General features: G+C 70.9%; 47 protein-coding genes and 2 tRNA genes (2 of these 49 cut by a window edge). 28 read left to right on the top strand and 21 right to left on the bottom strand.

Annotation, left to right across the window (positions count from 1 at the left end; all coding sequences use genetic code 11):
- The 6 genes from J3486_RS22265 to J3486_RS22290 form a co-directional block, all read left to right on the top strand.
- Positions 1-699: the 3' portion of a response regulator transcription factor gene (locus tag J3486_RS22265; RefSeq protein ID WP_207822924.1), read on the top strand. 45 nt of this gene lie to the left of the window's left edge; only the last 699 of its 744 coding nucleotides appear in the window; its start codon lies beyond the left edge, outside the window; it ends in the stop codon at positions 697-699.
- Between the two features lie 105 nt (positions 700-804).
- On the top strand, positions 805-2,280 hold the full coding sequence (locus J3486_RS22270; protein WP_207822926.1) for a PAS domain-containing sensor histidine kinase: 1,476 nt from the start codon (positions 805-807) through the stop codon (positions 2,278-2,280).
- Positions 2,281-2,289: 9 nt separating this feature from the next.
- On the top strand, positions 2,290-3,849 hold the full coding sequence (locus tag J3486_RS22275) for a PAS domain-containing sensor histidine kinase (protein ID WP_207822928.1): 1,560 nt from the start codon (positions 2,290-2,292) through the stop codon (positions 3,847-3,849).
- 104 nt (positions 3,850-3,953) lie between these two features.
- On the top strand, positions 3,954-4,514 hold the full coding sequence (locus J3486_RS22280) for a hypothetical protein (protein WP_207822931.1): 561 nt from the start codon (positions 3,954-3,956) through the stop codon (positions 4,512-4,514).
- 224 nt (positions 4,515-4,738) lie between these two features.
- Positions 4,739-5,797, top strand: a complete 1,059-nt coding sequence (locus J3486_RS22285; protein ID WP_207822933.1) for a glycosyltransferase family 2 protein — start codon at positions 4,739-4,741, stop codon at positions 5,795-5,797.
- Between the two features lie 32 nt (positions 5,798-5,829).
- Positions 5,830-6,030, top strand: coding sequence for a hypothetical protein (locus J3486_RS22290; RefSeq protein WP_207822936.1), 201 nt, complete (start codon positions 5,830-5,832; stop codon positions 6,028-6,030).
- Between the two features lie 66 nt (positions 6,031-6,096).
- Here J3486_RS22290 and J3486_RS22295 read toward each other — a convergent pair whose 3' ends face one another.
- A complete protein-coding gene (locus J3486_RS22295) occupies positions 6,097-8,727 on the bottom strand; it encodes a valine--tRNA ligase (protein ID WP_207822938.1) in 2,631 nt (876 codons plus the stop codon).
- 115 nt (positions 8,728-8,842) lie between these two features.
- Here J3486_RS22295 and J3486_RS22300 point away from each other — a divergent pair, with 115 nt between their 5' ends.
- The gene (locus tag J3486_RS22300; protein WP_207822940.1) at positions 8,843-9,823 is read left to right on the top strand and encodes a hypothetical protein; all 981 of its coding nucleotides are present in this window, start codon (positions 8,843-8,845) and stop codon (positions 9,821-9,823) included.
- A gap of 86 nt (positions 9,824-9,909) precedes the next feature.
- Here J3486_RS22300 and clpX read toward each other — a convergent pair whose 3' ends face one another.
- From clpX to J3486_RS22325, 5 genes are all read right to left on the bottom strand, one after another.
- Entirely contained in the window at positions 9,910-11,196 is a 1,287-nt protein-coding gene (clpX, locus tag J3486_RS22305) for an ATP-dependent Clp protease ATP-binding subunit ClpX (protein WP_207822941.1), read from the bottom strand.
- Positions 11,197-11,351: 155 nt separating this feature from the next.
- A complete protein-coding gene (locus J3486_RS22310; RefSeq protein WP_207822943.1) occupies positions 11,352-12,011 on the bottom strand; it encodes an ATP-dependent Clp protease proteolytic subunit in 660 nt (219 codons plus the stop codon).
- Positions 12,012-12,072: 61 nt separating this feature from the next.
- Positions 12,073-12,678, bottom strand: a complete 606-nt coding sequence (locus J3486_RS22315; RefSeq protein ID WP_207823549.1) for an ATP-dependent Clp protease proteolytic subunit — start codon at positions 12,676-12,678, stop codon at positions 12,073-12,075.
- Positions 12,679-12,958: 280 nt separating this feature from the next.
- Positions 12,959-14,353: a trigger factor gene (gene tig / locus J3486_RS22320; RefSeq protein WP_207822945.1), complete on the bottom strand. Its 1,395-nt coding sequence runs from the start codon at positions 14,351-14,353 to the stop codon at positions 12,959-12,961.
- A 172-nt stretch (positions 14,354-14,525) separates the two neighbouring features.
- Positions 14,526-14,602: transfer RNA gene (locus tag J3486_RS22325), tRNA-Pro, on the bottom strand.
- A 177-nt stretch (positions 14,603-14,779) separates the two neighbouring features.
- Between J3486_RS22325 and J3486_RS22330 the strand changes: the two genes are divergently transcribed.
- A tRNA-Gly gene (locus J3486_RS22330) sits at positions 14,780-14,853 on the top strand.
- A 142-nt stretch (positions 14,854-14,995) separates the two neighbouring features.
- Here the strand turns inward: J3486_RS22330 and J3486_RS22335 are convergent.
- Positions 14,996-15,451, bottom strand: coding sequence for an XRE family transcriptional regulator (locus J3486_RS22335; protein ID WP_207822946.1), 456 nt, complete (start codon positions 15,449-15,451; stop codon positions 14,996-14,998).
- A 1,347-nt stretch (positions 15,452-16,798) separates the two neighbouring features.
- Between J3486_RS22335 and J3486_RS22340 the strand changes: the two genes are divergently transcribed.
- Positions 16,799-17,218, top strand: a complete 420-nt coding sequence (locus J3486_RS22340) for an Imm10 family immunity protein (RefSeq protein WP_207822948.1) — start codon at positions 16,799-16,801, stop codon at positions 17,216-17,218.
- Positions 17,215-17,784, top strand: a complete 570-nt coding sequence (locus tag J3486_RS44245; RefSeq protein WP_229378422.1) for a hypothetical protein — start codon at positions 17,215-17,217, stop codon at positions 17,782-17,784. Before J3486_RS22340 ends, J3486_RS44245 begins: the two co-directional genes overlap by 4 nt.
- 256 nt (positions 17,785-18,040) lie before the next feature.
- On the opposite strand, the gene J3486_RS22350 is transcribed toward J3486_RS44245, so the two are convergent.
- A complete protein-coding gene (locus tag J3486_RS22350; protein ID WP_207822950.1) occupies positions 18,041-18,235 on the bottom strand; it encodes a hypothetical protein in 195 nt (64 codons plus the stop codon).
- Positions 18,236-18,901: 666 nt separating this feature from the next.
- Between J3486_RS22350 and J3486_RS22355 the strand changes: the two genes are divergently transcribed.
- The gene (locus J3486_RS22355) at positions 18,902-20,092 is read left to right on the top strand and encodes an acyltransferase family protein (protein WP_207822952.1); all 1,191 of its coding nucleotides are present in this window, start codon (positions 18,902-18,904) and stop codon (positions 20,090-20,092) included.
- On the opposite strand, the gene J3486_RS22360 is transcribed toward J3486_RS22355, so the two are convergent.
- The 3 genes from J3486_RS22360 to J3486_RS22370 are packed head-to-tail and all read right to left on the bottom strand — an operon-like array spanning position 20,080 to position 23,808.
- Positions 20,080-20,535 carry an HD domain-containing protein gene (locus J3486_RS22360; protein ID WP_207822954.1) on the bottom strand — a complete coding sequence of 152 codons (456 nt, stop codon included), beginning with the start codon at positions 20,533-20,535 and terminating at the stop codon, positions 20,080-20,082. The genes J3486_RS22355 and J3486_RS22360 overlap by 13 nt on opposite strands.
- 40 nt (positions 20,536-20,575) lie before the next feature.
- Positions 20,576-23,011 (bottom strand): ABC transporter permease, encoded by a 2,436-nt coding sequence (locus tag J3486_RS22365; protein WP_207822956.1) that lies wholly within the window; start codon positions 23,009-23,011, stop codon positions 20,576-20,578.
- Entirely contained in the window at positions 23,011-23,808 is a 798-nt protein-coding gene (locus J3486_RS22370) for an ABC transporter ATP-binding protein (RefSeq protein WP_207823551.1), read from the bottom strand. The genes J3486_RS22365 and J3486_RS22370 overlap by 1 nt, the downstream gene beginning before the upstream one ends.
- 236 nt (positions 23,809-24,044) lie before the next feature.
- Between J3486_RS22370 and J3486_RS22375 the strand changes: the two genes are divergently transcribed.
- Positions 24,045-25,241: a cation:proton antiporter gene (locus J3486_RS22375; RefSeq protein ID WP_207822958.1), complete on the top strand. Its 1,197-nt coding sequence runs from the start codon at positions 24,045-24,047 to the stop codon at positions 25,239-25,241.
- Positions 25,242-25,378: 137 nt separating this feature from the next.
- Here the strand turns inward: J3486_RS22375 and J3486_RS22380 are convergent, their stop codons facing one another.
- On the bottom strand, positions 25,379-26,551 hold the full coding sequence (locus J3486_RS22380) for a PP2C family protein-serine/threonine phosphatase (protein ID WP_207822960.1): 1,173 nt from the start codon (positions 26,549-26,551) through the stop codon (positions 25,379-25,381).
- Positions 26,552-26,702: 151 nt separating this feature from the next.
- Between J3486_RS22380 and J3486_RS22385 the strand changes: the two genes are divergently transcribed.
- Complete coding sequence (locus J3486_RS22385; RefSeq protein ID WP_207822964.1) at positions 26,703-27,983, top strand: GNAT family N-acetyltransferase; 1,281 nt, start codon at positions 26,703-26,705, stop codon at positions 27,981-27,983.
- 31 nt (positions 27,984-28,014) lie between these two features.
- Here the strand turns inward: J3486_RS22385 and J3486_RS22390 are convergent, their stop codons facing one another.
- Together J3486_RS22390 and J3486_RS22395 are read right to left on the bottom strand one after the other, a co-directional pair.
- Entirely contained in the window at positions 28,015-28,845 is an 831-nt protein-coding gene (locus tag J3486_RS22390) for an Fpg/Nei family DNA glycosylase (protein WP_207822966.1), read from the bottom strand.
- 85 nt (positions 28,846-28,930) lie between these two features.
- Entirely contained in the window at positions 28,931-29,419 is a 489-nt protein-coding gene (locus J3486_RS22395; RefSeq protein ID WP_207822969.1) for a ribose-5-phosphate isomerase, read from the bottom strand.
- A 172-nt stretch (positions 29,420-29,591) separates the two neighbouring features.
- On the opposite strand from J3486_RS22395, the gene J3486_RS22400 reads away from it, so the two are divergent.
- Positions 29,592-31,004 (top strand): amino acid permease, encoded by a 1,413-nt coding sequence (locus J3486_RS22400; RefSeq protein ID WP_207822971.1) that lies wholly within the window; start codon positions 29,592-29,594, stop codon positions 31,002-31,004.
- Between the two features lie 33 nt (positions 31,005-31,037).
- Here J3486_RS22400 and J3486_RS22405 read toward each other — a convergent pair whose 3' ends face one another.
- Positions 31,038-32,576 (bottom strand): serine/threonine-protein kinase, encoded by a 1,539-nt coding sequence (locus J3486_RS22405; protein WP_229378457.1) that lies wholly within the window; start codon positions 32,574-32,576, stop codon positions 31,038-31,040.
- 268 nt (positions 32,577-32,844) lie between these two features.
- Between J3486_RS22405 and J3486_RS22410 the strand changes: the two genes are divergently transcribed.
- Together J3486_RS22410 and J3486_RS22415 are read left to right on the top strand one after the other, a co-directional pair.
- Complete coding sequence (locus J3486_RS22410) at positions 32,845-33,594, top strand: LPXTG cell wall anchor domain-containing protein (protein ID WP_207822977.1); 750 nt, start codon at positions 32,845-32,847, stop codon at positions 33,592-33,594.
- 61 nt (positions 33,595-33,655) lie between these two features.
- Positions 33,656-35,005 carry an FAD-binding oxidoreductase gene (locus J3486_RS22415; protein WP_207822979.1) on the top strand — a complete coding sequence of 450 codons (1,350 nt, stop codon included), beginning with the start codon at positions 33,656-33,658 and terminating at the stop codon, positions 35,003-35,005.
- 27 nt (positions 35,006-35,032) lie between these two features.
- Here the strand turns inward: J3486_RS22415 and J3486_RS22420 are convergent, their stop codons facing one another.
- Positions 35,033-35,662 (bottom strand): biotin transporter BioY, encoded by a 630-nt coding sequence (locus tag J3486_RS22420; protein WP_207822981.1) that lies wholly within the window; start codon positions 35,660-35,662, stop codon positions 35,033-35,035.
- A 248-nt stretch (positions 35,663-35,910) separates the two neighbouring features.
- Between J3486_RS22420 and J3486_RS22425 the strand changes: the two genes are divergently transcribed.
- The 5 genes from J3486_RS22425 (at position 35,911) to J3486_RS22445 (ending at position 40,231) form a co-directional block, all read left to right on the top strand.
- Positions 35,911-37,278, top strand: a complete 1,368-nt coding sequence (locus tag J3486_RS22425; protein WP_207822983.1) for an amino acid permease — start codon at positions 35,911-35,913, stop codon at positions 37,276-37,278.
- 166 nt (positions 37,279-37,444) lie between these two features.
- A complete protein-coding gene (locus J3486_RS22430) occupies positions 37,445-38,851 on the top strand; it encodes an amino acid permease (RefSeq protein WP_207822986.1) in 1,407 nt (468 codons plus the stop codon).
- A gap of 134 nt (positions 38,852-38,985) precedes the next feature.
- Positions 38,986-39,627: a superoxide dismutase gene (locus J3486_RS22435; protein ID WP_207822989.1), complete on the top strand. Its 642-nt coding sequence runs from the start codon at positions 38,986-38,988 to the stop codon at positions 39,625-39,627.
- A gap of 148 nt (positions 39,628-39,775) precedes the next feature.
- Positions 39,776-39,997, top strand: a complete 222-nt coding sequence (locus tag J3486_RS22440) for a hypothetical protein (protein ID WP_207822991.1) — start codon at positions 39,776-39,778, stop codon at positions 39,995-39,997.
- 18 nt (positions 39,998-40,015) lie between these two features.
- Entirely contained in the window at positions 40,016-40,231 is a 216-nt protein-coding gene (locus tag J3486_RS22445; RefSeq protein WP_207822993.1) for a hypothetical protein, read from the top strand.
- A gap of 20 nt (positions 40,232-40,251) precedes the next feature.
- Here the strand turns inward: J3486_RS22445 and J3486_RS22450 are convergent, their stop codons facing one another.
- Positions 40,252-40,893: a DsbA family protein gene (locus tag J3486_RS22450; protein WP_207822996.1), complete on the bottom strand. Its 642-nt coding sequence runs from the start codon at positions 40,891-40,893 to the stop codon at positions 40,252-40,254.
- Positions 40,894-41,048: 155 nt separating this feature from the next.
- Between J3486_RS22450 and pepN the strand changes: the two genes are divergently transcribed.
- From pepN to J3486_RS22475, 5 genes are all read left to right on the top strand, one after another.
- Positions 41,049-43,643, top strand: a complete 2,595-nt coding sequence (pepN, locus tag J3486_RS22455; protein ID WP_207822999.1) for an aminopeptidase N — start codon at positions 41,049-41,051, stop codon at positions 43,641-43,643.
- Between the two features lie 193 nt (positions 43,644-43,836).
- Positions 43,837-45,144 (top strand): hypothetical protein, encoded by a 1,308-nt coding sequence (locus tag J3486_RS22460; protein WP_207823003.1) that lies wholly within the window; start codon positions 43,837-43,839, stop codon positions 45,142-45,144.
- 74 nt (positions 45,145-45,218) lie between these two features.
- Positions 45,219-46,538, top strand: coding sequence for an AAA family ATPase (locus J3486_RS22465; RefSeq protein ID WP_229378424.1), 1,320 nt, complete (start codon positions 45,219-45,221; stop codon positions 46,536-46,538).
- Complete coding sequence (locus J3486_RS22470; protein WP_307804896.1) at positions 46,535-47,884, top strand: VWA-like domain-containing protein; 1,350 nt, start codon at positions 46,535-46,537, stop codon at positions 47,882-47,884. Before J3486_RS22465 ends, J3486_RS22470 begins: the two co-directional genes overlap by 4 nt.
- A gap of 321 nt (positions 47,885-48,205) precedes the next feature.
- Complete coding sequence (locus tag J3486_RS22475; RefSeq protein WP_207823009.1) at positions 48,206-49,279, top strand: hypothetical protein; 1,074 nt, start codon at positions 48,206-48,208, stop codon at positions 49,277-49,279.
- A 109-nt stretch (positions 49,280-49,388) separates the two neighbouring features.
- Here J3486_RS22475 and J3486_RS22480 read toward each other — a convergent pair whose 3' ends face one another.
- Together J3486_RS22480 and J3486_RS22485 are read right to left on the bottom strand one after the other, a co-directional pair.
- Positions 49,389-51,161 (bottom strand): TIGR03767 family metallophosphoesterase, encoded by a 1,773-nt coding sequence (locus J3486_RS22480; protein WP_207823011.1) that lies wholly within the window; start codon positions 51,159-51,161, stop codon positions 49,389-49,391.
- A 210-nt stretch (positions 51,162-51,371) separates the two neighbouring features.
- On the bottom strand, positions 51,372-51,875 hold the full coding sequence (locus tag J3486_RS22485; RefSeq protein ID WP_207823014.1) for an NUDIX hydrolase: 504 nt from the start codon (positions 51,873-51,875) through the stop codon (positions 51,372-51,374).
- Positions 51,876-52,201: 326 nt separating this feature from the next.
- Here J3486_RS22485 and J3486_RS22490 point away from each other — a divergent pair, with 326 nt between their 5' ends.
- Positions 52,202-55,543: a S8 family serine peptidase gene (locus J3486_RS22490; protein ID WP_207823016.1), complete on the top strand. Its 3,342-nt coding sequence runs from the start codon at positions 52,202-52,204 to the stop codon at positions 55,541-55,543.
- Between the two features lie 72 nt (positions 55,544-55,615).
- Here J3486_RS22490 and J3486_RS22495 read toward each other — a convergent pair whose 3' ends face one another.
- Together J3486_RS22495 and J3486_RS22500 are read right to left on the bottom strand one after the other, a co-directional pair.
- Positions 55,616-56,353 carry a hypothetical protein gene (locus J3486_RS22495; RefSeq protein WP_207823018.1) on the bottom strand — a complete coding sequence of 246 codons (738 nt, stop codon included), beginning with the start codon at positions 56,351-56,353 and terminating at the stop codon, positions 55,616-55,618.
- 1 nt (position 56,354) lies between these two features.
- Positions 56,355-56,885, bottom strand: coding sequence for a sigma-70 family RNA polymerase sigma factor (locus J3486_RS22500; RefSeq protein WP_207823021.1), 531 nt, complete (start codon positions 56,883-56,885; stop codon positions 56,355-56,357).
- Positions 56,886-57,082: 197 nt separating this feature from the next.
- Between J3486_RS22500 and J3486_RS22505 the strand changes: the two genes are divergently transcribed.
- Positions 57,083-57,671, top strand: partial view of an aspartate-semialdehyde dehydrogenase gene (locus J3486_RS22505; protein WP_207823023.1) — the 5' portion only. It continues 431 nt past the right edge of the window; the window shows 589 of its 1,020 coding nt (coding positions 1-589); the start codon lies at positions 57,083-57,085; its stop codon lies off the right edge, out of view.

Raw genomic sequence — 57,671 nt, forward strand, 5'->3', positions numbered from 1 at the left:
ACCGTGCTCGTCGTCGAGGACGACCCGGACGTCCGACTCGTGCTGACCGTGCTGTTCGAGCGCCAGGGCTGGACCGTGCTCACCTCCCCCGACGGCCGCAGCGCGCTGCGCACCCTCCTGGAGCGGAACCCGGACGTGCTGGTCCTCGACATCGGCCTGCCCGAGCTGGACGGCTGGCAGGTCCTGGAACGCGTAAGGGACATGACCGATCTGCCGGTGCTGATGCTGACCGCGCACGGGCACGAGACGGACCGGGTGCGCGGGCTGCGGGCCGGCGCCGACGACTATCTGACCAAGCCGTTCTCCAACAACGAGCTGGTCGCCCGGATCGAGGCGCTGCTGCGCCGGGTGCCCACGCACCGGCGGGAGGAGGGCGCGTACGACGACGGGGTGCTGCGCATGGACCCGGCCACCCGGACCGCCGAGTGGCGGGGCACCGCGCTCGATCTGAGCCTCCTCCAGTTCCGGCTGCTGCACACGCTGGCCCGCGCCAGGGGCACGGTCCTGACGGTGCCGCAGCTCCTCGAACGGGTCTGGGACGACCCGACCGGACAGGGCGCGGAGCGGGTGAAGTTCGCGGTGCTCCGACTGCGCAAGGCGCTGCTCGCCGTCGATCCCGGGGCCGACGCGCTGGAGGCGGTGCGCGGCCTCGGCTACCGGTACCGGGGCGACCGCCACGAGGGTTCAGGCCCAGGCTGAGCCCGCGCGGCCCGCTCTGCGGACCCGGCCGCGCTGCTGCATGATCGAATCCAGGGGCGCCGCAGCCGGCGCCGAAGGTCGTCGGGCGCGAGGGAGGCCGGTGCCATGCAGTCACCGGACCTGTACGCGCTGTACGACCCCGGGCGGCCGCCGGCCTTCCGCACCCGCCGTACCGTGCTCGTCCCCTGGAACCCGGACGTCACCGTGCGGGCCTTCGCCGCCGATGTCCTGGGCCGGCTCGCGGGGCCCGGCGGCCCCGGGGCGGCGGACGTCGGCGTCTACCGCCCCTACCCCGAGGACCTGCGCCGCGTCGAGGCCGCCCTCGCCTCCTTCGACCCGCACTGCGACGAGTCCCCCGAGCCGCTGGGGCTGCGGTTCAGGGCCGACGGGAAGCCGCCGCGGATCCTCGTACTGAACCTGTTCGCGCCCCCGGGGCGCCCGGGCGGGCGGACCGTCCTCGTCTACGCCGCCGACGTCACCGCCGGCCAGGAGCAGGCCGGCCGGGCCGCCGCCGAGCACGCCCGGCTCGCCACGCTCGTCGACTTCCTGGACTTCGGCGTCCTGTTCACCGACGGGAAGTACCGGGTCTATGTGTTCAACCAGGGCGCCGTCCGGCTGTTCCGGGTGCCCGACCCGGTGCCGGGTCCGGGGGACGACGCGCGCCTGCTGCGCGACCACGTGGCGCGGCTGACCCCCGACCCGGACGGCTTCCAGGCCCTCGTCGAGCGGCTGCGGACCCGGCGTGAGGCGACCGTCCGGGACTTCCTGTTCCTCGACGGACGCACCGTACGGATGACGTTCCGCCCGGTCGGGGACGAGCACGGGATCCTCTGGATCAGCGAGGACATCACCGAACGGCTGGCCACCGAGCGCGAACTCGCCGAGCGGGCCGAGGAGCGCTCCCGCTTCACCGAGTCCGTCACCCACGCCCTGCGCACCCCGCTCACCTCGATCGCCGGGTACGCCGAACTGCTCGCGGACGGTGAACTGCCCGACCAGGAGCGCCGGTTCGCCGCCTCGATCCGGCAGAAGGCGTACGTGATGCAGCACCTCATCGAGGATCTGCTGCTCGTCACCGGGCTCGATACCCGCAGCCTGCCGTTGCACCTCGCCCCGATGCCGCTGGACCGGCTGGTGTCGGACGCCGTCGGCGAGCATCGGGAGACCGCCGCCGAGCGGGGCGTGGAGCTGCGGCACAGCTGCCCGGCCCGGGTGCTGGTGCACTGCGACGGGCAGCGGCTGCACCGGGTGCTGTCCGAACTGGTCGAGCGGGCCGTGCGGCACACGCCGCGGGGCGGCACGGTCACGGTGCGCGCCGCGGTGGACGGGGCGCGGGACGGCTGGACGGTGAGCGTCCTCGACACCGGCGGCTGTGTCCCCGAGCACCCGCGGCCCCCGCTGCCCCAGCCGTCCGACCCGGAGTTCGCCACCGCGCTCGGCCGGGCCGTGGCCGGCGCCGTCGCGCAGGCGCACGGCGGGAGCCTGAGTGTCGATGCCGTGTCGCGGGGCGGCTCGCAGGTGACGCTGCGCCTGCCGCGCCACCCGCCGCGCCTGACGGACCGTCATCACGGCGGGGTCTAGCGTCGCCTCATGTCCGACGAGTACGCCGACGACCTCGCGGCCCTGTACGCCCCGAGCACCCCGCCGCTGAGCCAGTACGCGCGGCAGACCCTCATCGCGCTGCCGCCGCACTGCTCCGCGTACGAGCTGTGCGCGCGGCTGGTCGACGAGTTCGAGCGGGACACCTCCGAGGGGGACATGCCGGAGCGGTACCCCGCGGAAACGTTGCCTCCGCTGCTGCCCACCGATCTGCACCCGCTGGACACGCTGCCGCTCGACGACATGCTGCGCGCCTTCCTCGACGACGGGACCCAGGAGCGGACCGGCACCGTGATGGTGCGCGTGGGCACCCCGGCGACCCCCCGGCGCATGATCATCGGCATCAGCCTGCACCGCACCGAACGGGGCCTGTTCGCCCGCGGCTTCGACGCCCGCGAGATGTACGAGACCCAGTTCCGCTACGCCGCCGAGTCGGTGCGGCTCACCCGGCTCGTCGAGGCACTCGACGACGGGGTGATCTTCACGGACGGCAGCTTCCGGCTGCGGTTCGTCAACGACGCCATGCTGGAGATGGGGAAGCTGCGCCGGCTGGGCCCGCTGCCGCCCGGCTCGGACACCCGCCGCATCATCACCCACCTCGACAGCCTCGTCCGCACCGGCAGCCACCACCCCACTTCGGCCGCAGAACTGCTGCGCCGCCGCTCCCACGCCACCGACATGGTCGAGCTCACCGACGGGCGCACCCTGCGGCGCTCCTACGCCCCGCTGTACTCGGGCACCGTCTTCCTCGGCAATCTCTGGGTGTTCCGCGACATCACCGAGGAGCGCTCCGCCCTGCTGAAGACGCAGGCCCGCAACCGGGAACTGGCCGAGCTCTCCGAGAGCCGGCTGCGCTTCGCCGCCGCCTCCACCCATGAACTGCGCAACCCGCTCACCACCATCAGCAGCTTCTGCGAACTGCTCACCGGCGACGACGCCGACCCGCTCACCGAGGAACAGCGCACCTGCCTCGACGTCATCGCGCGCTCCACCGACCGCACCCTGCGCCTCGTCGACGACCTGCTCCTGGTGGGCCGCCTGGAGAGCGGCGCCCTCGATCTCACCCGCACCGAGGTGTTCCTGCCCGAGATCGCCCTGACAGCCGTCGCCGAACTGGAGCCGTACGCCGAGCAGACCGGCGTCGCACTGCACTGCGACGTCGCGCCGGGCCCGCCGCTGGAAGCCGACCGCACCCGGATCCGCCAGGCCGTCGACAACCTGCTCGGCAACGCCGTGAAGTTCACCCCGGCCGGCGGCCACGTCCGGGTCCGGGCCGGCTACGAACCCGGCACCGGGCACTGGGTGCTGGAGGTCCGCGACACCGGCATCGGCATCCCGGCCTCCTTCCTGGACTCCCTGTACGAGCCGTTCCAGCGCGCCTCCAACGCCACCTCCGCGCGCGGCAGCGGCCTCGGCCTCTTCATCACCCGCGGCATCGTCGAGCGCCACGGCGGGAGCCTCACCGCCACCAGCACGGAGGGCGTGGGATCCACGTTCACCATGACGCTGCCCCTGCGGCCCGTCTCGCTGGACAAGCCCGGCGACGGCTGACCGCCGGGACCCGCGCCGGTGCGGGCACCTCCATCTGCCGTAACCGCCGCCGCCGTCCGGCGCGGTGACCGCCCGCCTCCCGGCCCCGGTGGTCCCATCGCACCATGTGGTACGCACAGCACCCGGGCCGCCGTGTCCGACAGCTCCTCGGCGACGGCGCGGTCCTGCTCTGGACCGCCCTGTGGGCCGTCGCCGCGGTGGTCGCGCACCGGCTCATCACCCTCGCGGCCCTCCCCACTCCCCCGCACACCCGCACCCGCATCCCGCTGCTCGGCCCCCGGATGAACGGCACCCTGCACGACGTCGCGCGGGCCGGCGACCGGCTCGCCGACGCGGCGCCCGCCGGGCAGGCCCCGTTCCAGGCCCTCGCGCTGCTCGCCGCGATCGCGCTGTTCACGGTCCCGGTCGGGCTGCTGCTCGCGCTGTGGCTGCCGCGCCGCCTGCGCTGGACCCGGCAGGCCGCCGCCGCGCGCGAGCTGGCGGCCACCGAGGACGGCCGTGAGCTGCTCGCGCTGCGCGCCCTGGTGCGCCCGCTCGACGAGCTCGCCCGGTTCAGCGACGCGGGTCCTGGCCGGCTCGCCGAGGGCTGGCGCGAGGCGGACCCGGCGGTCCTGGACGCGCTCGCCGACGTCGAGCTGCGCCGCCTGGGCATCGCCGCGCACTGACGAACTGCCCGCTCCGTGCGGGACTTCGGGCCCGGGTCACTCGTCCCGGGTCCGCCCCCACCGGCCCGCGCAACCCGTGCGCAACCGGCAGCGCAACCGTCGCGCCACTTTCGCGTAACACCGTGGATGTCGCCCCGAGTTCGGGAGCGAGCGGCCCCCGCAGTGCCCCTCGCCTCCTCCCTCCCGGACTCTCGATCCTCGATCCTCGAAGGACGGCGTCCTCCATGTCCTCTCTGGTGGCTGTTGTGCCCGCCCACGACGAACAGGACCGCATCGTCGCGACGCTCGCGGGCCTGTACCGCCAGTCGCTGCGCCCCGACCGCATCGTCGTCGTGGCCGACAACTGCAGCGACTCGACCGCTCGCATCGCCGACTACTGCGGCGCCGAGGTCTTCGTCCCCACCGACAACCGGGACAAGAAGGCCGGCGCCCTCAACCAGGCTCTCGGCCCGGTCCTGGACAGCCTGGACGACGACGCCTACGTCCTCGTGCAGGACGCCGACACCGTCCTCAACCCGGAGTTCGTGCGCTGCGCCGTGGACGCCTTCGAGGAGGACGAGACCGTCGGCGCGGTCGGCGGCATCTTCTACGGCGAGCAGGGCGGCGGCCTGCTCGGCATGCTCCAGCGCATGGAGTACCAGCGCTACGCCCTGGAGATACGCCGCAAGAAGAACGAGGCCGTGGTCCTCACCGGCACCGGCACCCTGTTCCGCGCGCGCGTCCTGCGCCAGGTCCGCGAGGCCCGGCTCGCCGGGACGATCGGCGGCGGCGACAGCTACTACTCGCTGGCCTCGCTCACCGAGGACGACGAGATGACCAAGGCCGTCAAGACGCTCGGCCACCGCACCGTCTCCCCCGACGGCTGCTGGCTGGTCACCGAAGTCATGCCGTCCGTCGGCAAGTTGTGGCACCAGCGGCTGCGCTGGCAGCGCGGCGCCCTGGAGAACCTGCGCGACTACGGCTGGACCCCGGTCACCAGGAAGTACTTCTTCCAGCAGTTCATGCTCGGCGTCGGCGCCCTGGCGCTCTTCCTGTACGCGGTCTTCGCCGTCCTGAACCTGGAGGTCAACGGCTGGCAGGGCTTCTCGCCCTTCTGGACCGCGATCATGCTCATCTTCGTCACCGAACGGACCCTGACCGTGCGGCGGCTCGGCTGGCGGGCCTCGCTGCTCGCCGCGCCACTCCTCCCGGAGCTGCTCTACGACGTGTTCCGCCAGGCCGTCTTCGTCCGTTCGCTGATCGATCTGGTGCTGCGCCGCGAGGCCCGCTGGGTCGCCACCTGAACCTCCCTCACACGCCTTGGAGTTGATGCACCATGTACGGAAAGCCCACTGACGCGGCGATACTCGGCGGGGGCGGCACGGGCGTCCTCGCGGCCACCGGTGGCGGCCTGTCCCCGCTGGCCGTCCTCGGCCTGCTGGTCGGCTGCCTCACCCTGATCGCGGCGGGCCTGGCCCTGCGCAGCCTCGACCCGGTGATCCGCGGCCGGGACAACGGCCCCGGCCCGAAGAAGTAGCCCCGCACGAGAAGGCCCCCGGAACCGAACGGTTCCGGGGGCCTTCTGCCGTGTACTGCTCGGCGCCTACGCCTGCGGCAGCCGCTCCAGCTGGGCCTGGATGCGGGCGATGTCCTCGTCCGCCTTGGCCAGTCGCGTCTTGATCTTGTCGACGACGTGGTCCGGGGCCTTGGCGAGGAACGCCTCGTTGCCCAGCTTGCCCTCGGACTGCGCCTTGTCCTTCTCGGCGGCGGCGAGGTCCTTGGCGAGCCGCTTGCGCTCGGCCGCGACGTCGATCGCCCCGGACAGGTCGAGCGCCACCTCGGCACCGGCGACCGGCAGCGTGGCGGTGGCCTGGAACGCCTCGCCCTCCGGCTGCAGCTTGAGCAGCTGGCGGATGGCCGCCTCGTGCGCGGCGAGCGCCGTGCCGTCCAGGGAGAGCCGGGCCGGGACGCGCTGGCCGGCCTTGAGACCCTGCTCGCCCTTGAAGCGGCGGACCTCGGTGACGACCTGCTGGACCGTGGCGATCTCCTGCTCCGCGGCGTCGTCGCGGAAGCCACTGTCCTTCGGCCAGTCGGCGACGACGACGGACTCGCCGCCGGTCAGCGTCGTCCACAGCGCGTCGGTCACGAACGGCACGATCGGGTGCAGCAGGCGCAGCGTCACGTCGAGGACCTCACCGAGGACGCGGCCCGACACCTTGGCCGGCTCGCCGCCCGCCATGAACGTCGTCTTGGACAGCTCGACGTACCAGTCGAAGACCTCGTCCCACGCGTAGTGGTAGAGGGCGTCGGAGAGCTTGGCGAACTGGTAGTCGTCGTAGAACGCGTCGACCTCGGCCACGGTCTTGTTGAGCCGGGACAGGATCCAGCGGTCGGTCGCCGACATCTGCGCGGCGTCCGGCAGCGGGCCCTCGACGGTCGCGCCGTTCATCAGCGCGAAGCGCGTCGCGTTCCAGATCTTGTTGGCGAAGTTGCGGGACGCCTTGACCCAGTCCTCGCCGATCGGCACGTCGGCGCCGGGGTTGGCGCCGCTGGCCAGCGTGAAGCGGACCGCGTCCGAGCCGTACTCGTCCATCCAGTCGATGGGGTCTACCGCGTTCGGATTCGACTTCGACATCTTCTTGCCGAACTCGTCGCGGACCAGACCGGTCAGGGCGACCGTCTTGAACGGGATCTCGCCGTCCATCGCGTACAGGCCGAACATCATCATCCGGACGACCCAGAAGAAGATGATGTCGTGGCCGGTGAGCAGGACGTCGGTCGAGTAGAACTTCTCCAGGTCCGGCGTCTTCTCGGGCCAGCCGAGCGTGGAGAACGGCCACAGGCCGGACGAGAACCAGGTGTCGAGGACGTCCTCGTCCTGGGTCCAGCCCTCGGCCTCGGTGCCGGGCGGCTGCTCGTCGGGGCCGACGCAGACGACCTCGCCGTTCGGCCCGTACCAGACCGGGATGCGGTGGCCCCACCACAGCTGGCGCGAGATGCACCAGTCGTTGAGGTTGTCGACCCAGTCGAAGTACCGCTTCTCCATCTCCTTCGGGTGGAGCGTGACGCGGCCGTCGCGGACGGCGTCACCGGCGGCCTGCGCGAGCGTGTCGACCTTGACCCACCACTGCAGCGACAGGCGCGGCTCGATGGTGGTCTTGCAGCGCGAGCAGTGGCCGACGGAGTGGGTGTACGGGCGCTTCTCGGCGACGACGCGGCCCTGCTCACGCATGGCCTGGACGATGGCGGAGCGCGCCTCGAAGCGGTCGAGACCCTGGAACGGTCCGGGCACGGTGATGACACCGCGCTCGTCCATGATCGTCATGGTCTCCAGGTCGTGGCGCTGCCCGATCGCGAAGTCGTTCGGGTCGTGGGCCGGGGTCACCTTGACGGCGCCGGTGCCGAACTCCGGGTCGACGTGCGTGTCGGCGACGACGGGGATCGTCCGGTCGGTCAGCGGCAGCTTGATCCGCTTGCCGATGAGGTGCGCGTACCGCTCGTCGTCCGGGTGGACGGCGACCGCGGTGTCGCCCAGCATCGTCTCGACACGGGTGGTCGCGACGACGACGGTCTCGTCACCCTCGCCGTACTTCAACGAGACCAGCTCGCCGTCGTCGTCCTGGTAGTCCACCTCGATGTCGGAGATGGCGGTGAGGCAGCGCGGGCACCAGTTGATGATGCGCTCGGCGCGGTAGATCAGGCCGTCGTCGAAGAGGTCCTTGAAGATCTTCTGGACGGCGCGCGACAGCCCCTCGTCCATCGTGAAGCGCTCGCGCGACCAGTCGACACCGTCGCCGAGGCGGCGCATCTGGCCGAGGATCCGGCCGCCGTACTGCTTCTTCCACTCCCAGGTCTTCTCGACGAAGGCCTCACGGCCGATGTCGTGACGGGACTTGCCCTCCTCGGCGAGCTGCTGCTCGACCTTGTTCTGGGTGGCGATACCGGCGTGGTCCATGCCCGGCAGCCACAGCGTCTCGAAGCCCTGCATGCGCTTGCGGCGCGTGAGGGCGTCCATGAGCGTGTGCTGGAAGGCGTGGCCCAGGTGGAGCGCGCCCGTCACGTTCGGCGGCGGGATCACGATCGTGTACGGCGGCTTCTCACTCTTGGCGTCCGCCGTGAAATAGCCCCGGTCTACCCAGCGCTCGTACAGCGTCTCCTCTACCTCGGCCGGCGCGTACTGGGTCGGCAGTTCGGTGGTGGGCGCTGAGTGCTGCTGCTGAGAGTTCTCGGTCACGGGGCCAGTTTAGAGGGGTCACGGTCTCGTACTGAAACCGAATCCGGTGGCCTGATCCGCACGCCCGTACGCCAGGATGTCAGCAGCACATAAGCATCGGGAGGGAACCCATCCAATGAGCTACAACCAGCCGGGCCCCTACGGAGGCCAGCAGCCGCAGCAGCCCGGACCCTACGGCCAGCCGCAGCAGCCGGGTCCGTACGGTCAGCAGCCCCAGGCCCCGCAGCCCGGCTACGGGTACCCGCAGCAGGCACCGCCCGGTGTCCCGCCGCAGCAGCCGGGCCCCTACGGCCAGGGCCAGCAGCCCGGCGGCTACAGCCAGCCCCAGCAGCCCGGCGCGTACGGCCAGCAGCCCCAGGCGCCCTACGGCCAGGACCCCTACGGCCAGTACCCGCCGGCGCCCCCGGCGGGCGGCGGCAAGAAGAAGACGGGCCTGATCATCGGCGCGGTCGCGGTGGTCGCGGCGATCGGCGTCGGCGCGTACTTCATCTTCGGCGGGGGCGGCAGCGCCTCGGTCGCGGACGACGGCGCCCACAAGCTGACGACGCCGGCGACGGTGCTCGGTGAGTACAAGAAGGACGCCACCGACTCCAGCGACGGCTTCGACGAGAGCGACATGAAGGACGCCGAGAAGGACGGCCTGAAGAACGGCAAGGCCGTCAACGCCTCGTACAAGGCCACGGACACCTCCAACCCGCTGGCCGGGAAGGTGCTGCAGTTCCAGGGCGCCTACGGCGAGATCGCGGACCCGGAGAAGCTCGTCGACGGCATGTTCCAGAAGGGCGCCCTCGAGATCGCGAAGGGCGGCGACGACGACGTCAAGGCGTCGCTGGTCGACAGCCCCACCGACTACAGCACGGACGACTTCATCCTGAAGTGCCAGGAGATGAAGATGGAGAACACGAAGCCCTCTTCCACCGACACCTCGGGTCCCAAGGTGATCCACATGCCGGTCTGCATCTGGTCGGACCACAGCACCATGGCGATGGTCGTGCCGCTGGAGGTCGCGGACATGATGGCCGGCAAGAGCCCGGACCTGAAGAACGCGTCGGACATCACGGTCAAGCTCCGCCAGGAGATCCGCGTCAAGGCGTGATGACCTCCTGAACGACGAAGGCGCCCGCCGGATCGGTTCCGATCCGGCGGGCGCCTTCGTCGTGTCCGCGTGCGGCGCGGCTGCGGCTACGCCGACTTCTGCTCGCCGCTGCCGCTGCCCCGCGCGTCCCGCGGGATCAGCGTCGGGTTCACGTTCGAGTGAACGGCGTCGGCGGTGATGACCACGCGGGCGACGTCCTTCCTCGACGGGACCTCGTACATCACCGACTGGAGGACCTCCTCCATGATGGCGCGCAGGCCGCGGGCGCCGGTGCGGCGCAGGATCGCCTGGTCGGCGATGGCCTCCAGGGCCTCGCGCTCGAAGTCCAGCTCCACGCCGTCGAGTTCGAAGAGGCGCTGGTACTGCTTCACCAGCGCGTTGCGCGGCTCGACCAGGATCTGCAGGAGCGCCTCGCGGTCGAGGTTGTGGACCGAGGTGATCACGGGGAGACGGCCGATGAACTCCGGGATCATCCCGAACTTCACCAGGTCCTCCGGCATGACCTCCTGGAACTGGTCCTTCTCCTCCAGCTCGCGCTTGGAGTGGATCGTCGCGCCGAAGCCGATGCCCTTGGCGCCGGCCCGCGACTCGATGATCTTCTCCAGGCCCGCGAAGGCACCGCCCACGATGAACAGCACGTTCGTCGTGTCGATCTGGATGAACTCCTGGTGCGGGTGCTTGCGGCCGCCCTGCGGCGGGACGGAGGCGGTGGTGCCTTCCAGGATCTTCAGCAGGGCCTGCTGGACGCCCTCGCCGGACACATCGCGGGTGATCGACGGGTTCTCCGACTTGCGGGCGACCTTGTCGATCTCGTCGATGTAGATGATGCCCGTCTCGGCCTTCTTGACGTCGTAGTCGGCGGCCTGGATGAGCTTCAGCAGGATGTTCTCGACGTCCTCGCCGACGTAGCCCGCCTCCGTGAGCGCCGTCGCGTCCGCGATGGCGAACGGGACGTTGAGCATCCGGGCGAGTGTCTGGGCGAGGAGCGTCTTGCCCGAACCGGTCGGGCCGAGCAGGAGGATGTTGGACTTCGCCAGTTCGATGGCGTCGTCACGGCCGCTCGCGCCGCCGTTCTCCCCCGCCTGTACGCGCTTGTAGTGGTTGTAGACAGCCACGGAGAGCGCCTTCTTGGCGGCCTCCTGGCCCACGACGTAGCCCTCGAGGAACTCGTAGATCTCGCGCGGCTTGGGAAGTTCTTCCCAGCGCACTTCGCTCGTCTCCGCGAGCTCTTCCTCGATGATCTCGTTGCAGAGGTCGATGCACTCGTCGCAGATGTATACACCGGGGCCTGCGATGAGCTTCTTGACCTGCTTCTGGCTCTTTCCGCAGAACGAGCACTTGAGCAGATCGCCGCCGTCACCGATGCGTGCCACGAGGTGCTTCCCCTTCGCCTGGGAGACGCCACGTTCAGCGGCTCCTGGTGCCTGTATCCGACGGTACCTTGCCGGGCCCCCCGTTCGGGCCCCCCTTGGCACGGTTCACTTTGACGTGAACCGCGCCAAGGGATGGCAGACGATACAGCGAGCCGTTACGCGATCGCCTCGTTGTTCATCTTGCGCGTCGAGATGATCTGGTCGACGAGGCCGTACGCCAGGGCGTCCTCGGCCGTGAGGATCTTGTCGCGCTCGATGTCGTCGCGGATCTTCTCGATCGGCGTCGACGAGTGCTCGGCCAGCATCTCCTCCAGCTGCGTACGCATACGGAGGATCTCGTTGGCCGCGATCTCCAGGTCGGAGAGCTGCTCACGGCCGGTGCCGCCGGACGGCTGGTGGATCAGCACACGGGCGTTCGGAAGCGCCATGCGCTTGCCCGGGGTTCCGGCGGCGAGCAGGACGGCGGCGGCCGAGGACGCCTGGCCCATGCAGACCGTCTGAATGTCCGGCTTCACGAACTGCATCGTGTCGTAGATGGCCGTGAGGGCCGTGAACGAGCCACCGGGGCTGTTGATGTAGATGGAGATGTCGCGGTCCGGGTCCATCGACTCCAGGCACAGCAGCTGCGCCATGACGTCGTTGGCCGACGCGTCGTCGATCTGGACGCCGAGGAAGATCACGCGCTCTTCGAACAGCTTCGCGTACGGGTCGTACTCACGGACGCCCTGCGAGGTGCGCTCGACGAAGCGCGGGATCACGTAGCGGTTGTCGACCTGCGGGCCCGTGTAGAGGCCGCTGCCGGGGATGTTGTTCATGATGGCGGTGTTCCGTCCTGGTGAGGGAGGCAGTGGGCTGGCTGGGATCGGGGCCGGGGAATCAGGCGCCCGTACCGCCGCCGCCCGGAACACCCGTAGCGGCAGTGATGATCTCGTCGATGAGGCCGTACTCCTTGGCCTCCTCGGCGGTGTACCAGCGGTCGCGGTCACCGTCACGGATGATCGTCTCGATGGTCTGGCCGGAGTGCTGGGCGGTGATCCGCGCCATGCGCTGCTTCGTCCGCAGCAGGTACTCGGCCTGGATCTTGACGTCGGAGGCCGTACCGCCGATGCCCGCGGAGCCCTGGTGCATCAGGATGTCCGTGTTCGGGAGCGCGAAGCGCTTGCCGGCGGTGCCACCCGTGAGCAGGAACTGGCCCATCGAGGCCGCCATGCCCATGCCGATCGTCACCACGTCGTTCGGGATGTACTGCATGGTGTCGTAGATCGCCATGCCGGCCGTCACCGAGCCGCCGGGGCTGTTGATGTAGAGGTAGATGTCCTTGTCCGGGTCGGCGGCAAGGAGCAGCATCTGCGCGGTGATCTTGTTCGCGATCTCGTCGTCGACCTGCTGGCCGAGGAAGACGATCCGCTCGCCGAGCAGCCGGTTGTAGACATGGTCGCCGAGGCCACCACCGATGGACGGCTCGCCGGCGGCGGAAGGCATCTGAATCGTCACGTATCCACCTGCTCGTCTCTGACGGCTACGCGCCGTCTCGCGTCTCTAGCTGGGGGCGGGGCCCATCGCTCTGGGACTCCCCTGCCCGCCTCTTCATGGACCCTAACGCGCGGGTCCCTTCGGGGAATCCCGCAGAAGGAACTGTTCGCTGTGAGCGCAGGTCGCTGCGCCCGGGGCGGGATCCGGGTGCGGGCTGTCGCTCCCGCGGGGCGCGACAGGCCCCCGGAACCGAAGTTCCGGGGGCCTGTCACAGGTACTGCTACGAGACTCAGGCCTCGGTCTTGTCCTCGGCGGACTCGGCCGGCTCGGCGGCGTCGGTGGCGGCCTCGACGGTCTCCGTCGACTCCTCCTCGTCGTCCTCCAGGTCGACGACCTCACCGTTGGTGTCCTTGACGGTGGCGGCCTCGACGACCACGGCAAGGGCCTTGCCGCGGGCGACCTCGCCGACCAGCATCGGGACCTGGCCACCCTCGACGACCGCCTGGGCGAACTGGTCGGGGGACATGCCGGAGGAGGCGGCGCGACGCATGAGGTGCTCGGTGAGCTCCTCCTGGTTCACGTTCAGCTTCTCCTTGTTGACGAGCTCGTCGAGGACGAACTGCGTCTTGATGCCCTTGACGGCCTGCTCGCGCGTCTCGGCGTCGAACTCCTCGACCGTCTTGCCCTGGATCTCGAGGTACTTCTCGATGTCCAGGCCCATCTGGCCGAGCTGGTGGTGCTCGAGGTTGTGCTTGCGGGTGTTGACCTCGTCCTCGAGCAGCTTCTCGGGAACGGGGACCTCGACCAGCTCGAGCAGCTTCTCCAGGACGCGCTCCTGGGCCTGCGTGGCCTGGTCGTACTGCTTCATGTTCTCGAGGCGCTTGCGGCTGTCGGCCTTCAGCTCGTCGAGGGTGTCGAACTCGGAGGCGAGCTGGGCGAACTCGTCGTCCAGGGCCGGGAGCTCACGGGCGGCGACCTGGGTGACCTTGACGGTGACCTCGGCGTCCTTGCCCTCGGCGGAACCGCCCTTGAGCTGCGAGGTGAAGGTGGCCTCGCCACCGGCCTCCAGGCCCTTGACGGCGTCGTCGATGCCGTCGAGGAGCTCGCCGGAACCGATGGTGTACGAGACGCCGGAGGCGACGCCGTCCTCGAGGACCTCGCCGTCGACCTTGGCCTCAAGGTCGATCGTCACGACGTCGCCGTCCTCGGCGGCGCGCTCGACCGGGGAGGTGGAGGCGAAGCGGTCGCGCAGCTGCTCGACCGACTTCTCGACGTCCTCGTCGGTGACCTCGACGGCGTCGACCTCGACCTCGATGCCGGAGTAGTCCGGGATCTCGATGGTCGGGCGGACGTCGACCTCGGCGGTGAAGTTCAGCGTCTCGCCGTCCTTCAGCTCCGTGATGTCGACCTCGGGCTGGCCGAGAACGTTGAGCTCCGCCTCGTTGACGGCCTCGGTGTAGAACTTCGGGAGGGCGTCGTTGACGGCCTCTTCCAGGACCGCACCGCGGCCGAAGCGCTGGTCGATGACCCGGGCCGGGATCTTGCCCTTGCGGAAGCCCTTCACCGTGACCTGCTGGTTGATCTTCTTGTACGCCGCGTCGAGGCTGTCCTTGAGCTCCTCGAAGGGCACCTCAATGCTGAGCCGAACCCGGGTCGGGTTCAGGGTCTCGACGGCGCTCTTCACGGTGGGTCTCCTTGGGGGCTGACTTCAGGAATCGTGCCCGGCTCAGAGACACACGGGCATGCAGCTTGCATAGTAACGGCACGCCGCTGCGCAGCCACAATGCGATCTTGAAGTCGTTCCCACGGGATCGTCGCGGGGGCGGTTCACGGCCCTCGCCCCGCCGCGACAACGCTGGTCGGGGTGGCGGGATTTGAACCCACGGCCTTCCGCTCCCAAAGCGGACGCGCTACCAAGCTGCGCCACACCCCGTTCGGTGCGACACGTAGGGTACATGCCCGCAGCCGGCACGGCTCCCGCTTGTCGCGGCCGCGCCGCAGGCGTCTGTGCGCCCCCGGGGAGCGCTGCCGGGAAGGGGGTGTGCGGGCGGGGCCCATGACCCGCTACGATGCCTTTCGTGCCGCACCCGGTGACGGGGGCGCACGCTGTGCGGGCGTAGCTCAATGGTAGAGCCCTAGTCTTCCAAACTAGCTACGCGGGTTCGATTCCCGTCGCCCGCTCCACATGAATCAGGGCCAGGTCAGAGGTCGTTTCCTCTGCCCGGCCCTGATCGTTTTACGGGGTCCCGTTCAGTCCGTCGTGTCCCCCGCGTGCCCCTTGGGGCGGAACAGAGCCAGCGAACGACTCCCACCGCCTAGGGGTTAACTAGGCTGTTAACCCTGCCTCAGCTGCGGTGATTACTGATGACTCCAATTGATCACAGCGCTCCCGGAGCAGGTGCCGAACCACGGACTCAAGGGCACTGATACGCGCCAGGAGCGCCGCCTCATCCGCGCACGGGGACTGTTCTGCGAACCCAAGCTCGTCGGGGGTCTTTCGGAACACCGAGCAGAGCAGTACCTGATAGGTCTTGCCCGGTCGGACCGCTTCGTGTTCCCAACGGTGGTACATCACCTTCATGGACGCCTCCGCGGCGATCTCCCAGCCCCATCGCTCCGCGACGAGAGTCAGGGCCCTGACCGCCTTGGCGCGTGACCACTCCCGCTCAAGCCGCGCCCTACCCAGCGGCGTATCCGGAGCCCTGAGGCCATACCGCAAGGGCTGCTCTGGAGGGGAAACGTCAGGTCGCTCGGGCATGATGAACGTGGATCGATTCGACATGGCTTCGACTCCTTCGAATCGGTTGGGCCGCGTCCGCTCGCACCGGATGCGGCCCGTCTTCTTTCTACGGGATCAAGCGTTCGGGGCCCCCTCGACCTTCGCCCAACGCGCGACCGTGGCGCGAGGGATACCCGTCAGCTCTTCCAGGCGCCGGTACGGAACGCCGGCACTCACGGCAGCCAACACGGCGGGACGCAGTCCGGCTTCTACCTCTGCCAGTTCCTGAGCCAGCAACCGGCGGCGCTCGCCCGGTTCCACGAGGCTCCGCACTGCTGCCGCTCGCCGCTCTTCAGGTGTGGCCGAGACCTCGACATCAGGACGGTCCCCAGAGACCTGGGTCCTCGACTGGCCTTGCGCCCCAACTGGCTTGCGTCGCTGCCTATTTCGCCGATTGGACATGTCTCGATACTGCCCGATCGTCCCACTCGGGACACCTAGATTCGGTAGAGACGAATATGCCAATTCGGGACTGCCGCAAAGCAGCAGGTAAGCGGCTTGCCGCAAGGTCAGGGAAGTCGCCAGGGGCCCCCGAGGGGGTAGCGCGGACAAAGTTTCCCTACTTCATCAAGGCTCGCTGCGCTCGCAGCTCGGGCCGGGCCCCGTGGCATCGATCATTGCCAACCCAACCGCCCAAGGGCACTTCGACGAACCACGGCCGCGCACGGCCCCTCGCTCCCCTCCGCCATGATCCGGCCCAGAAGAGGAGAAGAACCAAGCACCGGTCAGACCCCAGGGTGCAGGAGCAAGAACACCACCTCTTAAAACCCCAGACCCACTGTCCCCAGGGGATCGATCCATACGGACCGAGGGCCTCACAACTTCGGGGCGGCGCCGGCCAGCCGCCGCCCCTCCGCCTCCTGCCTTCGTCCCGGCTGCGGGACGCCGTCTGTCCGTCACCACCCAGGAGGCCACAACCAGACAACCAGGCCGTGGGGCACAAGGTGGACAGCAAAACCACAGGGGAAAGACGCTTTGTGTTACCGATCAGGCCGGATCATGCCGGAGCGAATCGACGGGCCACCGCAGCCAGGTTCACCAAGCGCCCCAAGGCCCGCTGACCAGCCACAGGGCCGAGCCCGGACGCGGGCAGCAGCCTTGATGAGGTGAGGAAACCCGTCGCGGCCGGGGCCGGTCGGCTCCACGGCTTTAGGCAGCCACCATGGGGCGAGCCTCTAAGATCATGGCCCCAACGTCGTGCTTTAACGGGCAGCTCCACAGACTGCCCGACTCGCCGGAAGCTTAAGGGGCCATGATCACTCGCCCCATGGCAGCTCCCGCCCAAAGCCGCTCCACCGACCTCACATAGACGTCGTCCACGGTGTCGGACCTTGGTGCTAGAACATGCCCATGACGTACAGGTTCACAGCACAACTAGCTTTCGGGGTGGACGACCCGGACGCAGACGACTGCATGATGGCCGGCGTGGCGGAGTCGGACGACGAGGACGGGTTCTCCCTGTTGTTCATGTGCGACTTCGACGAGCCCGACGAGCAGGAAATATCCCTCGGAATGGACACTCACTGCCTGGTCACACCCGATCAAGGCACAGCCTACGGCTGCGTACGTGAGGTGGAGTTGGACGACAACGTGCTGCGCGTGACCTTGGACCCTGCATCGTTGGACGATCTCGACTTGACCGACCCCATCATCGAAGCCGTCCTGCTCGCCCCAGCCGCCGATGTAGCTCGCATGCGTGAAGTGCTGCCACGAGTCCTTGCCTTCGGCCGCCCAGATGCCCGACCCCGACTCGCAGGGCTTGCCCTGTGACGGAGTACACATGGCCGGACGGTGTCGACGATCCAACGGCCGAGGACATACGGCATGCCTGGCCAACAACCGTGAACGCGCTGCCGATTGGCACCGCTGTGACCGGCAAGGCCATCGGCCGACAGCCCTTCGGCGTGTTCGTTCGGATCGACGGAGTCCCGAAAGCCCTGGGGCTGGCAGAGATCTTTGCCGCGCCCGCCGGAACCGTCCCTCCCCCGCTGGGGTTCACGATCAACGGCACGGTGGTCGCACACGCAGATCACAACTGCCAAGTCAGGCTCAGACTCACGGACTGGGGAGGCAAGAGCGCGCCCCTACCGCTGGAACCCAACGAGCGCCTTGCCGACCGCGAGGCCCTGAGCGGCTTTCTGAGGCTCCTTCGGCAGGATTACGAAGCCAGCGGTGACCAGTGGGAGAACCGGACGCTAGACAGCTTCCTGGAGGCTCTGGAAGCGTGGGTAGCCGACGCCCCAGGTTGGTACGCGAACCACGGCCAGGAGCTTCCCCGTGAGGGTGACTGGGCGTTCATGGCTCGGGCCCTCAGCGCAGCCCGGTTCTACGAGTGACACCGTGCCCCCTGCGTGCCCGATGGAACGGCACCGAGCGGGGAGTCACGGGGAGTCCTGGCGGGCGCCCCGAGAACGCGCAGGTCAGCGTCACGCCTGGTCAGCAGGGGTGCGCGTACGCGATCTTCCAAACTAGCTACGCGGGTTCGATTCCCGTCGCCCGCTCTCGACAAGGGGCCTCCGGCCCGGTTCCGCAGCTCGGCGGACCAGGCCGGGGGCTTTTTCGTGCGCCTGCGGCGCACCCCCGGCCCACTCCTCAGAATTTGATCGCGCTGATGCTGTCCGCGACCGAGTTGAGGAAGTTGTTGATCGCGGGGGCCATTCCGGTCGAGGCCAGGAAGAAGCCGAAGAGCACCGCCACCACGGCAGGCCCCGCTTTGATCGAGCCCCCGCGCATGAGCACCACGAGAACAATCGCCAGCAACAGCACCACTGACAGCGAAATGGCCACACTGATCACACCCTAGGTCGGTCCGCTCTCCCGGCCCGGGGGGCACAGCCCCACACCCCCCGCCAGAACCATCGTGCCACCAACCAGCCGTCCGTATGCGGTCGGTGACGCATCGTCGGCCACGCGCGTGCGGGGGCGCGCGGTGCTCGCACCCCCGGGGCGCGGGTGCGGCGCACGTCGCAGCAGGGACGAGGGTGCCCGGGGCGGGCGCGGGAGGGGGTCGGAATTCGGCTTGATCGTTTCCATCGGGGCACATGCGGCATACACATGCCCCTCGCATGTCGTTCCAGGTTTTCCCGCACTTTCCCCTTGCTGTACGCACAGGTGAATCCAGGGAATTCGGCGGCTCATTAACGCCGTACGCGGCATACCGGCAAAAGGGGCGCAGCCGAGCATTTCTCCGGAGTCGCGTGCGGGCGAAATGCACTGTTTAAGCGGGATTAACCACGTGATAACGGACAGATCGCCAAGAGGCAGACAGTACGCGAACGCATGTCGACTTCCGCGAATCCGGGGTACCCGGGAGCGATAAGGAGGAATCGCATTGAGGGTTTTACGAAATCCCACAGGCACCACTAGGGTGCCTCAGATGTTCCACACTGCCTTGACCCCCTCCGGCGCAGTGCGGTCCCGGATCGTCTCCCCGAGTTCCTGGTGGGAGGGCCTGTGACCAACCCGGTGTACCCGCACGGCACACGTCGCACGCCGCTTCCCCCGGCCGCCCCGCCCATGGACGGTGTACTGTCCCCCCGCCCCCCGTCCCCCCGCTCTTCGCCCCCCACCACTGCCGCTCCGGACCCCGCCCGGCCCGGCCCCGCTCCCCGGCCCAAGCAGCGGGACGCGTTCTTCGACAACGCGAAATACCTGGCCATCGTGTTCGTGGCGATGGGCCACTGCTGGGAGCCCCTGACGGACGGCAGCCGCGCCGCCGAGGCGCTCTACATGGTCGTCTACACGTTCCACATGCCGGCGTTCATCATCATCTCCGGCTACTTCTCGCGGTCCTTCGACGCGAGCCCCAAGAAGCTCAAGCGGCTGGTCACCGGTGTCGCGGTCCCCTACGTCCTTTTCGAGATCGCGTACACCTTCTTCAAGCGGACCGCGGGCGGTGACCCCGGCTACCCGATCAGCCTGCTCGACCCCTGGTACCTGACCTGGTTCCTGGTCGCGCTCTTCGTGTGGCGGCTGACCACGCCGATCTGGAAGATCGTGCGCTGGCCGCTGCCGATCGCCGTCGCCGTCGCCGTCCTGGCGTCGGTCTCGCCCGAGCTCGGTGACGACCTGGATCTGCAGCGGGTGCTCCAGTTCCTGCCGTTCTTCGTGCTCGGTCTGTGCCTGAAGCCCGAACACTTCCAGCTGGTGCGGCGGCGCGAGGTGCGCATCCTGGCCGTGCCGGTCGCGCTGGTCGCCCTCGCGCTCGCGTACTGGGCCGGTCCGCGGATGACGTCCGCCTGGTTCTACCACCGCGACAGCGCGCAGGAGCTGGGCGCCCCGTGGTGGGCCGGTGTCGTGATGACGCTCGCCCTGTTCGGCTGCTCGATCGTGCTCACCGCGTGCTTCTTCGCCTGGGTGCCGGGCCGCAGGATGTGGTTCACGGCGCTCGGCGCGGGGACGCTGTACGGCTATCTGCTGCACGGGTTCCTGGCGAAGGGCTCCCGGTTCTGGGGCTGGTTCGACGCCTCCTGGGTCCACACGCCGTGGGGCGAGATCGTGGTCACCTTCATCGCCGCGTCCGTCATCACCGTGCTGTGCACTCCGCCGGTGCAGCGGATCTTCCGGTTCGCGATGGAGCCGAAGATGGAGTGGGCGTTCCGGCGCGACGCGGCTGAACTGGCCCGGCAGCGTCAGCGGGCCTGATCCTCCGGTGCGATGCCCAGGAGTGCGCGCATCGTCGCGTACTTCCGGGTCAGGCGGGTGCGGGTCGGCTCGTCGAGGACCGCGAGGCGGGCCGGGTCCGCGTTGTGGGCCAGGTCCGCCTCCTTCACGAGGCGGGCTCCCGGGGTCGCGAGGATGCGTTGCGCGTACGCGGCCGGGGACTCGCCCCGTTGTTTCGTCAGGGCGCGGACGATCGCCTTGGCCGGCTCCGGGAGTGCGGCCTCCGTCAGCCAGTCGTCGGTGAGCGCGTCGTCCTCGATCGCGTCGTGCAGCCAGGCCGCCGCGATCTGCTCGTCCGAGCCGCCGCGGGCCGCGACCCCGTCGGCCACGGCTTGCAGATGCTCGGCGTAGGGGCGACCCGCCTTGTCCTTCTGCGGGGCGTGGGCCCTGCGGGCCAGGGCCTCGACTTCCGTCAGCGTCAGCATGGGAGGAGCGTACGCAGCCGCGTACGCTCCTCCCGCGCTCCTAGAGCGCCCTTCTCAAGGCCCACTTCGCCGGGATCCCCGTCGCCGCGAGGCCGAGCACCAGGGCCGAGCCCGCGAACGCCCCGTACAGGACCGGCGGGATGTACGGGGCCTCGCCCGTCAGCCCCTTGGTCATCGGAATCAGGGTCGCCAGCGCGATGGCCGTGCCCAGGGCGATGCCCGCGCCCGCCACCAGCAGGGCCTCCCAGCGGATCATGCGCAGGACCTGGGTGCGGGTGGAGCCGATCAGGCGGAGGGTGCCGAGTTCGCGGCGGCGGTCGAGAACCGTCATCACCAGGGTGTTCACCGCGGCGATCGCCGCGAAGCCGCCGAGGACCGCAGCCATGGTGGTGTTGGCCCAGGCGTTGAGTTCGCGGTCCAGGGACCGGGCCGCGGTGTAGTCGGCGCGGGCCAGCGGGGTGCCGAAGGCGGTGAGGGCCTCGGTCGTGCCGCCCTTCGTCCACAACTCGGTGTCGTAGGGGTCGGTGACGTGGCCGGCCAGCGCCGCGCGCGGGAGCGTGACCTGGGCGAGGCCGAGGCCGCGTGCGTACGTCGCCGTGACCTTCGGGGAGACCTTGGTGCCGTCGGGCAGGCGGAACGTGAAGCGGTCGCCGACCCCCACGTCCGCGCTGTCGGCCAGGGACGCGTCCAGGGCGACCTTGTCCGGGGACGACAGGTCCAGGGCGCCGTGCGTGACCTTGAGGTCCTGGACCCGGGCGAGGTCGTGGGCCGTGCCCGTGACGGCCTGCGTCGACACCGGCTGGAGGGAGCCGGACGACGCGACGAGCACCGAGGTGCGCTGGAGGCCGACTGCGGCCGTGACGCCGGGGGTGTGTCCGGCCCGGTCCACGGCGCCGGGCGCCAGGCCCGCGTCCGCGCTGACGATGTGGTCGGCGGTGATGCCGGCCTTCTGCTGGTCGGCGGTCGCGCGGTCCTCGCTGGTGTGCAGGAAGACCAGGACCGAGGAGAACGCCATGGCGAGCACGATCGGGGTGATCGCGGAGGCGAGCCGGCGGGCGTTCGACCGGGAGTTGGCGGCCGCGAGCGACGCGGACGCGCCGCCGCCGCGCAGCGGAAGGCCGAACAGGGCGGCGCAGGCGCGGGCCACCAGCGGGCCGAGCAGCGCCACCGCGAGCATGAAGAGCATGACGACGCCGAGGGCGGTGTTGGCCGCGTCCTCGCCGCTGAGGTTCGCCGCGAGGACCGCGCAGACGGCGCCGCCCACCGCCGCCGCGATGCCCAGCGGTGTGCGGATCCAGCCGAAGCGCAGCCGCTCGGCCGACGCCTCGGAGAGGGCCTGGCCCGGCTTGATGCGGGAGGGGCGGCGGGCCGCCATGTACCCGGAGAGGAGCGCGGTGAGGAGCGCCGTGCCGACGGCCGCGAGGAACGGGATGTACGAGACCGAGAGGCCGACCGCCTCGGGGATCGCGCCCTTCGACTGGAGCTGTCCGAACCACCAGTGGGCGAGCGCGACGCCGGGCAGGCAGCCGAGGACGGCCGCGGCCGGGGCGATGAGCAGGGTCTCCGTGGCGATGGCGCGGCGGACCTGGCGCGGGGTGGTGCCGATGGCGCGCAACAGGGCGTATTCGCGGGCGCGTTGACCGACGGAGAGGGCGACGGTGCCGGCCGCGGTGAACACGGCGACCATGGTGGCGATGCCGCCGAACGAGCCGCCGACCCCCATCAGCATCTCCCTGGCCTGGGCGAGGGAGGAGTCCTCGACGGCGCCGCGGTCGTCGCCGGTGTGCACATGGGCCGCCTTCGCCCCCGAGAGGGCGTGCGTGACCTGGGTGTCGAGGGTGTCCGCCGAGACGCCGGGCTTCGGCAGGACGGCGATCGCGTCGATCCGCCCCGGATGCCCCGAGGTGCGTAGGGCGTCGGAGTCCGCGAGCCAGACCGTGCCCGTGGTGCCCGTGGTGCCGGAGACGCGATAGGTGCGCTCGCCCTCGGGCGTGGTGAGCGTGACGCGGGCGCCGACGCGGGCGCCGGAGGTGACGAGCTCGCCGGACCGCGGGGCGCGGCCCGCGGTGAGGGCGTCGCCGGTGAAGGCGGTGGAGCCCCAGTTGTGGGCATCGGTGGCCTTGCCGTCGCGCTGCACCGGGAAGGTCAGGTCCGCGACCGCCGTCCGCGCGCCGGGGGCCGAAGCCGCCTTCGCCACGAGCGAGTTGTCGAGGCGGGCGCGGTCCGGGAGCGGGACCGACTCCTCGGAACGGCCGTCGCCGGAGCCGGTGACGTAGTGGGCGCTCTGGTCGGCGGCGACGACGACGGGGGCGCCCGCGTACCGCTCGGGCGGCACCGACGCCCGGATCCCCGTCTCCAGGAGGATGCCGCACGCGGAGACGATCAGGGCCGCCATCATCAGGGCGACGAAGGTGCCCGCGAAGGCGGCGGGGCGGAAGCGGAGGGCGGCGCGGGCCAGCCCGTTGGAGCGCACCATCAGGCGGCCGCTCGCATCGCGGCGCGGGTCGTGAGGGTGCTCATGCGGCCGGCGATGGCGTCGGGGGACGCACCGGTCAGCTGGTCGACGATCGCGCCGTCGGCCAGGAACAGGACGCGGTCCGCGTGGGCGGCGGCGACCGGGTCGTGGGTGACCATGACGACGGTGGCGCCCATCCGGTCGACGGCGGCGCGCAGCAGTCCGAGGATCTCCTGGGCGGTGGTGGTGTCGAGGGCACCGGTCGGCTCGTCCGCGAAGATCACGTCGGGGTCGGTGACGAGGGCGCGGGCGATGGCGACGCGCTGCTGCTGACCGCCGGAGAGCTCGCCGGGGCGGCGCCTTCCCTTGTCGCCGAGGCCGACCCGGGTGAGGACGTCGGCGGCGCGGCGGCGGTCGGGGCGGCGGCCCGCGAGGCGCATCGGGAGGAGCACGTTCTGCTCGACGGTGAGCGAGGGCAGCAGGTTGAACGCCTGGAAGACGAAGCCCAGGCGGGTGCGGCGCAGCTCGGTGAGCTTGTTCTCGTTCATGCCGGTGATCGCCGTGCCGCCGAGCACGACGGTGCCGTCGGTGGGCCGGTCGAGGCCGGCCGCGCACTGCAGGAACGTGGACTTGCCGGAGCCGGAGGGGCCCATCACCGCGGTGAACGTGCCGCTGGGCAGGGCGAGATCGATGCCCCGCAGCGCGTGCACGGCGCCGCCGCCGCGGCCGTACTGGCGGCGCACTCCGCGCAGCTCGACGGCCCAGCTGCCGCCGGGGGTTGCCTCCGGCTCGGTGTGCCGCTTCTTGCGCAGGCCCATGATCGCCCTCTCGTACGGGTCGGACATCGGATTCGACGTATCGAACGTACGGATTCAGGGCCCTCGCGAACCATGGGGGCGACTGGCCGAACCGTGGTGGGGAGAACCCCACCACGGGACTTCCGGCCCCCCGATTCAGTACTTTGGTAAGCTAAGTATTGACGCTTTCTTGACGATCCCTTTACCTATCCAGGAAGAGGAGCGGGCCCATCGGACACGCAGACACCTTGATAGCCATGGGCGGGGCCTTTCTCGCCGCCGCCGTCCTCGCCCGCCTCGGCGGACGCATCGGACTTCCCACCATCCCCCTGTTCATCCTGGCCGGGATCCTGCTCGGCCCGCACACACCCGGCATCGTGCTCGTCGCCGACCCGCACGACCTGGAGATGCTCTCCGCGCTCGGCCTGGTGCTGCTGCTCTTCTACCTCGGCCTCGAGTTCCACCTGGACGACCTGAAGGCGGGCGGCCGCAAGATGGCCGTCGCCGGGGGTACGTACCTCGCGCTGAACGTCGGCGCCGGCCTCGGCTTCGGATTCGCCCTCGGATGGGGCACCTCCGAGGCTCTGGTCCTCGCCGGGGTGCTCGGCATCTCGTCGTCCGCGATCGTGACCAAGGTCCTCGTCGACACCGGACGGCTCGGCAATCCGGAGACCAAGCCGATCCTCGGCATCATCGTGGTCGAGGACATCTTCCTCGCGCTGTACCTGGCGGCGCTGCAACCGATCCTGTCCGGCGCCGACTCGCTCTCGGCGGCCGTGATGGACGGCGGCAAGGCCTTCGGGTTCCTGCTGCTGCTCGCGCTCGCGGCGCGGTTCGGGACGCGGGTCGTCGGCAAGCTCTTCCGCACCAAGGACGACGAGCTCCTCGTCATCTCGTTCCTGGGCGCCGCGGTGTTCGTCGCCGGGGTCTCCGAGTGGTTCGGGGTCGCGGACGCCATCGGGGCGTTCATGGTGGGTCTGATGCTCGGGTCGACCGCGTCCGGGGAGCGGATCCGCAAGCTGGTGCATCCGTTGCGGGACGCCTTCGGCGCGATCTTCTTCTTCGCGTTCGGTCTGTCGATCGATCCCGGGGATCTGCCGACGGTGGTGTGGCCCGTGCTCGCCGCTGTCGCGGTGACGCTGGTGATGAACGTGCTGGCGGGGCTGGGGGCCGCCCGGGTGTACGGGTTCGGGCCCGGGCCCGCGGCCAACATCTCCACGACCTTGCTGGCCCGGGGGGAGTTCGCGCTGATCCTCGCCACGATGGCGGCGGGGGCCGGGCTGGACTCTCGCCTCTCCCCGTTCATCGCGGGGTATGTGCTGGTGCTGGCCGTGCTCGGGCCGCTGGCAGCCGGGCGGTCGGGGTGGTTGGCTCGGGTGCTGCCCGGTGGGCGGGAGGAACTCTCCCCCACCCCGCCCCTTCCCGAAAACGTCCCTGCGGGACGAGCGCCGTAGGGGTTCCGTCGTGGTCGGCTGCCGGCCGGTGGGGCTTCTCGCGCAGTTCCCCGCGCCCCTGAGGCATGCGCTCCGCGCAGCCTCCCCTGGGCGAGCAGGGCTCTCTTCCAGGGGCGCGGGGCCGTGTCCATCAGCGGCTACGCGTCGCGGCAGATCAGCAGCAGCGCCCGGTCGTCGTTGACGTCCTTGGCCACCGCCTCGATGAGGTGCCAGGCCGCACCGTGGAAGCCCCCGGTGACGTAGCGGTCGGCCTCGCCCGTGAGGCGGTCGATGCCCTCGGCGATGTCGCGCTCCGAGGTCTCGACGAGGCCGTCGGTGAAGAGCATCAGGACGTCGCCGGGGCGCAGCGTCCCCTTCGTGGCGTCGAACTCGGCGCCGTCGTAGACCCCCAGCAAGGGTCCCTCGGCCGCCTTCTCCTCCCAGCGGCCGGTGCCCGCGCTGAGCTGGAGGCCCGGCGGGTGGCCCGCGGAGTAGAGCTCGTAGTCGCCGGACTCCAGGTCCAGGACCAGGTGGATGGAGGTGGCGAAGCCCTCGTCCCAGTCCTGGCGGAGCAGATAGCCGTTGGCGGCGGGGAGGAAGGCGTGCGGGGGCAGTGAGCCGAGGAGGCCGCTGAAGGCGCCGGCCAGGAGCAGGGCGCGGCTCGCCGCGTCCATGCCCTTGCCGGAGACGTCCGTGAGGACGACTTCGAGGGTACGGCCGTTGTTCGTGCGGGCGGCCACCACGAAGTCGCCGGAGAACGACTGGCCGCCGGCCGGGCGCAGCGCCATCTCGCGGTGCCAGCCCGGCGGCAGCTTCGGCAGCCGGGACTGGGTGCGGATGCGCTCGCGCAGGTCGAAGAGCATGGTGCCGCCGCGCCGCCAGGGCACGCCGACGCGGCTGCGGAACTGCGCTATCAGGAGGCCGAAGAAACCGCAGGCGGCCACCGTGAGCACGGTGCCGGGCGTGACGGCCGCGGGCTGCTGCTGGTACGGGCCGAGCTGGTACGACTCCACGATCAGCGCCGTGGCCGCCGCCGCGTACAGGCCGAGCAGGCTGGCCGGGCGCAGCAGCAGGCCGCCCGCGACGATCGGCAGGACCAGCACCGCGGGGGAGCACCAGACCGGGTTGAGGATCGTGGCGCAGGCGATCAGCGGGACCGTGATCAGCAGGCCGACCAGGGCGATCCAGTCCGAGCCGTCGCCCCGGAAGTAGTCCACCCCGGATTTGCGCACGGCTGTGCGGACCCGGTGCATACGCATCTTCAACCGGGCCGGAAACGTCTCGGCCTCCGCGCGCTGCTCGCGCCCGCGCCGCTCTCGTCGTACCGCCATTGCTCGTGGACCTTATCCATCGGTCCCGGACCTGTGCACGGGAGGTCCTACTTGTCCCCCTTTCCGGGCACGTCACGGGCCGGCACCAGGTCGGCCACAAGGCGGGGAAATTCGGTCGCTCCTGTCCGGCTTGTCCTGATAGGCATGGCTCATGACGACCGACCTGCGCGTGCTGGGCCGTGACGAGTGGGACCGCTGGTACGAGAGGCTGACGCTGGCCTTCGGCGGGGTGCCGGAGTCGCCCCAGGAGCGGCGGCTGTGGGACGACCTGACCGAGGTCGAGCGGGCTCTCGGGGTGTGGGACGGCGAGGAGTGCGTGGGCACCGCCGGCGCCTTCTCGTTCCGGGTGGCGGTGCCCGGCGGCGCGTTCGTGGACGCCGCGGGCGTGACGATGGTGAGCGTCGCGGCCACGCACCGCAGGCGCGGCATCCTGACGTCGATGATGCGGCGTCAGCTCGACGACGTACGCGACCGCGGCGAGCCCCTCGCGGTGCTCACCGCGTCCGAGCCGGCGATCTACGGGCGCTTCGGGTACGGCATCGGGACGCTGCAGGCCGCCGTCACCGTCGACTCGTCGCGGGTGCGGATCGAGGGCCCGGCGGGGACGGACGACGTACGGCTGCGGTTCGTGGACACCGCGGAGGCCGCCGAGCGGTGCGAGGCGGTGTACGTGCGGACGATCGGCAGCCGGCCGGGGAATCTGGCCCGCTCCCCCGGCTGGGAGCGGCTGCCGCTGCTCGACCCGCCGGAGGAGCGGCACGGGGCCTCGCCGATGCAGTGCGTGCTGGCCGAGCGGGAGATCAAGGGGAGCGGAGCGACTTCGGTTGAGGGTGATGGTGGGCGACGGGCGGCAGAGGTCGTCGGGTTCGCCCGGTTCCACACCAAGCCGGACGGCGAGCACGGGGTGCCGCGCGGGCGTGTCCAGGTGCGCCACCTCCACGCGCTCGACCCCGCGGCATACGCGGCGCTGTGGCGGTTCCTGTGCTCCATCGATCTGACCGAGGCCGTGGAGAGCCGCAACCGCCCCGTCGACGACCCGCTGTTCTCCCTCGTCTCCGACATCCGGCGGTGCGCCGTGCGGGTGCGGGACTCGATGCACGTACGCCTGGTCGACGTGGGGGCCGCCCTCGAAGCGCGTACGTATCTCACGCCCGTGGACGTGGTGTTGGAGGTCGAGGACGCCTTCTGCCCCTGGAACGCGGGGCGTTGGCGGCTCACCGGTGACGCGAAGGGCGCCTCCTGCGAGCGCACCGACGACGCGGCCGAACTCGCGCTGTCCGTACGGGAGTTGGCTGCCGCCTATCTCGGCGGTACGTCACTGGCCGGGCTGGCGGGCGCCGGGCGGGTGCGGGAGCTGCGGCCGGGGGCGCTCGCGGAGGCGTCGGCGGCGTTCGGCTCGGTCGTCGCGCCGTGGCTGCAGCACGGCTTCTAGTACGGCTGCCGGTGCGGCTTCCGTGCGGTTCCTAGTACGCGCCCGGGGGCTGGCACGTCGGGCACCAGAAGAGGTTGCGGGCCGCCAGCTCGGCCGTGCGGATCTCCGTGCCGCACAGATGGCAGGGCTGCTGCGCGCGCCGGTACACGTAGACCTCTCCCCCGTGGTCGTCCACGCGGGGCGGGCGGTTCATGGCCTCGGGGGTGTGCTCGGGGCGGACCGTGTCGATGCGGTTGGCCCGCACCCCGGCGTGCATCAGCTCCACCAAGTCGTCCCAGACGGCGGTGAATCGGGGCTCGGTGATGTTCTTGCCCGGGGTGTACGGGTCGATGCCGTGCCGGAAGAGGACCTCGGCCCGGTAGACGTTGCCGACGCCCGAGACGACCTTCTGGTCCATGAGCAGCGCGGCGATCGTGGTGCGGCTGCGGGAGATCCGGGCGTACGCCCTGGCGGGCCCGTCCTGCGCACGCAGCGGGTCGGGACCGAGGCGGTCGTGTATCGCCTGCTTCTCGGCGTCGGTGATCAGGGCGCAGGCGGTGGGGCCGCGCAGGTCCGAGAAGTGGGTGTCGTTGAGGAGTCGCAGCCGGACGGTGTCCGTGGGCGGCGGGGCCGGGGTCTCGCCGAGCGTGTACGTGCCGAACAGGCCCAGGTGGATGTGGACCCAGGAGGCCGCGTCCCCGGCCGCACCGAAGCCCAGGAAGAGGTGCTTCCCGTGGGCCTCGGTGCGGGTGAGTTCCTGACCGGTCAGGAGCGCGGCCGCGTCGGAGAACTTGCCCTGGGGGCTGGTGACGGTCACCGTGCGGTGCCGGAACCGGTCGGCGTGGTCCTGGGCCAGGCGGTGGATCGTGTGGCCTTCGGGCACGCCGTTCCTTTCAAGCAGTCTCGGCGGACGTCACGGGTCGCGCCCCGGACCCCGCTCCTCAATCGCCGGAGGGGCTAGATCTCGCTCAGCCCTGCTGCGGGTGGTGCGCCGGGATCGCGGGCAGCTCGCCCGTCTCCTCGTAGTGCGTCAGCATCTCGATGCGGCGGGTGTGGCGCTCCTCACCCGAGTACGGCGTGTTCAGGAAGATCTCGACGAACTTCGTCGCCTCCTCCTGGGTGTGCATGCGGCCGCCGACCGAGATCACGTTGGCGTTGTTGTGCTCGCGGCCGAGGGCCGCGGTCTGCTCGCTCCAGGCGAGGACGGCGCGGACGCCCTTGACCTTGTTCGCGGCGATCTGCTCGCCGTTGCCCGAGCCGCCGATCACGATGCCGAGCGAGTCGGCGTCCGCCGCCGTCCTCTCCGCGGCACGGAGGCAGAACGGGGGGTAGTCGTCGACGGCGTCGTAGATGTGGGGTCCGCAGTCGACGGGCTCGTGGCCGTGGGCCTTGAGCCATTCGACGAGGTGGTTCTTGAGTTCGTAGCCGGCGTGATCGGAGCCGAGGTAGACGCGCATGAATCCGAGTGTGGCACGCCGTGGGCCGGGTAGTCGCTGGCGGGGCCCTGACCTCACTCTTCACCGGCGTAACGAACACAACAATCCGGAGTCAAGCCTTCCGAAACCGCACCGCTTGCGCTTTGAATGCCAGGGCTCGTCCCCCGCGGACCCCACGAACCGAAGGACGTCCATGACAGCGCAGCCATCCCTGCAGTCACCCGCGACCGAGGCCACCCCACCGGGCGGCGACGGTCTCAAGGCCGGACTCAAGAACCGCCACCTCTCGATGATCGCCATCGGCGGTGTCATCGGCGCGGGACTCTTCGTCGGATCCGGTTCCGGGATCGCGGCCGCGGGCCCCGCCATCCTCATCTCGTACGCGCTGGTCGGCGCGATGGTCGTGCTCGTGATGCGGATGCTGGGCGAGATGGCGGCCGCGCGGCCCTCGTCGGGCTCCTTCTCCGCCTACGCCGACCAGGCGCTCGGCCGCTGGGCCGGGTTCTCCATCGGCTGGCTGTACTGGTTCTTCTGGGTCGTGGTGCTCGCCGTGGAGGCGACCGCCGGCGCGACCATCCTCAACGGGTGGGTACCGAGCGTCCCGCAGTGGGCGTGGGCGCTGATCGTGATGGTCGTGCTGACCGCGGTGAACCTGGCGGCGGTCGGCTCCTACGGCGAGTTCGAGTTCTGGTTCGCCGGGATCAAGGTCGTCGCGATCGCCGGATTCGTGATCATCGGTCTGCTCGCGGTGTTCGGGGTGCTGCCGGGCTCCGACAACCCGGGCAGCGGCTTCGCGCACCTCACCGACGCGGGCGGCTTCTTCCCGAAGGGTATGGGCGCCGTCCTCACCGGTGTGCTGATGGTCGTCTTCTCCTTCATGGGCTCCGAGATCGTCACGCTGGCCGCCGGTGAGTCGGAGGACCCGCAGAAGGCCGTCACCCGGGCCACCAACTCGGTGATCTGGCGGATCGGCATCTTCTACCTGGGCTCGATCTTCGTCGTGCTCACGCTGCTGCCGTGGAACGACCCGTCGATCACCAAGGACGGCTCCTACGTGGCCGCCCTCAACTCCATCGGCATCCCGCACGCCGGCCAGGTCATGGACGTCATCGTGCTGACGGCCGTGCTCTCCTGCCTCAACTCCGGCCTGTACACCGCCTCCCGCATGGCCTTCTCGCTCGGGCAGCGCGGTGACGCCCCCAAGGCGTTCGCGAGGACCACCTCGCGGGGTGTGCCGCGGACCGCGATCCTCGGCTCCGTCGTCTTCGGGTTCCTGGCGGTCTGGTTCAACTACCAGTGGCCGGACACCGTGTTCAACTTCCTGCTGAACTCGTCGGGCGCCGTCGCGCTCTTCGTCTGGCTCGTCATCTGCTTCACGCAGCTGCGGATGCGCGGCATGATCCTGCGCGAGCAGCCGGAGAAGCTCGTCGTGAAGATGTGGCTGTTCCCGTATCTGACGTGGGCGACGATCGCGATGATCTCGTTCGTGCTCGTGTACATGCTGACCGACGACGCCGGGCGCGAGCAGGTGCTCCTGTCGCTGCTCGTCGCCGCGTTCGTGGTCGGCTTCGCGCTGGTACGGGACCGGGTGCAGAGCAAGCGCTGACGTCCCGGTCGTGCGTGTTCACGGTGCTGCGCCCTACGGCCGCAGCACCGTGAACGTCTTTTTGACCTCCTCGTAGCGGGCCTGCGCCGGGCCCGCCACCTGCGGCTGGTACCAGGTCCCGATCTGGTACGACTGCGAGCCCTGGTCGAAGCCGAGGAGTTCGGCGTGCCAGCGCCTGCCGTCGAGGGTGAACAGGTACTCCCAGACCACGGCGGACCGGCCCCGGAACGTGGTGCGGTTCAGCCGGATCTTCACGTAGTCCTGGCCCTGGTGGGCGTCGCGCTCCGACTTCTGCCAGGTGGCCAGCAGGTCGTCCTTGGCCAGTGCCGACTGGGTGACCAGTTCCTGGGTGCCGTCGGGGGCGGTGTAGTGCACCTCGGAGGCCGTCTTGACCGCCCGCTTCCAGCCCTTGGGCGGGACCCACGCGTAGCCGACCTCGCGGCGGGAGCCCGGGGGCAGCGTCTGGGTGGTCGGCGGGCGCGAGGTGCCCTCGACGGTGGGCGGGCGCGAGGTGACGGTGCCGGACGCCGAGGGCGAGCCGCCGTCGCCGGGCAGGGTGAGCGCGAGCGCCGCCGCGAGTCCCGCCGCGAGCGCCGCGCCGAGCCCGATCAGCAGGCCGCGGCGCCCGCGGGGCCCTGCGGGTCCCTGTGGTGGGGTGGCCGGGGCCCTCGGCGGGCCCAGCAGTTCGTCGCCCCGCACCGGTTTCGCGCACTCGGTGGGCGCCTCCCGCCCGGGCACCGCCCGCACCGCCGGCACCGTCGGGGGCGCAGGGGGCGGCGGCACCGGGCGGCGCAGGCCGATGTCCAGGGTGTGGGTCCTCGGGTGCGGGGGCGGGGTCAGCGCCGCCACGACCTCGTCGACACCGGGGCGGTCCTGCGGCTCCTTCGCCAGCAGCCGGGCCAGCAGGGGCGTCAGCCAGCCCGCGTCGGGCGGCAGTTGGGGCTCCTCGTAGAGCACGGCGTGCAGGGTGGCGAGGGTGGTGTCCCGGGAGAACGGGGAGCGGCCGCCGAGGGCCGCGCACAGCGTCGCGCCGAGCGACCACAGGTCGGAGGGCGGGCCCTGCGGCCGGCCGGAGACCCGCTCGGGCGCCATGTAGTCGGGCGAGCCGACCAGCATGCCGACCATGGTGAGCGCCTTGGCGTCCTGGATGGCGGCGATCCCGAAGTCGGTGAGCATGACGCGGCGCCGCCCGGCTCCTTCGACCAGGACGTTGCCGGGCTTGATGTCGCGGTGCAGGACGCCGCCCGCGTGCACCTGACCCAGCGCCTCGGCCAGGCTGCGGCCCATCCGGGCGACGTCGTCCACGCCGAGCGGCCCGTCCTCGACGAGGATCCGCTCCAGGGAGCGGCCCGCGACCAGTTCCATGACGATCCACAGCCGCTCGCCCTCGTCCACGACGTCGTAGACGCGCACCACGCCCGGGTGGTCGATCCGGGCCGTGGCGCGGGCCTCGCGCAGGGTGCGCTCGCGGCGGGTGCGGGCGTCCTCGGGGTCGAGTCCGTCGATGCGCATCTCCTTGACGGCGACGGTCCGGTCGAGCATCTCGTCGAGCGCGCGCCACACCCGCCCCATGCCGCCCTGGCCTATGGGTTCGTCCAGGCGGTAGCGCGCTGCCACCACTAATCCCCGGACGCCCCCACTGGCATTTCCTGACTGCCCTGGCAATCGAATGCACCCCCGAATCCCCCGAAACACAAAATCTACACTTCGCGCCGTCCCAGCATAGTGCGGAGAAATCTTGTGGTACCTCTTCAAGGACTGCGAATTCGGACGCGGTCGCAGCAGGCACGATGCGGTTGCAGCCGTCACGGGGGAAACAGAAATACCTAGGGGGACGAACATGAGTTCACGACGTCAGGTCACCATCGCCGGGTCACTGCTGACCGCGGCCGTCGCGGCGTCACTGGCTCTGCCGGCGATCGCGGTCGCGGACAACGCGCCTGGTCCGGGCAGCAGCGAGGGCGGCAAGGCCATGGACAAGGCGCCCGAGGGCGTCACACTGACCACGACTCTGCCCAAGAAGATCTCGGTCGACAATTCGAGCGGGGAGACAAAGGATCTCGTCGCGAGCGTCAGCAATGGCGGCACCAAGGACAGCGGGAAGATCTATCTGGCCGTCGTCGGTTTCGACGGTCTCGTCGTGAAAGATGTACCCGGCTGCACACCTATCCCGAAAAACAAGCTCCCCAAGGGTTCCAACAGCGGCTTCGCCTGCCCGGTGACGAATCTCGCGGCCGGAAAGTCGAAGTCGTTCAAGGTCGCGGCGACCTTCGATCTGTCGAAGACCGGGAAGATCTGTCTGCCGGTGCAGAGCGGGGACACCAAGAAGACGTACTGGCAGCAGGGCCCGGTGCCGTTCGGCACGACCAGTCCCTCGCCGAACGCGCCCGTGACGCCGCTGCTGCTCAACACGGAGAACAAGCCGGCCGCGCCCGCGGGGGACAAGGGCGGCGGCAAGAACGAGCTGCCGAAGACCGGCGTCGGCGACGAGGTGCTGCCGCTCGGCGCGGTGGGCACGGCGCTGCTCGCGGCCGGTGGGGCGGGGCTGTGGTGGACCCGCAGGAGGCCCTCGGAGGTGACGCCGAAGTGAGCTGCCCGGCACGCTGAAAACATGCCGGAAACTGTCAGGTTATGCGGGCAGAGTGCGGGTCATGACGACGTACGAGGACGTTCACGACCCGCACCACACCCGCACGCTGCGCCCGGACGACCCCGGGTACGACGACGAACTCGCCGGATTCCAGACCGGGTTCACCCAGCGCCCTGATGTGATCTTCGCCGCGGCCGGCGCGGACGACGTGGTGGCCGCCGTCGCGTACGCCGCGGACGCCGGCCTGCCGGTCGGCGTCCAGGCGACGGGACACGGGCTGCCCGACAGCTCCACCGGCGGCGTCCTGATCACCACGCGCCGGATGGCCGAGGTCCACGTCGACCCCGCGGCGCGCACCGTGCGCGTCGGCGCCGGTGCCACCTGGGGTGCCGTCGCGCAGGCCGCGGCGCCGCACGGCCTGGCCCCGCTGAACGGCTCGGCGCCGAGCGTGGGCGTCGTCGGCTACACGCTCGGCGGCGGACTCGGCATCCTGGCACGGGAGTTCGGCTACACGGCCGACCACGTACGCGCCGTGGACGTGGTCACGGCGGACGCCACCCTGCGCCGTGTCACGGCCGACAGCGACCCGGAGCTGTTCCGGGGCCTGCTGGGCGGCGGCGCCCAGTTCGGCGTGGTCACGGCCCTGGAGGTGGACCTGGTCCCGGTGGCCCGGCTGTACGGAGGCTCGCTCGGCCACGACGGCAGGGTCACGGACGTGGCGGACATCGTCCGCGCGTACACGGCCTGGGCCGCGACCGTCCCCGACACCCTGACCTCGTCGCTCGCCGCTCTCGTCTACCCGGACGCCCCCGCGATGCCCCCGCGTCTGCGCGGGCAGTACGTGGTCTCGGTGCGGATCGCGTTCACGGGGACCGCCGAGGAGGGCGAGCGGCTCGTGGCACCGCTGCGGGCGGCGCTCGGGACGCCGGTCACGGACACGGTGCGCGAGATGCCGTACGGCGACAGCCACACCATCCACGCCGACCCGGACTTCGCGCACCCCTACTACGGGGACAGCGTGTTCCTGGACGAGATGGACGCGGACGCCGTGGCCGAGCTGTTCACGCTCTGCGGGCCGGCCGCCGACGGCATGCACATCGTGCAGCTCAACCATCTGGGCGGCGCCCTGTCCCGGCCCGCCCCGAACGCGGTGCCCTACCGGTCGGCGGGCTGGCTGGTGCGCGTCCTCTCGCCGCTCGGCGAGGGCGGCAGGGACGCGGCGCGGGCGCATCACGCGCGGGCGTTCGGGGCCGTCGCGGACCAGGTCGTCGGCCGCTCGCTGAACTTCGCCTTCGGCGGCGGCGACCGTACGGAGGGCCTGTACGACCCGGACACGCGAAAGAGGCTCGCCGAACTGAAGGCCGCGTACGACCCGGCGAACCTCTTCCGGAGGAACTACACCGTCAAGTAGGTGCTCACTTGCCGGCCGAGCAGAGGCCTACTTGTCGGCGAACTTCCAGGCGGTGGGCAGCGCGCCCATCGCGAGGGCCGCCTTGAGCGCGTCGCCGATCAGGAACGGGGTGAGGCCCGCGGCGACCGCGGCACTCAGGCTCATGCCGGTGGAGAACGCGAGGTACGGGACGCCGACCGCGTACACGATCGCCTCGCCGATCAGGAAGGCGCGGGCGGTACGCCACCACGAGCGGTCGTCGCCGCGGCGGGCCAGCGCGCCGACGGCGGCGGAGGCCAGCATCAGGCCGACGACGTAACCGAACGACGGCATCGAGAAGCCGGAGGCGCCCTCGGCGAACCACGGCATGCCCGCCATGCCCGCGAGCGCGTACAGCGCGAGGGAGAGGAAGCCGCGGCGGGCGCCGAGCGCGGTGCCCACGAGCAGCGCGGCGAAGGTCTGCCCGGTGACCGGCACCGGCGAGCCCGGGACGGGGACCGCGATCTGCGCGGCGATGCCGGTGAGGACGGCGCCGCCGACGACCAGCGCGATGTCCTTGGTACGGGAAGCGGGCAGGAGGTCGGCCAGGACCTTGCCCGGACGGGCGACTGCTGCGAAACCAGGGGCGGCGCGAAGCGCTCCGTTGAGGGTGGTGGCGGGCGACGGGCGGGCGCTCATGGGGACTCCGCTGAGGGTTCGTGGGCGGGCAGGGTGGGACTCCGTGACGCTATCCCAGGGGAGTTGAGCCGATCACGGTCGCCGGTCGACAAAGGCAACGGCACGCTGTTGGTGGGCTCTTCACAAAGGAGCGCATGTACACCACATCCGAGGTGACGCTCGTCACTGGGACCAGTCCGTTTTGCGCGGGAGGGCGCCCGAAAGCGAGACTGTAGGTTCCCGCCAAAGCTCAGATCGGCTGACCCCCCATGCACGACGATGTACCGCCCGAACCTCTCTCCGGGGGCCTCAAGCAGCGCCACCTGACCATGCTCGGTCTCGGCGGGGTGATCGGCGCCGGGCTCTTCGTCGGTTCGGGCGCCGGTATCCAGGTGGCGGGCCCCGGCATCGTCCTCTCGTACCTGATCGCGGGCGCCATCGCGATGTGCGTGATGCGGATGCTGGGCGAGATGTCGGCGGCGATGCCCGCGTCCGGCTCCTTCTCGGTGCACGCCGAGCGGGCCCTCGGCCGGTGGGCCGGGTTCAGCGTGGGCTGGCTGTACTGGTTCCTGCTGGTCGTCGTGCTCGCTGTGGAGGCGACGGGCGCGGCGCAGATCGCGGGCGGCTGGGTGCCCTCGGTCCCCCAGTGGGCGTGGGTGCTGCTGTTCATGGTGGTCTTCACCGGGGCGAACCTGTCGGCCGTGAAGAACTTCGGCGAGTTCGAGTTCTGGTTCGCGGCGCTCAAGGTCTTCGCGATCGTCGCGTTCCTGGTGCTCGGCACGCTCGCGATCTTCGGCCTGCTCCCCGACACGGATCCGGTCGGCCTCACCAACCTCACCGGACAGGGCGGCTTCCTGCCCCACGGCTGGCACGGCGTGGTCTCCGGCGTGCTCGCCGTGATCTTCGCGTTCGGCGGTCTGGAGGTCGTCACCATCGCGGCCGCCGAGTCCGACGACCCGGTGCGCTCGGTGGCGCGGGCGGTGCGCAGCGCCGTCTTCCGGATCCTGTTCTTCTACGTCGGTTCGATGCTGGTCATCGTCACGGTCCTGCCCTGGACGGCGCAGCAGGCCGGCATCAGCCCGTACGTCACCGTCCTGGACTCGATCGGGATCCCGTCGGCCGGGCAGATCATGAACATCGTGGTCTTCGTGGCGCTGCTGTCCGCCCTCAACGCCAACCTCTACGGCTCCTCGCGCATGATCTTCTCGCTCGCCGAGCGCGAGGAAGCGCCCCGGGCGCTGCTGAAGGTGAGCGGCGGCGGGGTGCCGCGGCGGGCGGTGCTGGCCTCGGTGGCCTTCGGCTTCCTGTCCGTCCTGCTGAATCTGGAGTGGCCGGACTCCGTCTTCCTCTACATGCTCAACTCGGTCGGCGCGGTGCTGCTGTTCGTCTGGGCGCTGATCGCGGTGGCGCAGCTCAGGCTCCGGCGCCGGATCGAGCAGGAGTCCCCCGAGCGGCTCGTCCTGACGATGTGGGCGTTCCCGTGGCTGACCTGGGCGGCGCTCGTGGCCATGGCGGCGGTGTTCGTCCTGATGCTGACCGACGACGCGGCGCGTCCGCAGTTGCTGTGGTCGACGGGGGCGACGGCCGCGGTGCTCGCGGTGGCGGGTGTGCGGGAGCTGCGCGCGAAGCGTGCCTGATCGTTCACCTTACGTCGACGTGATCGTCGCCGAGTGTGAGCATCGTGTCCGTATTCCGGAAACGTATTCCCTGTGAGCGGGACGCCCGCTCAGACTGTGGCCGTTTTACGCGCGCGTTACGTGTGCGCACCCGCACCCCGTCTCAGCTACTGAACAGGGCAATTCCATGTCTCGGACGTCAGTGCAGCCCACCGAAGAGGCTGCCGACGCGAAGCCGGTGGACACCGCCTCGCTGTCGCACGGCCTCAAGCAGCGTCATCTCTCCATGATCGCGCTCGGCGGCGTGATCGGCGCCGGGCTCTTCGTGGGCTCCGGCACCGCGATCGCCGCGGCAGGCCCTTCGATCGTCCTCGCCTACGCGATATCCGGCGCCCTCGTCATGCTCGTGATGCGCATGCTGGGCGAGATGGCGGCGGCGTACCCGGCCTCCGGCTCCTTCTCCGTGCACGCCGAGCGGGGCATCGGCCCGTGGGCGGGCTTCACGGCGGGCTGGTCGTTCTGGTTCCTGCTCTGCGTGGCCGTCGGCCTGGAGGGCATCGGCGCCGCGGGCATCGTGCACGCATGGGTGCCGGGCGTGCCCGAGTGGGCCTGGGTCGCCCTGTTCATGCTGCTGTTCACGGGCACGAACCTGACGGCGGTGAAGAACTTCGGCGAGTTCGAGTTCTGGTTCGCGACGCTCAAGGTCGGCGCGATCGTGCTCTTCCTCGTCATCGGCATCCTGGCCGTCCTCGGTGTCCTGCCGGACGTCGACGCCCCGGGCATGTCCAACCTCACCGGCCACGGCGGCTTCATGCCCAACGGCACGGAGGGACTGATCGTGGGCCTGCTGGCCTCGGTCTTCGCGTACGGCGGTCTGGAGACCGTCACCATCGCCGCGGCCGAGTCGGAGCACCCGGTGCAGGGTGTCGCCAAGGCGGTCCGTACGGCGATGTGGCGTATCGCGCTCTTCTACGTCGGCTCGATGGCGGTCGTCGTCGTGCTGCTGCCGTGGACGTCGAAGGAGATCCCGACCAAGGGCCCCTACGTCGCCACGCTCGACCACCTGGGCATCCCGGCGGCCGGCCAGATCATGAACGTGGTCGTCCTGATCGCGCTGCTGTCCGCCATGAACGCCAACATCTACGGCGCCTCCCGCATGGCCACCTCGCTGGTCTCGCGCGGCATGGGCCCGAAGGCGGTCGGCGCGACGTACGGCAGCGTGCCGCGGATCGCGGTCACGCTCTCCGCGGTCTTCGGCTTCGTCTGCGTGCTGCTCAGCTACTGGCGCCCCGACGACGTCTTCGCGTGGCTGCTCAACACCATCGGCGCGATCATCCTCGTCGTCTGGTTCTTCATCGCCTTCTCGCAGCTGGTGCTCCGCCGCAAGCTGGAGCGCGAGGCGCCCCAGAAGCTGGTCGTGAAGATGTGGGCGTACCCGTACCTGACGATCGTCGCGCTCGTCGGCATGGTCGCCGTCTTCGTCCTGATGGCCCGTGAGGCCGACACCCGGGTGCAGCTGTACTACACGGGTGGCCTGACGGTCGTTCTCGCGGTCATCGGGTACGCGCGTCAGAAGGCGGCCGAGAAGAGGTAACCCCGCTCTCCCCCTTCATCCGAGGACCCCCGGGCCAACTGGCCCGGGGGTCCTCGTCATTGCGCGTGTCCTACTTGCTGCTAGCCTGCAGTTGCGAATAACTTGCAATAAGCAGTCGGAGGGCACGGAGAGACATGGCCACGTACACGCTTCCTGAACTTCCGTACGACTACGCGGCGCTGGAACCCGTCATCGACCCGCAGATCATCGAGCTGCACCACGACAAGCACCACGCGGCGTACGTGAAGGGCGCGAACGACACCCTGGAGCAGCTGGCGCAGGCCCGGGACAAGGAGCAGTGGGGCTCGATCAACGGGCTGGAGAAGAACCTGGCCTTCCACCTCTCCGGGCACATCCTGCACAGCATCTACTGGCACAACATGACGGGCGACGGCGGCGGTGAGCCGCTCGCGGCGGACGGGGTCGGCGACCTCGCGGACGCGCTGACCGAGTCGTTCGGCTCGTTCGCCGGGTTCAAGGCGCAGCTGACGAAGGCGGCCGCGACGACGCAGGGCTCCGGGTGGGGCGTGCTCGCGTACGAGCCGGTGAGCGGGCGCCTGATCGTCGAGCAGATCTACGACCACCAGGGCAACGTGGGCCAGGGCTCGACCCCGATCCTGGTCTTCGACGCCTGGGAGCACGCCTTCTATCTGCAGTACAAGAACCAGAAGGTGGACTTCATCGAGGCCATGTGGCGGGTGGTCAACTGGCAGGACGTGGCGAAGCGTTACGCGGCCGCGAAGGAGCGGGCGTACAACTTGCTGCTGGTCCCGTAGCCGCCCTGCGCCCGCGCCTGATGCGTCCCGCCTCGTGATCGTCTTCTCACCGCTCACGCCCGGCGGGCGACCGAAAAGAACGGACCCCCGTGAGGACGTGACTCACGGGGGTCTGTCGGTATGGGGAGTTCCGGGGGACCGTCACCCTATGGAGACCTCGAAGCACTGCCCCAACTGCAAGGGCCCCCAGCAGAACTTCCGCCCGGCCGACGACGATGAGAAGAAGTACCTGATCGACAAGAAGGAACTGAGCTCGGCGGACGCGAACGGCTACTGGCGCTGCAAGGGCAATGAGGGCAAGTGCCTCTGGATCCAGCCCTACTTCAACCAGGGCAACGGCTTCACCCTCCCCAAGGAACTCTTCGGCTGACCGAGAGAGGCGTGCGAGATGGCCGGAACCAGGAACTTCCCGTGCGAGACGTGCGGCACCGACGAGCCCCACCGCCAGCTGAGCAAGGGCGAGCAGCAGCAACTGGTGGGTATCGCCGGGGCCAAGCACCCCGGCGAGTACTGGATGTGCATGGGCCATAGCGGCACCTGCCGGACCCTGCGCACCGGGTTCAACCAGCGCCCGTTCGGCGGCGGCCCACGCAAGCTTCCCTAGGCCCCTGACCGCCGGAGGCGTCAGTCGAAGATCGGGCCCTGGGTGCGGGTGCGCTTGATTTCGTAGAAGCCCGGGACCGAGGCGACCAGCAGCGTGCCGTCCCAGAGCTTGGCGGCTTCCTCGCCCTTGGGGGCCGGGGTGACGACCGGGCCGAAGAAGGCGATCTGGTTGCCGTCGGCGCCCGGGACCGCGATGACCGGCGTGCCCACGTCCTGGCCGACCTTGTCGATGCCCTCCTTGTGGGAGGCGCGCAGCTCGGCCTCGTACTTCGTGCCGTCCCAGTGGTCGAGGAGGGACGCGGGCAGGCCGACCTCTTCGAGGGCGCCGGCGACGGCCTCCTTCGTGGGGCCCTCGCCGCGGTTGTGGATCCGGGTGCCGAGCGCCGTGTACAGGTCGCCGAGGACCTCCGCGCCGTGCTCCTCCTGCGCGGCGATGACGACGCGGACCGGTCCCCAGGCCTGGGTGCGCATCATCTCCTGGTACTGCTCGGGCAGCTCGTCGAGGCGCGGCTCGTTCAGGACCGCGAGGCTCATCACGTGCCAGCGGACCTCGATGTCGCGGACCTTCTCGACCTCCAGGACCCAGCGCGACGTCATCCAGGCCCAGGGGCACAGGGGGTCGAACCAGAAGTCGACAGGGGTCTTCTCAGTCGTAGCGGACATGGTTCTCCTTGGAAGTCACGAGTGAACTCACGGGGTGATCTCGCCTGCGGCAACGCGGCCCGCGCCGGTCGCATTCCCGAATGTCCGCCGCCACGGCCGCGTGCGAGGATCGTAGGCGTTCCACACCCTGAGAACGTCACGAAGGAGTGCCGCCCGTGCCCGGTGAGAATCTGTCCCGCGACGAAGCCCACGAGCGGGCGGGTCTGCTGTTCGTCGACGGGTACGAGGTGGCGCTCGACCTGCGCTCGGCCGTCGGCGACGCCACCGGCGAGGGCCCCAGGACCTTCCGCTCGGTCACCACGATCCGGTTCCGGGCGAACGAGGCGGGCACCGGTACGTTCGTCGACCTCATCGCCCCGTCCGTGACCGCCGTGTCGCTGAACGGCGAGGACCTCGACCCGGCCGCCGTGTTCGACGGCAGCCGCATCCAGCTGGAGAACCTGGCCGAGGACAACGAGCTGATCGTCGACGCCCAGTGCGCCTACTCGCGCACCGGCGAGGGCATGCACCGCTTCGTCGACCCCGAGGACGGCGAGGTCTACCTCTACACCCAGTACGAGCCGGCCGACGCCCGCCGCGTCTTCGCCAACTTCGAGCAGCCGGACCTGAAGGCCCCCTACCGGTTCAGCGTGCGGGCCCCGGAGGGCTGGACGGCGTGGTCCAACGGTGTCGGTGAACTCGTCGACGGCGTATGGCGGTTCGCCGAGACCAAGCCGATCTCGACGTACATCACGGCCGTGGTCGCGGGCCCGTACCACTACGTCACGGACTCCTACGAGCGTGAGCTGGAGGACGGCTCGAAGCTCGTCGTCCCGCTGGGCGCCATGTGCCGCAAGGGCCTCGCCCCGTACTTCGACGCCGACGACATCTTCCAGGTCACCAAGCAGGGCCTCGACTTCTTCCACGAGAACTTCGACTACCCGTACCCCTTCGGCAAGTACGACCAGGCGTTCGTGCCCGAGTACAACCTCGGCGCGATGGAGAACCCGGGCATGGTCACCTTCCGCGAGGAGTACATCTTCCGCGGGAAGGTCACCACGGCGTCGTACGAGCGCCGGGCCAACGTCATCCTGCACGAGATGGCCCACATGTGGTTCGGCGACCTCGTCACCATGGTGTGGTGGGACGACCTGTGGCTGAAGGAGTCCTTCGCCGACTTCATGGGCTCGTTCTCGATGGTCGAGGCGACCCGCTTCACCAACGGCTGGATCACCTTCGCCAACAACCGCAAGGCCTGGGCGTACCGCGCCGACCAGCTGCCCAGCACCCACCCGGTCACGGCCGACATCCGTGACCTGGAGGACGCCAAGCTCAACTTCGACGGCATCACGTACGCCAAGGGCGCGAGCGTGCTGAAGCAGCTCGTCGCGTACGTCGGCCGGGACGCCTTCCTGGAGGGCGCGCGCCGGTACTTCAAGCGGCACGCGTACGGGAACACGCGACTCGGCGATCTGCTCTCGGTGCTGGAGGAGACCAGCGGCCGTGACATGGCGTCCTGGTCACGCTCCTGGCTGCAGACCGCCGGGGTCAACTCCCTCACGCCGCAGGTGACGTTGAGCTCGGAGGGACGGATCACGGAGCTCGCGGTGGTGCAGGAGGCGGCCGCCTCGCACCCCGAACTGCGCCCGCACCGGGTCGCGGTGGGCCTGTACCGGCGCACGGACGTGGGCGCTCTTGAGCGGTACGCGCGCGCCGAGGTCGACGTCGACGGGCCGCGCACGGTCGTCGCCGAGCTGGCCGGGGCCGAGGCGCCCGAGCTGGTCCTGGTGAACGACGACGACCTCACGTACTGCAAGATCCGCTTCGACGCGGAGTCGCTCGCCACGCTGCGGGAGCGGCTCGGCGACATGACCGACCCGCTGGCCCGCGCCCTGTGCTGGTCCGCGCTGTGGAACCTCACCCGGGACGCGCTCATGCCGGCGCGCGACTTCGTCGGCCTGGTGCTGCGGTTCGCCGGGCGCGAGTCGGACATCGGTGTGCTGCAGATGCTGCACGCGTGGGCGCGTTCGGCGCTGGTGCACTACGTGGCGCCCGAGTGGCGCGAGGAGGGCGGGCGGCTGCTCGCCGAGGGCGCACTGCGCGAGCTGCGGCTCGCCGAGCCGGGCAGCCAGCACCAGCTGACGTGGGCCCGCTTCTTCGCGTCGGTGGCGTCGAGCGCGGCCGATCTGCAGTTGCTGCAGGGCCTGTTGGACGCGGGCGAGGGCGCCGGCGGCGCGAGGATCGACGGGCTTGAGGTCGACCAGGAGATGCGGTGGGCGTTCCTGGAGACGCTCACGACGCACGGGGTCGCCGACGAGGGCGTGCTCGCGGCCGAGCTGGCGCGGGACGACACCGCTTCCGGCAAGCGGCACCAGGTCCGGTGTCTCGCGTCGCGGCCGAGCGAGGCCGTCAAGGCGCAGGCGTGGGCGCAGGTCGTGGAGTCGGACGCGCTGAGCAACGCGCTGGTGGAGGCGACGATCGCCGGGTTCCAGCAGGCGTCCCAGCGGGAGTTGACGGCGCCGTACGCCGAGAAGTACTTCGCGGCGATCGAGCGGGTGTGGGACGAGCGGTCGATCCAGATCGGCATGGACGTGGTGCGGGGGCTGTTCCCGTCGCTGCAGGATTCCCAGGGGACGCTGGACGCCACGGACGCGTGGCTGGACTCGCACGAGAAGGCGGCGCCCGCGCTGCGCCGGCTGGTCCTTGAGGCCCGGGACGATCTGGCCCGCGGGCTTCGGGCTCAGGCCTGCGACGGGGCCTCGGGCGCGTAGTCGTGGTCCGGCCGGTGTCGGGGCGGGTGCCTGCTGTGGCGCTCGCCCCGCGCCGGGGTGCCACCCTGCGCACCCCGCCGTCCCGGCCGCCAGATTACCCAGGGCCGCCGGCGCCCGGTGTGCTTATGATGGGGCCGATGATGAACTTCTTCTCTTCTCGATTGGGGGACTCGTTCACACAAGGTGAGTGCTGATGGCACTTCACTTCGTGAACGGGATTCCGGCCCGACTTTCGATGTGGCAGCGCGTGCGTGCGTACGCCGTGCCACCCTCCATGATCGAGACCTGCGCCGCGCGCCGTGCCGTCGGCGACTGGGCCGGGGCCTGCGCCGCCGCCCGCGTCGACGTCGATCTCGATCTGTCCGCCGTGCGCCGTCGCCACGGCACCCTGCTCGCCCGTCGGGTCCGCGCCGACCTGCGGCGCCTGTCACCCGATCTGCTGCGCTGGCACCTGCCCCGCGTCGCCCCCGACGGCCTGTTGCGGCCCGGACTCACCGTCCGCCTGGTCCGGTACGGGTCCGTGCAGCTGGTGGTGCGGACGCCTCCGGCCCGCGCCGACGCCGGGCAGCGGCTGTCCCTGGCCCTGTGGGAACCGGGCGCCGGGCAGCCTCTTCCGCACCATCCGCATCCGCACCCCGAGCGGCGGTTCCGGCTCGATCTGCACCGGCATCTGTGGGACGCCGATCACGGCCACGAGCTGGCGGCGCGCGCCGCCGCCGACTGGGCCACCGAGGGCGAACTGCTGTTGCGTGCCGACGGGTTGGGGCCGCGCGGGCTCTTCGTCGTACGGACCGGGGCACGCGGGCGGACCGTTGTCGAACTGGTCGCGCCCGACGACAGCCATGTCCCGGTCTGCCGGCCGGTGCGGGCACCGCTCGCGCCACAGGAGGCCGCCGCGCTGCCGGTGCTGCCGGAGGCCGCCGTCCGGGTGCCGCCGGATCTGGAGCTGCTGCGGGCCGGGCTCGTCACCGGCGGCGGGCTGCATCCGGTCGTCGCCGCGGCGCTGGCCGGGCACGCGGACCACCCGGCGCGGGACCGGTCCGGCGCGCAGGCCGCCGATCCGCACCGCGTCCCGTGCCGGGGCGAGGTGCACCGGATCGCGCTGCGCGGCGGGGTGCTCACCGCCGTCGACCACCCACCGGACCAACTGCGCCGCGAGGAACTGCTGATGGCGCTCGGCGGTCCCGGGCTGCCGTGTCTGCGGGCCATCGACGCGGTGCACCGCAGCCCCGAGGCGCTGCCCGCCGTGCGGGAGCGGCTGCTGCACGGGGACGCCGTCGGGGCGCTCGCCGTGGTCGAGGGGCTGCTCGGACCCGGTGCGGTGCTGCGCGACGGGCCGCTCAAGGAAGAACTGGAGTCGGCCGCCGCCGGGCGCGTCGGGCACGGCCTCTTCCGGGCCCGCCTGGACGACGTACCGGCTCATCACGCCGACCCGAGCGCACGGCGCGGCAAGCTCGACCGGCGCACCCGTACCCGCCCGCGCGTCGCCCTGACCGTCTGACCCGGCCCGCCCGGCTTCCCTGTGCGCGCCGCGGCGCATCGCCCTGCGCGCACGCCCTTCTCCCACCCCAGGTGATGACTTTGACTTCGCTTCCCCTCCCTTCCCTCCCTTCCCTTCCTTCCCTCCCCTCCTGCCCTTCCCCCGCGCCCCTTCCCTCTGTGGCGCCCTCGTCGCAACTCGCGGTAGCCGACGACCTGTTGGGGCTGTTGCGGACGACCTCGTCCGAACCCCGGCCCGACGAACAGCTCGAAGCGCTCACCCTCGCCGTCGCCGCCGATCTGCCGGTGCTGCTGTGGGGCGAGCCCGGGATCGGCAAGACCGCGGTGCTGACCCGGCTGGCCGAGTCGCTCGGGCTGCCGCTGACGACGGTGATCGCCAGCGTGCACGAGCCGTCGGACTTCGCGGGGCTGCCCGTCGTGGGCGACGACCCCGCCGTGCAGGGCGTGCCGATGGCGCCGCCGCAGTGGGCGGTCGAGCTGGTGCGGGCCGGGCACGGGCTGCTCTTCCTCGACGAGCTGTCCACGGCCACCCCTGCCGTGCAGGCGGCGCTGCTGCGCGTGGTCCTCGAACGACGGGTCGGCGCGCTCCAACTGCCGCCCGGCGTACGGATCGTGGCGGCCGCCAACCCGCGGGCGTCGGCGGCGGACGGCTGGGAGCTGAGCCCGCCGCTGGCCAACCGGTTCGTGCATCTTCAGTGGGTGCACGACCGGGAGGTGGTGGTGCGCGGCCTCGGCGGAGTGTGGCCGCGGGCCGAACTTCCCACCCTGGAGCCGGAGTTGCTGACCGATGCCGTGACGTTCGCACGGCGGGCGGTGTGCGGGTTCCTTGAGGCCCGGCCGACGCTGATCCACCGGCTGCCGACGAGCGAGACCCGGCGCGGCGGCGCCTGGCCCTCGCCGCGCAGCTGGGAGACGGCCCTGACGCTGCTGGCCTTCGCGACGGCCGCGTCCGTCTCCCGCGAGGTGCTCGCGCTGCTGGTGCGCGGCGCCGTCGGCGACGGTCCCGGGCTCGAACTCCTCGCCCATCTGGACCGGATGGACCTCCCGGACCCGGAGATCCTGCTCGCCGACCCGGCCGCCGCCGGACTTCCCGTACGCGGTGATCTGCGGCAGGCCGCGCTGGAGGCGGTGGTGGCGGCCGTCGGGGCGCGGCCCGAGCGGGCGCGCTGGGAGGCGGCCTGGGCCGTACTCGTGCACGCCCTGGAGACCGGGGCGCCCGATCTGCTGGTCGCTCCGGCGGCGGCGCTCGCCGGGCTGCGGCGCGACGAGTGGGAGGTGCCGGACGCGGTGGAACGGCTGGTCGACGTCGTCGGTGTCGCCGGGCGCGCCGAGCGGTCGGTGGCCCGGGCCGCCGAGAAGGGGAAGCCGGCGGCGCGGGCCGCGGTGGGCCGGTGACGGGGGCCGCGCGGCGCCCGGCCGCTCACCCCGCTCCCCGGCCCGTGCCGCGGCCGATGGCGCCGCCCGCGCCGCCGCGTCCGGTGCGGGCGGACCGAGGACCCGCCCCCGGCCCTCCGCAGCCCGGACTCCCCCTGGACAGGGAGAAGTTGCTGGCCGCGCGGCTGCACGCGGTGCAGGTCAGGCCGTATCTCGCGGCCGCGCTGTTCGCCCTGCACATCGTGGCGGACCCGTCGGTGCCGACGATGGCCGTGGACGCGTACTGGCGCTGCTACGTCTCTCCCGGCTTCGTCGCCCGGATGTCCGTCGAGGACCTGGCGGGCGTCTGGGTGCACGAGGTGTCGCATCTGCTGCGGGACCACCACGGGCGGGGCGAGCGGTACGCCCGCGAGCACGGGGCGTACGGGCCGGGCGAGCGGCTGCGGCGCAACATCGCCGCCGACTTCGAGATCAACGACGACATCTACGGGGACGGGCTGCCGCGGCCCGCCGGAGTCGTCCTGCCCTCGCTGCTCAAGCTGCCGGACGGGCTGCTGATGGAGGAGTACCTGCGGACGGCGTCGATGTCGGGGCTCGCCGCCGAGCTGGCGTGGCTGGACTGCGGCAGCGGTGCCGACGGGCAGGCGCGGCCCTGGGAGCTGGGCCCCGAGGGGGCGCACGGGCTGACCCGGCAGCAGCGGGACGCGGTGCGGTTCCGGGTCGCCGAGGGGATCAAGGGGCGGCCCGGTGAGGCGCCCGAGGGGTGGCGGCGCTGGGCCGACGAGGCGTTCCATCCGCCGCAGCCCTGGCGGGAGTTGCTGGGGGCGGCGATCCGGTCGGCCGCGGGGGCGCCGGGGGTCGGGGAGAACCACAGTTACCGGCGGCCCTCGCGGCGGTCGGCGAGTCTGCCCGGGGTGATCCTGCCGAGTCTGCGGCGCAATCCGCCCCGGGTGTGTGTCGTGATCGACACGTCGGGGTCGGTGAGCGATGCCGAGTTGGGGACGGCGTTGCTCGAAGTGGCGGCGATCGCGCGGGCCGTGGGTGGGCGGCGCGATCTGGTCTCCGTCGTGTCCTGTGATGCGGCGGCCGGGGTTGCGGTGCCGTTGTGCCGGGCCGAGAGTCTGGAGCTGGTCGGGGGTGGGGGGACGGATCTTCGGTCGGGGTTCGCGCGGGCTCTGCGGGGTTCGCATCGGCCCGATGTGATCGTCGCGTTGACGGACGGTCAGACGCCGTGGCCCTCCGAGCGGCCGCCCTGCCGGACCGTGGTGGGGCTCTTTCCCCGGCCCGGGCGGGCCGCTCGGGAGCAGGATCCTGAGTACGTGCCTGATGTGCCGCCTGAATGGGCTCGGGTGGTGACGCTGGGGTGAGGTGGGGCCGGGTTGGGGCCCGGGAGCGGGGCCGTGGGCGGGGGCCTGCGGGGGCGCCTGCCCGGCGCTGGGGTGCCGCCTTGCCCACCCTGCCGCCCTTGGCGGCAGATTGCCCAAGGCGGCCGGGCTGGGCGGCGGATTGGCCGAGGCGTTGTGGCGGAGTGGGTGTTACTGAATGTTGGCAATCGGGGCCGTAACCCCCTGTGCCGCCTGGGCTTTTCGGCATGTGGACGGGCTGGCTTTAGGGCGAGCTTGTCCGGGTTTGTCGACGGGACTGTAACAGCGGTTAGAGCGCTGATCGACAGCGGGAAAAGCCACGACATGAACCACAACACCCCCTGCTCCCCCCGCCCCCTCCGCCACCTCGTCAAGACCCAGCGGCGCGTCATGAGCGCCGCCCAGCTCAAGGCGCACGGCGTCCCGGCTGCCGCCGCGCACGAGCAATGCCGGTCGGGCGGGCCCTGGCAACAGGTCCTGCCCGGGGTCTTCCTGCTCCACCCGGGCCCGCCGACCGGTGAGGAACGGCTGCACGCGGTGCTGCTGTACGCGGGCCGCGTGGCGGAGCGGCGCGGTACGACGGACGCCGTTCCCGCGCAGCCCGCGCCGGGCGACCCGCACGCCGCACCCGCCCCGTCGTACACCGACGCCGTGGTCACCGGACTGGCCGCGCTGGCGCTGCACGGGTTCTCGTCCGCTCCCCCGCCGCTCTCCCTCGACCACGTCGACGTGCTCGTGCCACGCACCCGCCGGCTGCGCTCCACCGACTTCGCCCGGCTGCTGCGCACCGCGTCGCTGCCGACTCCCGTGCAGCTGACGGGAGTTCCGGTGGCCCCCGTACCCCGGGCGCTCGCGGACGCCGTGGAGCAGCTCGCCGACGCCGAGGCCGTACGCCGGCTGCTCACCGAGGCGGTGCGCGGCGGGCACTGCGAACCGGCAGCCGTCGTACGGGAGTTGACCCGGGCCCGGCTGCTGTCGCGGCCGCACGTGGTGGACGCCGTGGACTCTTTGCTGGCGGAGGGGCGGGCCATCGCCGAGGACCGGCTGTATGCCATGGTGCGCGAGCACGGCCTGCCCGACCCGGTGTGGAACGTCGATCTTCGGCTGCCGGGCGGTCCGCACCTGGGCGGCGTCGACGCCTACTGGCCCGAGCACTCGGTGGCCGTCGAGCTGGACACGCGGGCCCCGCGCCAAGGCCTTCGGCAGGACGACGACGCGCTGTGGAGCGAGTACGCCCGTAAGCGCGAGCACCTGGAGCGGCTCGGGATCGCCGTCGTCCACATCACCCCGAAGAAGCTGCGCGAGTCGGTCGAGCAGCAGGCCGCCGTGGTGCGGACGGCCCTGATGGCCTCCGGGGACCGTGACCCGGCGGCGTATGTCGTGGTGCTGCCCCAGTAGTCGACAAGACCTCCGGTCGTGACGGGCCGGAGCGGGGCGGTATCAGGAGGGGAGCGAAGGGGCGCGGCCGTGAGGGCGACCGCGCCCCTTCGCACGCGCGGCGCGCGGCTCAGCCCTTCTTCAGGATCAGTTCCACGTTCCGGTCCCCCGCCGTGCCCGAGAGCGTCGACCGCGATCCGGGGGCGTTGAAGGAGAGTTCGCGGTAGAGCGCGGCGAGGCCGGTCTGGGTCAGGTCCGTGAAGTCGGTGCGGTGCGGGGCCGAGGACTCGATCAGGGTGGTGAAGAGGGAGAGGGTGCCGTCGTGGTTGTCGGCGATCTCGATGATCCGGGCCAGCTGGGGGAAGTCGACGTGCGATGCCGTGGAGATCTCCCAGAAGCCGGGGGCGCCGCCGGTGCCGGTGTGCGCGGTGATGTCGTTCTTGTGGCTGTGCCCGTTGACCCAGGCCAGGACCGTGCGGTGGGCGGCCAGGACGGCGGCCAGCTCCTTGCCGTCGTGGCGCTTCTCGGTGCGACGGCCCGGGTCCTTGTTCAGGTTGCGCATCGTCTTGCTGGTGTGGTGGGAGAAGACGATGACGTGGTCGCCGTTGCGCTCCGCGGTCTTCAGCTGCCGGACGAGCCAGTTCAGTTGGGCCGTGCCCAGTGAGCCCTCGTAGTGGCCGCCGGGGTCGGTCGTGTCGAGGCTGATGCCGAGGACGCCGTCCGCGACGCGGAAGGTGTAGTACTGGGTGGCCGCCGCCACGTTCGCGTGCGTGTAGCCGTGGCCGACCGGGCCGGGTCCGGTGTGCGCCGGGTCGAGGTGGGCCGCCAGGTACTCGGCGGGGGTGAACGGGGCGCGGGACTCGTCCGGGGTGACCGCACGCATGTGGCGGGCCTGCGCGCGCAGCAGCTCCTTGAACGCCGTGCCCTTCGGGTCGCCGCCCTTCTTCACGTTGTCCCAGATCGCCTTGCCGGCCGAGGCCGGCAGGTCCATCAGCTTCCGGCCCCCGACGGCGAATTCGGCGAAGAAGCCGTCGCCGGGGGCGTAGCAGCCGCCGGGCAGCGCGTCGTGGTTGCCGACCGTGGAGTACCAGGGCAGGTTCAGACCCGGGCTGCGGACCTCGGAGATCGCCGCGGCGAGGAAGCCCTCGATGCGCGGGAAGTGGTGGTCCTGCTTGTCGGCGTCGCGCAGGGCCGCGTCCGGGTGCCAGTACAGCTTCAGGCCGCTGTTCTGGACGCCCTCGTAGTGGCGGGCGTCGCCCGTGTTCGGGGTGATGCGGCCGCCGCGACTGCCACTCATCGTCACGAGGAACCAGTCGAGTTCCGAGCGGGCGTTGTTGTCGGTGTTGTCGCCGGTCGTCATCACGAAGCCGAGCGGCGCGGCCGTGACCGGGGCGCCGCGCAGCGCGTTGACGCGCTCCACGAGGGACACCGCCCCGGCGACCGACAGCGCCTCCTGCGGGCGCCAGGCGCTCGCGGTCTGCGACCTCAGGTACTCGTAGCGCAGCGGGTGCTGCACGTCGACCAGGTGCAGGTCGGTGAACTGGACGAAGGCGGCGAGCGCGGTGCGGCGGCCCTCGCGGCCCGAGCGGGCACCGGCCAGTTCGGAGCGGACCACCCGCTGCCAGGCCGGTCCGTCGCCCAGGCGCCGGTAGCCGGAGCCGTGCGGGGTGGCGACCGTGGCGAGGGTGGTGCCCCGGGTGTACGGGGCGAGCGGCGCCGCCGGGGCCTTGCGGGACAGGGCCTGGACCGGGACGGTCCCGGCGGCGGCCTCGGGCCCGCCGGGGCCGAGCGCGTACCCGATGCCCGCGCTCAGCGTCAGGGCACCGGTCGCGGCCAGGAACGTACGGCGGTCGAAATGAGCGGCGACTTTGGTGACGGCGGTGACAGAGCGTGTGCGCGGCATGGCGCGGTCTCCCCGAGTGCGGACGCGTCGACAGTGGCGGCCGGGCGGCGCTGCTTCGAACTGCCCGTCCGTACTGGATCGTTGGCATCGGGGATGGCCTGCGCGTTAACGGCGACTCAACGCGCAGCGCCGATCACGGTACGTGGATCACCGGGGGCTCTCGCCGGTTTCGGGTTGTCATGCGCGGGTGGGGGACGCGCGGTCTCGCGGTCACTCTGTGTTCACCTTGCGGGGAAGGGAGTGCCCCGGTCCTTCCGGCCCGTCCGACGGGGCGATGTGCCCGTCGCGCGGGCGGTCGCGCCACAGGGTGAGGCCGACGTCGACCAGTTCGACCCGGGGCAGTTCGGCGACCGCGTCCAGGGGATGCCAGGCGGCCATGTCCGTGGAGCCGTTCACCTCGTGCCGCAGGGTGCCGCCGGTGATCTCGCCCTCGTAGACGAGACGCAGGCCGTGGAAGTCGGCGATCTTGCCGAGCTTGCGCGGGTAGCGGCGCAGCACCGAGTGGACACCGAGGAAGGCGGTGGGGTTGAGGACATAGCCCGTCTCCTCGTCGACCTCGCGGATCACCGTGTCGTACGGGTCCTCACCGTGGTCCATGCCGCCGCCGGGCAGCGTCCAGCGTCTGCTGCCGTCGCCCGCGACCCAGCGGGCCAGGAGCACCTGTCCGTCGCGCACGCACACGGCGTACGCCGCCACCCTCAGCTCTCTCTGCATCCCCCGACGCTAGAGGCATCCGGGCGGATGCGCAGGAGATGGGCGGGTTTCGCCGCTACGCCCGTTGACCGGTGAGTTGAACCACGAAGGATTCAAAAGCACTCAAGAGACGGGGAAAGGGCAGGGAAAAAGGAGGGAACATAAGCCCGGATCATGGCGGTTTGGGCGCGCTGGCGTATGGCGGGATCACGCCATGACCTGCTCCCGCCCCGGGCAACTCTCCCCAAACCGTGGTCACTTGCGTAAAGCTGATCGGTCATCCGGCACCGAATTCCGGAGCCGTTTCGATCAGCCTTCGTGGCTCACCTTCACGTACAGGGATGCTGATGACCCCCGATCCCCAGCGCGCGCCCATATCGGGTGCGAGACGCGCGGCCCGGCTCGCGGCCGCCGCCGGCCTGGTGGCCGCGCTCACCGCGGCAGGGCCGATACCCATGGCCGTCGCCGCACAGGCCGGTTCCGGTTCCACCCCGGCCGCCGACCCGGCCGTCAAGTCCGCCAGTGACAAGCTCGGCGCGCACGACGCCGAACTGCTCGCCAAGGCCGAGGCCGACAAGGCGAAGAACGTGACCGTGATGGTCGCGACCGCCCCCGGAAAGACGGAGGAGGTCGCCCGGCAGCTCGACTCCGTCAAGGGCGGTTCCGTCGGCCGCACCTACGACAAGCTCGGCTACGTCCGCGCGACCCTGCCCACGGGCCGGGCCGACGCCGCCATCAAGGCCGCCGAGAAGCTCGACTCCGTGCACGGCATCGACCTGCGCCAGGAGATCCAGCTCGACGACCCGACACCGGCCGCCGACGCCGCCAAGGGCGCGGCCGCCAAGGGCTCGGCCGCCGCCTCGTACAGCGGCCCCGGTGCGAACACTCCGGCGAAGAACCCATACAACCCGTCCTTCGAGACGGGCGCCGTCGACTTCGTGAAGGACAACCCGAAGGCGGACGGCCGCGGCGTCACCATCGGCATCCTCGACTCGGGCGTGGACCTCGGTCACCCGGCGCTGCAGAAGACCACCACCGGCGAGCGCAAGATCGTCGACTGGGTCACCTCGACCGACCCGATCGTGGACGGCGACGCGACCTGGCGGCCGATGGTCACCCAGGTGTCCGGGCCGACGTTCACGTACAAGGGCCGGACGTACAAGGCCGGTTCGGGCTCGTACGGGATCAGCACCTTCGCCGAGGCCGCCACCACCGGCGGTGACGAGAAGGGCGACCTGAACCGGGACGGCGACACCACCGACTCGTGGGGCGTGCTCTACGACTCCGCCGCCGGCACGGTCACCGTCGACCTGAACGACAACGGCGACTTCACCGACGACACCCCGATGAAGCCGTACAAGGACGGCTACCAGATCGGGTACTTCGGCAAGGACGACCCGTCGACCGACGTCGTCGAGCGGGTGCCGTTCGTCGTGGAGATCCGCAAGGACGTCCCGATGGACCCGTACGGCGGCGACTGGGTCGGCAAGAAGGCCGACTTCGTCAACATCGGCGTCATCGAGTCCGAGCACGGCACGCACGTCGCGGGCATCACCTCGGCCAACTCGCTGTTCGGCAACAAGAACATGAACGGTGCCGCGCCCGGCGCGAAGCTCGTCTCGTCGCGTGCCTGCACGTGGTCCGGCGGCTGCACCAACGTCGCGCTGACCGAGGGCATGATCGACCTCGTCACCAAGCGCGGCGTGGACATCGTCAACATGTCCATCGGCGGTCTGCCGGCGCTCAACGACGGCAACAACGCCCGCTCCGAGCTGTACACGCGCCTCATCGACGAGTACGGCGTGCAGCTGGTCATCTCGGCGGGCAACTCGGGCCCCGGCGCGAACACCATCGGTGACCCGGGCCTCGCCGACAAGGTCGTCTCGGTGGGCGCCTCGATCTCCAAGGAGACCTGGGCCGCCAACTACGGCTCCGGTGTCGAGAAGTCGTACGCGATGATGCCGTTCTCGTCGCGCGGTCCGCGGGAGGACGGCGGCTTCACGCCGACCATCACCGCGCCGGGCGCCGCGATCAACACCACGCAGACCTGGCTGGCCGGTTCGCCGGTCCCCGAGGCGGGCTACTCGCTGCCGGCCGGCTACTCGATGCTGCAGGGCACCTCGATGGCGTCCCCGCAGGCCGCGGGCGCCTCGGCGCTGCTGCTGTCGGCCGCCAAGCAGAAGCACATCGACCTGACCCCGGCGAAGCTGCGCACCGCGCTCACCTCGACCGCGACCCACATCAAGGGCGAGCAGGCGTACGCGGAGGGCTCCGGGCTGATCGACATCGTCGACGCCTGGAAGTCCATCAAGGACGGGGCGAGCGCGCACACGTACACCGTGAAGGCGCCCGTCGACACGGCGATCGACTACGCGCTTCAGACGCCGGGCTTCGGCACCGGCATCTACGACCGCGAGGGCGGCCTGAAGGCCGGCCAGAAGAAGACCTACGAGGTCACCGTCACGCGGACGTCGGGCTCGGCCAAGCCGGTCCTGCACCGGCTGTCGCTGAAGAACAACTCCGGTGACACCTTCACCATCGCGGGCTCCAGCTACGTGTACCTGCCGCTGGACAAGGCCGTGACCGTGAAGGTGCAGGCCCGTCCGGAGTCGGCCGGGCTGCGCAGCGCCATCCTCCAGATCGACGACCCGAAGACCGAGGGCGTGGACCAGCAGGTCATGGCGACGGTCATCGTCTCGACGCCGGTCACCAAGCCGTCGTACACCTTCACCGCCAAGGGCTCGGTGCAGCGCAACAGCGTCACGTCCTACTTCGTGACGGTGCCCGAGGGCGCCGAGGCGCTCCAGGTGCGGATGAGCGGCCTGAAGGACAAGAGCCAGACCCGCTTCATCTCCATCCACCCGTACGGGGTCCCGGTCGACGACACGTCGACGCCGAGCTGCTACCCGAACTACGGCGACGGCTCGGGCAACGGCTGCCGCCCCGACCTGCGTTCGTACGCGGACCCGCAGGCCGGTGTCTGGGAGATCGAGGTCGAGGCGCGCCGTACGTCGCCGCTGCTCGACAACCCGTACACGCTGGACGCCGCCGTGCTCGGCGCGGCCTTCGACCCGGCCGTGCAGACGGTCGCCGAGGCCAAGGTCGGGCAGCCCGCCGACGTCGCGTGGAAGGTCACGAACAACTTCGCGGCCATCGACGGCGGCACCCTCAAGGGCGGTTCGCTCGGCTCGTCGAAGTCGGCGCGGCCGACCATCGCCGAAGGTGCGACGCAGACCTCCGAGGTCGTCGTGCCCGAGGGCGCCGAGAAGCTGACGGTCGCCATCGGCAACGTCTCCGACAAGTCCGCCGACCTGGACCTGACGGTCTACGACGCGGCCGGCAACCAGGTCGCGCAGTCCGCCGACGGCGACTCCGAGGAGGCCGTGACCATCAGCAAGCCGGCCGCCGGTACGTACACGGTGGAGGTCGTCGGGTACTCGGTGCCGTCCGGTTCGACCGCGTACGACTACTCGGACGTCTTCTTCTCCCCGGCCCTCGGCACGGTGAAGGTCGACGAGTCGAAGAAGGTCTCGCTGGCGGGCGGCGCGTCCACCTCGGTGGCCGCGCAGGTCACGGCGGCCGCTCCGGCGCCGGAGGGCCGTGAGTTCTTCGGCCAGGTGCAGCTGCTGAACGAGCGCGGTGTGGTCACCGGCACGGGCAGCGTGCAGATCGAGAAGGTCACGCAGTAGTACGTCGTGTGACGTGATCCGGGGGGCGGGCGCCGATGGCGTCCGCCCCCTCTCGCGTGCTCGGGGCAAGGCCTAGTCACCCGGCCCCGAGCGCCCGTCGCAGGTCAGCGTGCGGGACTTCGGCAGGGCCTTGAGGATCATCGTGCGCAGGCGCTCGCGGTCCTTGCCCTCGGCCCAGTTGTCCGGCTGCCCGCCGCCCTTCGGGAGGGTGATCAGGGGACGGTCGCCGGGTTTCGGGCGCGGGTCCACGTCGTGGCTCATCGGGAAGGTGAACGTCTCCGGGCCGCCCTTCTGCGGCTTGTAGTAGTGCGTGACGCGGACCGTGACGCGGTCCATGTCGGTACCGGGGACGGGTTCGACGGTCAGGACCCGGGTGTCGGCGATGATCCGGGAGCAGGCGACGAATCCCTCGGGGGTCAGATCGGCCTTCGAGTTTCCGGGGCCTGCCTTGCCGTCGGACGCCGCCTTGTCGGCGGCCCCGCTGTCGGCGCCGCTCATCGCCCCGCTGTGGGCGAGCAGCCACACCATGCCCGTGGCGAGCGAGACCCCACAGGCCGCGACGAGCCCGCCGAACGCCAGCCGCACCGAGCGCCGCCGGCGCAGCGGTACCGGTGCCCGCGGCGGTACGGGGACGGGCTTCGGAGCGGGCGGGCCGGCGAGGGCGTCGCCGAGGCCGCGGACCTGGTCGCGCAGCTGGGCGATGTCCGCGGCGGCCCGTGCCGCCCGCGGGTCGTCGTCCGGCAGGGGTTCGCCGAGGGCGGCCAGCAGCAGGAGCCGGTCCTCCCTGGTCGCGTCGTTCGCCTCGTCCACCTCACACCACCTCCTCTTCGCGCAGCCGCGCCCTGAGCATCCGTACCGCCGTGTGCAGCCGGCTCTTGACGGTGCCCTCGGGCACCCCGAGCTCCGCCGCGATGTCCCGGACCGGCAGATCCGCGTAGAACCGCAGCACGACCACCTGTCGCTGCGGGTCGGGGAGCTCGTCCAGGCCCTGGGCGACGGCGAGGGACAGGACGCGGGTCTCGGCGGCGTCCCTGGCGTCCTCCTGGCGCAGGGACGCGAGCCGCTCGCCGAGCCGTTCCTGGCGACGCTTGGCCCGGTGCCAGTCCATGGCGAGGTTGGAGGCGACGACCGCCGCCCACGCGGAGACGTCGCGCGGCGCGTCCTCCCCCTTCGCGGCACGCTCCAGCAGCCGGAGGCGGACCTGCTGGACGCCGTCCGGCAGATCCGCGTACGGCACCCCGCCCAGGGACAGGACGGCCCGCACCCGGTCCTCGACGGCCGGGGCCAGGGGATCGTCCGGCCGATCCCCCGGCTTCCCTCTCTTCTGCTTTCTTCGCAGCAATGCCCCTCCCCGAGCCCGCGTGCGCACGCGTGTGTCCTATGACGCCGCAGACACCCGGAACGTTCGCCCCGGCCCGTGATGTGGCTGTGGTGAACCCCACGCGTCCCGTACCTCGGACAATCGATTGGACAAGGCGGGCGTGGACAGACGCATCATGGAGCGGCACCCCGCCGCTTGTGTACGTACGGAGGAACCCTGTGAAGGTCGGAATCGTCGGAGCCACCGGTCAGGTCGGCACGGTCATGCGGAAGATCCTCGTCGAGCGGGACTTCCCCGTCGACGAGCTGCGGCTGTTCGCCTCGGCGCGCAGCGCCGGCAAGACCGTGGACGGCGTGACGATCGAGGACGCCTCGACGGCCGACTACACGGGCCTGGACATCGTGCTGTTCTCCGCCGGCGGCGCCACCTCCAAGGCCCTCGCGGAGAAGGTCGCCTCGCAGGGCGCCGTCGTGATCGACAACTCCTCGGCCTGGCGCATGGACCCCGAGGTGCCGCTGGTCGTCTCCGAGGTCAACCCGCACGCGATCAAGGACCGCCCCAAGGGCATCATCGCCAACCCGAACTGCACGACGATGGCCGCGATGCCGGTCCTGAAGCCGCTGCACCTGGAGGCGGGCCTGGAGGCGCTGGTCGTCGCGACGTACCAGGCGGTGTCGGGTTCGGGTCTGGCCGGTGTGGAAGAGCTCTTCGAGCAGGTCAAGAAGGTCGGCGAGGAGGCCCCGAAGCTCACGCACGACGGCTCGGCCGCCGAGTTCCCCGCGCCGAACAAGTACGTCGCGCCCATCG

The organism is Streptomyces sp. VRA16 Mangrove soil, from assembly GCF_017377775.1.
In the GTDB taxonomy this organism is placed as follows: domain Bacteria; phylum Actinomycetota; class Actinomycetes; order Streptomycetales; family Streptomycetaceae; genus Streptomyces.

Bases quoted from the DNA above. Each gene is read 5' to 3' on its own strand.
- J3486_RS22270 (WP_207822926.1), top strand. From the start codon at position 805: ATGCAGTCACCGGACCTGTACGCGCTGTACGACCCCGGGCGGCCGCCG.
- J3486_RS22275 (WP_207822928.1), top strand. From the start codon at position 2,290: ATGTCCGACGAGTACGCCGACGACCTCGCGGCCCTGTACGCCCCGAGC.
- J3486_RS22280 (WP_207822931.1), top strand. From the start codon at position 3,954: ATGTGGTACGCACAGCACCCGGGCCGCCGTGTCCGACAGCTCCTCGGC.
- J3486_RS22285 (WP_207822933.1), top strand. From the start codon at position 4,739: ATGTCCTCTCTGGTGGCTGTTGTGCCCGCCCACGACGAACAGGACCGC.
- J3486_RS22290 (WP_207822936.1), top strand. From the start codon at position 5,830: ATGTACGGAAAGCCCACTGACGCGGCGATACTCGGCGGGGGCGGCACG.
- J3486_RS22300 (WP_207822940.1), top strand. From the start codon at position 8,843: ATGAGCTACAACCAGCCGGGCCCCTACGGAGGCCAGCAGCCGCAGCAG.
- J3486_RS22310 (WP_207822943.1), bottom strand. From the start codon at position 12,011: ATGAACAACATCCCCGGCAGCGGCCTCTACACGGGCCCGCAGGTCGAC.
- J3486_RS22315 (WP_207823549.1), bottom strand. From the start codon at position 12,678: ATGCCTTCCGCCGCCGGCGAGCCGTCCATCGGTGGTGGCCTCGGCGAC.
- J3486_RS22335 (WP_207822946.1), bottom strand. From the start codon at position 15,451: ATGTCGAATCGATCCACGTTCATCATGCCCGAGCGACCTGACGTTTCC.
- J3486_RS22340 (WP_207822948.1), top strand. From the start codon at position 16,799: ATGACGTACAGGTTCACAGCACAACTAGCTTTCGGGGTGGACGACCCG.
- J3486_RS22360 (WP_207822954.1), bottom strand. From the start codon at position 20,535: ATGCTGACGCTGACGGAAGTCGAGGCCCTGGCCCGCAGGGCCCACGCC.
- J3486_RS22365 (WP_207822956.1), bottom strand. From the start codon at position 23,011: ATGGTGCGCTCCAACGGGCTGGCCCGCGCCGCCCTCCGCTTCCGCCCC.
- J3486_RS22370 (WP_207823551.1), bottom strand. From the start codon at position 23,808: ATGGGCCTGCGCAAGAAGCGGCACACCGAGCCGGAGGCAACCCCCGGC.
- J3486_RS22375 (WP_207822958.1), top strand. From the start codon at position 24,045: ATGGGCGGGGCCTTTCTCGCCGCCGCCGTCCTCGCCCGCCTCGGCGGA.
- J3486_RS22380 (WP_207822960.1), bottom strand. From the start codon at position 26,551: ATGGCGGTACGACGAGAGCGGCGCGGGCGCGAGCAGCGCGCGGAGGCC.
- J3486_RS22385 (WP_207822964.1), top strand. From the start codon at position 26,703: ATGACGACCGACCTGCGCGTGCTGGGCCGTGACGAGTGGGACCGCTGG.
- J3486_RS22395 (WP_207822969.1), bottom strand. From the start codon at position 29,419: ATGCGCGTCTACCTCGGCTCCGATCACGCCGGCTACGAACTCAAGAAC.
- J3486_RS22400 (WP_207822971.1), top strand. From the start codon at position 29,592: ATGACAGCGCAGCCATCCCTGCAGTCACCCGCGACCGAGGCCACCCCA.
- J3486_RS22405 (WP_229378457.1), bottom strand. From the start codon at position 32,576: ATGGGGCGGGTGTGGCGCGCGCTCGACGAGATGCTCGACCGGACCGTC.
- J3486_RS22410 (WP_207822977.1), top strand. From the start codon at position 32,845: ATGAGTTCACGACGTCAGGTCACCATCGCCGGGTCACTGCTGACCGCG.
- J3486_RS22415 (WP_207822979.1), top strand. From the start codon at position 33,656: ATGACGACGTACGAGGACGTTCACGACCCGCACCACACCCGCACGCTG.
- J3486_RS22420 (WP_207822981.1), bottom strand. From the start codon at position 35,662: ATGAGCGCCCGCCCGTCGCCCGCCACCACCCTCAACGGAGCGCTTCGC.
- J3486_RS22425 (WP_207822983.1), top strand. From the start codon at position 35,911: ATGCACGACGATGTACCGCCCGAACCTCTCTCCGGGGGCCTCAAGCAG.
- J3486_RS22430 (WP_207822986.1), top strand. From the start codon at position 37,445: ATGTCTCGGACGTCAGTGCAGCCCACCGAAGAGGCTGCCGACGCGAAG.
- J3486_RS22435 (WP_207822989.1), top strand. From the start codon at position 38,986: ATGGCCACGTACACGCTTCCTGAACTTCCGTACGACTACGCGGCGCTG.
- J3486_RS22440 (WP_207822991.1), top strand. From the start codon at position 39,776: ATGGAGACCTCGAAGCACTGCCCCAACTGCAAGGGCCCCCAGCAGAAC.
- J3486_RS22445 (WP_207822993.1), top strand. From the start codon at position 40,016: ATGGCCGGAACCAGGAACTTCCCGTGCGAGACGTGCGGCACCGACGAG.
- J3486_RS22450 (WP_207822996.1), bottom strand. From the start codon at position 40,893: ATGTCCGCTACGACTGAGAAGACCCCTGTCGACTTCTGGTTCGACCCC.
- J3486_RS22460 (WP_207823003.1), top strand. From the start codon at position 43,837: ATGGCACTTCACTTCGTGAACGGGATTCCGGCCCGACTTTCGATGTGG.
- J3486_RS22465 (WP_229378424.1), top strand. From the start codon at position 45,219: ATGACTTTGACTTCGCTTCCCCTCCCTTCCCTCCCTTCCCTTCCTTCC.
- J3486_RS22475 (WP_207823009.1), top strand. From the start codon at position 48,206: ATGAACCACAACACCCCCTGCTCCCCCCGCCCCCTCCGCCACCTCGTC.
- J3486_RS22480 (WP_207823011.1), bottom strand. From the start codon at position 51,161: ATGCCGCGCACACGCTCTGTCACCGCCGTCACCAAAGTCGCCGCTCAT.
- J3486_RS22485 (WP_207823014.1), bottom strand. From the start codon at position 51,875: ATGCAGAGAGAGCTGAGGGTGGCGGCGTACGCCGTGTGCGTGCGCGAC.
- J3486_RS22490 (WP_207823016.1), top strand. From the start codon at position 52,202: ATGACCCCCGATCCCCAGCGCGCGCCCATATCGGGTGCGAGACGCGCG.